This is a genomic window from Micromonospora echinofusca (genome assembly GCF_900091445.1).
Lineage (GTDB): Bacteria > Actinomycetota > Actinomycetes > Mycobacteriales > Micromonosporaceae > Micromonospora > Micromonospora echinofusca.
Genome location: NZ_LT607733.1, coordinates 6,740,001 through 6,796,415 on the forward strand (window position 1 = coordinate 6,740,001; position 56,415 = coordinate 6,796,415).

The 56,415-nt window shown below is 72.4% G+C and carries 50 protein-coding genes, 2 tRNA genes, 2 rRNA genes and 1 other RNA gene (2 of these 55 running past the window's edge); 29 read left to right on the forward strand and 26 right to left on the reverse strand.

What is annotated here, in order from left to right; translation table 11 throughout:
* Nucleotides 1–532, forward strand: a 23S ribosomal RNA gene (locus GA0070610_RS29075) (it extends 2,579 nt beyond the left edge of the window).
* 83 nt (nt 533–615) lie between these two features.
* Nucleotides 616–732 (forward strand): 5S ribosomal RNA (gene rrf, locus GA0070610_RS29080).
* Between the two features lie 477 nt (nt 733–1,209).
* On the opposite strand, the gene GA0070610_RS29085 is transcribed toward rrf, so the two are convergent.
* Entirely contained in the window at nt 1,210–3,024 is a 1,815-nt protein-coding gene (locus GA0070610_RS29085) for a VanW family protein (protein WP_089003810.1), read from the reverse strand.
* Nucleotides 3,025–3,203: 179 nt separating this feature from the next.
* On the opposite strand from GA0070610_RS29085, the gene nudC reads away from it, so the two are divergent.
* Nucleotides 3,204–4,124, forward strand: a complete 921-nt coding sequence (nudC, locus tag GA0070610_RS29090) for an NAD(+) diphosphatase (RefSeq protein WP_089002985.1) — start codon at nt 3,204–3,206, stop codon at nt 4,122–4,124.
* Between the two features lie 17 nt (nt 4,125–4,141).
* Here the strand turns inward: nudC and GA0070610_RS29095 are convergent, their stop codons facing one another.
* Nucleotides 4,142–5,389 carry a polysaccharide biosynthesis protein gene (locus tag GA0070610_RS29095; protein ID WP_197697781.1) on the reverse strand — a complete coding sequence of 416 codons (1,248 nt, stop codon included), beginning with the start codon at nt 5,387–5,389 and terminating at the stop codon, nt 4,142–4,144.
* 155 nt (nt 5,390–5,544) lie between these two features.
* On the opposite strand from GA0070610_RS29095, the gene GA0070610_RS29100 reads away from it, so the two are divergent.
* Nucleotides 5,545–6,300, forward strand: coding sequence for an FkbM family methyltransferase (locus GA0070610_RS29100; RefSeq protein WP_089002986.1), 756 nt, complete (start codon nt 5,545–5,547; stop codon nt 6,298–6,300).
* A gap of 15 nt (nt 6,301–6,315) precedes the next feature.
* On the opposite strand, the gene GA0070610_RS29105 is transcribed toward GA0070610_RS29100, so the two are convergent.
* The gene (locus GA0070610_RS29105) at nt 6,316–8,211 is read right to left on the reverse strand and encodes a hypothetical protein (protein ID WP_231925848.1); all 1,896 of its coding nucleotides are present in this window, start codon (nt 8,209–8,211) and stop codon (nt 6,316–6,318) included.
* Between the two features lie 135 nt (nt 8,212–8,346).
* Here GA0070610_RS29105 and GA0070610_RS29110 point away from each other — a divergent pair, with 135 nt between their 5' ends.
* Both GA0070610_RS29110 and GA0070610_RS30770 read left to right on the forward strand, forming a co-directional pair.
* A complete protein-coding gene (locus GA0070610_RS29110) occupies nt 8,347–10,062 on the forward strand; it encodes a hypothetical protein (RefSeq protein ID WP_089002987.1) in 1,716 nt (571 codons plus the stop codon).
* On the forward strand, nt 10,059–10,223 hold the full coding sequence (locus GA0070610_RS30770; protein ID WP_157747273.1) for a hypothetical protein: 165 nt from the start codon (nt 10,059–10,061) through the stop codon (nt 10,221–10,223). The genes GA0070610_RS29110 and GA0070610_RS30770 overlap by 4 nt, the downstream gene beginning before the upstream one ends.
* A 69-nt stretch (nt 10,224–10,292) precedes the next feature.
* Here GA0070610_RS30770 and GA0070610_RS29115 read toward each other — a convergent pair whose 3' ends face one another.
* A complete protein-coding gene (locus GA0070610_RS29115; protein WP_089002988.1) occupies nt 10,293–11,450 on the reverse strand; it encodes a glycosyltransferase family 4 protein in 1,158 nt (385 codons plus the stop codon).
* A gap of 251 nt (nt 11,451–11,701) precedes the next feature.
* Between GA0070610_RS29115 and GA0070610_RS29120 the strand changes: the two genes are divergently transcribed.
* The 5 genes from GA0070610_RS29120 to GA0070610_RS29140 all read left to right on the forward strand — a co-directional run bounded on the left by GA0070610_RS29120 (nt 11,702) and on the right by GA0070610_RS29140 (nt 21,391).
* Nucleotides 11,702–13,369 carry a substrate-binding and VWA domain-containing protein gene (locus tag GA0070610_RS29120; RefSeq protein ID WP_089002989.1) on the forward strand — a complete coding sequence of 556 codons (1,668 nt, stop codon included), beginning with the start codon at nt 11,702–11,704 and terminating at the stop codon, nt 13,367–13,369.
* On the forward strand, nt 13,366–17,697 hold the full coding sequence (locus GA0070610_RS29125) for an alpha-(1->3)-arabinofuranosyltransferase (RefSeq protein WP_231925849.1): 4,332 nt from the start codon (nt 13,366–13,368) through the stop codon (nt 17,695–17,697). Before GA0070610_RS29120 ends, GA0070610_RS29125 begins: the two co-directional genes overlap by 4 nt.
* Nucleotides 17,697–18,518 (forward strand): class I SAM-dependent methyltransferase, encoded by an 822-nt coding sequence (locus tag GA0070610_RS29130; protein WP_089002990.1) that lies wholly within the window; start codon nt 17,697–17,699, stop codon nt 18,516–18,518. Before GA0070610_RS29125 ends, GA0070610_RS29130 begins: the two co-directional genes overlap by 1 nt.
* A gap of 67 nt (nt 18,519–18,585) precedes the next feature.
* Nucleotides 18,586–19,605 (forward strand): DUF3068 domain-containing protein, encoded by a 1,020-nt coding sequence (locus GA0070610_RS29135; RefSeq protein ID WP_089002991.1) that lies wholly within the window; start codon nt 18,586–18,588, stop codon nt 19,603–19,605.
* Between the two features lie 466 nt (nt 19,606–20,071).
* Complete coding sequence (locus GA0070610_RS29140; protein WP_089002992.1) at nt 20,072–21,391, forward strand: hypothetical protein; 1,320 nt, start codon at nt 20,072–20,074, stop codon at nt 21,389–21,391.
* 58 nt (nt 21,392–21,449) lie between these two features.
* On the opposite strand, the gene GA0070610_RS29145 is transcribed toward GA0070610_RS29140, so the two are convergent.
* Complete coding sequence (locus tag GA0070610_RS29145) at nt 21,450–23,120, reverse strand: DUF885 domain-containing protein (protein WP_089002993.1); 1,671 nt, start codon at nt 23,118–23,120, stop codon at nt 21,450–21,452.
* 291 nt (nt 23,121–23,411) lie between these two features.
* Here GA0070610_RS29145 and GA0070610_RS29150 point away from each other — a divergent pair, with 291 nt between their 5' ends.
* A complete protein-coding gene (locus GA0070610_RS29150) occupies nt 23,412–24,416 on the forward strand; it encodes a DMT family transporter (protein WP_172896615.1) in 1,005 nt (334 codons plus the stop codon).
* On the opposite strand, the gene GA0070610_RS29155 is transcribed toward GA0070610_RS29150, so the two are convergent.
* From GA0070610_RS29155 to GA0070610_RS29165, 3 genes are all read right to left on the reverse strand, one after another.
* Complete coding sequence (locus GA0070610_RS29155) at nt 24,401–25,477, reverse strand: PHP domain-containing protein (RefSeq protein ID WP_089002994.1); 1,077 nt, start codon at nt 25,475–25,477, stop codon at nt 24,401–24,403. The two genes, GA0070610_RS29150 and GA0070610_RS29155, sit on opposite strands and share 16 nt — an antisense overlap.
* A gap of 64 nt (nt 25,478–25,541) precedes the next feature.
* Nucleotides 25,542–28,445, reverse strand: coding sequence for a glycosyl hydrolase (locus GA0070610_RS29160; RefSeq protein ID WP_231925850.1), 2,904 nt, complete (start codon nt 28,443–28,445; stop codon nt 25,542–25,544).
* Between the two features lie 203 nt (nt 28,446–28,648).
* Nucleotides 28,649–29,404, reverse strand: coding sequence for a M23 family metallopeptidase (locus GA0070610_RS29165; RefSeq protein WP_089002996.1), 756 nt, complete (start codon nt 29,402–29,404; stop codon nt 28,649–28,651).
* Between the two features lie 60 nt (nt 29,405–29,464).
* Between GA0070610_RS29165 and GA0070610_RS29170 the strand changes: the two genes are divergently transcribed.
* The 4 genes from GA0070610_RS29170 (at nt 29,465) to GA0070610_RS29180 (ending at nt 31,450) form a co-directional block, all read left to right on the forward strand.
* Nucleotides 29,465–29,857, forward strand: a complete 393-nt coding sequence (locus GA0070610_RS29170) for a hypothetical protein (protein WP_392567278.1) — start codon at nt 29,465–29,467, stop codon at nt 29,855–29,857.
* A gap of 141 nt (nt 29,858–29,998) precedes the next feature.
* On the forward strand, nt 29,999–30,166 hold the full coding sequence (locus GA0070610_RS31020; protein WP_172896616.1) for a hypothetical protein: 168 nt from the start codon (nt 29,999–30,001) through the stop codon (nt 30,164–30,166).
* Between the two features lie 122 nt (nt 30,167–30,288).
* The gene (locus tag GA0070610_RS29175; protein ID WP_089002997.1) at nt 30,289–30,816 is read left to right on the forward strand and encodes a tRNA adenosine deaminase-associated protein; all 528 of its coding nucleotides are present in this window, start codon (nt 30,289–30,291) and stop codon (nt 30,814–30,816) included.
* 184 nt (nt 30,817–31,000) lie between these two features.
* Entirely contained in the window at nt 31,001–31,450 is a 450-nt protein-coding gene (locus tag GA0070610_RS29180; RefSeq protein ID WP_172896730.1) for a nucleoside deaminase, read from the forward strand.
* Between the two features lie 3 nt (nt 31,451–31,453).
* Here GA0070610_RS29180 and GA0070610_RS29185 read toward each other — a convergent pair whose 3' ends face one another.
* The 3 genes from GA0070610_RS29185 to deoD form a co-directional block, all read right to left on the reverse strand.
* Complete coding sequence (locus GA0070610_RS29185) at nt 31,454–31,921, reverse strand: acyl-CoA thioesterase (protein ID WP_089002999.1); 468 nt, start codon at nt 31,919–31,921, stop codon at nt 31,454–31,456.
* Nucleotides 31,918–32,586 (reverse strand): TetR/AcrR family transcriptional regulator, encoded by a 669-nt coding sequence (locus GA0070610_RS29190; protein WP_089003000.1) that lies wholly within the window; start codon nt 32,584–32,586, stop codon nt 31,918–31,920. Before GA0070610_RS29190 ends, GA0070610_RS29185 begins: the two co-directional genes overlap by 4 nt.
* Before the next feature lie 111 nt (nt 32,587–32,697).
* Nucleotides 32,698–33,405: a purine-nucleoside phosphorylase gene (gene deoD, locus GA0070610_RS29195; protein WP_089003001.1), complete on the reverse strand. Its 708-nt coding sequence runs from the start codon at nt 33,403–33,405 to the stop codon at nt 32,698–32,700.
* A gap of 75 nt (nt 33,406–33,480) precedes the next feature.
* Here deoD and GA0070610_RS29200 point away from each other — a divergent pair.
* A tRNA-Ser gene (locus GA0070610_RS29200) sits at nt 33,481–33,567 on the forward strand.
* Between the two features lie 179 nt (nt 33,568–33,746).
* Here the strand turns inward: GA0070610_RS29200 and GA0070610_RS29205 are convergent.
* The 5 genes from GA0070610_RS29205 to GA0070610_RS29225 all read right to left on the reverse strand — a co-directional run bounded on the left by GA0070610_RS29205 (nt 33,747) and on the right by GA0070610_RS29225 (nt 38,891).
* Nucleotides 33,747–34,001 (reverse strand): hypothetical protein, encoded by a 255-nt coding sequence (locus GA0070610_RS29205; RefSeq protein ID WP_089003002.1) that lies wholly within the window; start codon nt 33,999–34,001, stop codon nt 33,747–33,749.
* A 616-nt stretch (nt 34,002–34,617) separates the two neighbouring features.
* Nucleotides 34,618–35,850, reverse strand: a complete 1,233-nt coding sequence (locus GA0070610_RS29210; protein WP_197697782.1) for a tyrosine-type recombinase/integrase — start codon at nt 35,848–35,850, stop codon at nt 34,618–34,620.
* Nucleotides 35,851–35,866: 16 nt separating this feature from the next.
* Nucleotides 35,867–36,076 (reverse strand): helix-turn-helix domain-containing protein, encoded by a 210-nt coding sequence (locus GA0070610_RS29215; RefSeq protein WP_077937930.1) that lies wholly within the window; start codon nt 36,074–36,076, stop codon nt 35,867–35,869.
* Between the two features lie 284 nt (nt 36,077–36,360).
* Complete coding sequence (locus tag GA0070610_RS29220) at nt 36,361–37,941, reverse strand: hypothetical protein (protein WP_231925851.1); 1,581 nt, start codon at nt 37,939–37,941, stop codon at nt 36,361–36,363.
* Between the two features lie 170 nt (nt 37,942–38,111).
* Nucleotides 38,112–38,891: a transposase family protein gene (locus tag GA0070610_RS29225; protein ID WP_088998274.1), complete on the reverse strand. Its 780-nt coding sequence runs from the start codon at nt 38,889–38,891 to the stop codon at nt 38,112–38,114.
* 118 nt (nt 38,892–39,009) lie between these two features.
* Between GA0070610_RS29225 and GA0070610_RS29230 the strand changes: the two genes are divergently transcribed.
* Both GA0070610_RS29230 and GA0070610_RS32020 read left to right on the forward strand, forming a co-directional pair.
* Complete coding sequence (locus GA0070610_RS29230) at nt 39,010–40,080, forward strand: ParA family protein (RefSeq protein WP_197697783.1); 1,071 nt, start codon at nt 39,010–39,012, stop codon at nt 40,078–40,080.
* Between the two features lie 8 nt (nt 40,081–40,088).
* Nucleotides 40,089–40,682, forward strand: coding sequence for a HEPN domain-containing protein (locus GA0070610_RS32020; protein WP_089003004.1), 594 nt, complete (start codon nt 40,089–40,091; stop codon nt 40,680–40,682).
* A gap of 355 nt (nt 40,683–41,037) precedes the next feature.
* Here GA0070610_RS32020 and GA0070610_RS29240 read toward each other — a convergent pair whose 3' ends face one another.
* From GA0070610_RS29240 to GA0070610_RS31835, 6 genes are all read right to left on the reverse strand, one after another.
* Nucleotides 41,038–41,589, reverse strand: coding sequence for a DUF5872 domain-containing protein (locus GA0070610_RS29240; protein WP_089003005.1), 552 nt, complete (start codon nt 41,587–41,589; stop codon nt 41,038–41,040).
* A 51-nt stretch (nt 41,590–41,640) separates the two neighbouring features.
* Nucleotides 41,641–42,135: a polysaccharide deacetylase family protein gene (locus GA0070610_RS29245; RefSeq protein WP_089003006.1), complete on the reverse strand. Its 495-nt coding sequence runs from the start codon at nt 42,133–42,135 to the stop codon at nt 41,641–41,643.
* A 32-nt stretch (nt 42,136–42,167) separates the two neighbouring features.
* Entirely contained in the window at nt 42,168–42,782 is a 615-nt protein-coding gene (locus tag GA0070610_RS29250) for a hypothetical protein (protein ID WP_089003007.1), read from the reverse strand.
* A 246-nt stretch (nt 42,783–43,028) separates the two neighbouring features.
* Nucleotides 43,029–43,220, reverse strand: a complete 192-nt coding sequence (locus tag GA0070610_RS29255; RefSeq protein ID WP_089003008.1) for a DUF397 domain-containing protein — start codon at nt 43,218–43,220, stop codon at nt 43,029–43,031.
* On the reverse strand, nt 43,211–43,804 hold the full coding sequence (locus tag GA0070610_RS29260) for a DUF5753 domain-containing protein (protein ID WP_331716529.1): 594 nt from the start codon (nt 43,802–43,804) through the stop codon (nt 43,211–43,213). The genes GA0070610_RS29255 and GA0070610_RS29260 overlap by 10 nt, the downstream gene beginning before the upstream one ends.
* A 3-nt stretch (nt 43,805–43,807) precedes the next feature.
* Entirely contained in the window at nt 43,808–43,978 is a 171-nt protein-coding gene (locus GA0070610_RS31835) for a helix-turn-helix domain-containing protein (protein ID WP_331716489.1), read from the reverse strand.
* 254 nt (nt 43,979–44,232) lie between these two features.
* Between GA0070610_RS31835 and GA0070610_RS29265 the strand changes: the two genes are divergently transcribed.
* Both GA0070610_RS29265 and GA0070610_RS29270 read left to right on the forward strand, forming a co-directional pair.
* Nucleotides 44,233–44,703 (forward strand): hypothetical protein, encoded by a 471-nt coding sequence (locus tag GA0070610_RS29265; RefSeq protein WP_089003009.1) that lies wholly within the window; start codon nt 44,233–44,235, stop codon nt 44,701–44,703.
* Complete coding sequence (locus GA0070610_RS29270; RefSeq protein WP_089003010.1) at nt 44,700–44,948, forward strand: flavin reductase; 249 nt, start codon at nt 44,700–44,702, stop codon at nt 44,946–44,948. Before GA0070610_RS29265 ends, GA0070610_RS29270 begins: the two co-directional genes overlap by 4 nt.
* 11 nt (nt 44,949–44,959) lie before the next feature.
* Here the strand turns inward: GA0070610_RS29270 and GA0070610_RS29275 are convergent, their stop codons facing one another.
* From GA0070610_RS29275 to GA0070610_RS29285, 3 genes are all read right to left on the reverse strand, one after another.
* On the reverse strand, nt 44,960–45,760 hold the full coding sequence (locus GA0070610_RS29275; protein WP_231925852.1) for a sulfite exporter TauE/SafE family protein: 801 nt from the start codon (nt 45,758–45,760) through the stop codon (nt 44,960–44,962).
* A gap of 156 nt (nt 45,761–45,916) precedes the next feature.
* Nucleotides 45,917–46,348: a hypothetical protein gene (locus GA0070610_RS29280; RefSeq protein ID WP_089003011.1), complete on the reverse strand. Its 432-nt coding sequence runs from the start codon at nt 46,346–46,348 to the stop codon at nt 45,917–45,919.
* A gap of 115 nt (nt 46,349–46,463) precedes the next feature.
* Nucleotides 46,464–46,548 (reverse strand) — tRNA-Ser (locus GA0070610_RS29285).
* A gap of 82 nt (nt 46,549–46,630) precedes the next feature.
* On the opposite strand from GA0070610_RS29285, the gene ffs reads away from it, so the two are divergent.
* Nucleotides 46,631–46,720: signal recognition particle sRNA small type (gene ffs / locus GA0070610_RS29290), an RNA gene on the forward strand.
* A gap of 107 nt (nt 46,721–46,827) precedes the next feature.
* A complete protein-coding gene (locus GA0070610_RS32095; protein WP_089003012.1) occupies nt 46,828–49,686 on the forward strand; it encodes a DNA polymerase III subunit gamma and tau in 2,859 nt (952 codons plus the stop codon).
* Between the two features lie 141 nt (nt 49,687–49,827).
* Here GA0070610_RS32095 and GA0070610_RS29300 read toward each other — a convergent pair whose 3' ends face one another.
* Nucleotides 49,828–50,901 carry a DUF2332 domain-containing protein gene (locus GA0070610_RS29300; protein ID WP_089003013.1) on the reverse strand — a complete coding sequence of 358 codons (1,074 nt, stop codon included), beginning with the start codon at nt 50,899–50,901 and terminating at the stop codon, nt 49,828–49,830.
* Between the two features lie 286 nt (nt 50,902–51,187).
* On the opposite strand from GA0070610_RS29300, the gene GA0070610_RS29305 reads away from it, so the two are divergent.
* The 6 genes from GA0070610_RS29305 to GA0070610_RS29330 all read left to right on the forward strand — a co-directional run.
* Nucleotides 51,188–51,496, forward strand: a complete 309-nt coding sequence (locus GA0070610_RS29305) for a YbaB/EbfC family nucleoid-associated protein (protein ID WP_231926256.1) — start codon at nt 51,188–51,190, stop codon at nt 51,494–51,496.
* A 7-nt stretch (nt 51,497–51,503) separates the two neighbouring features.
* Nucleotides 51,504–52,097, forward strand: coding sequence for a recombination mediator RecR (gene recR, locus GA0070610_RS29310; RefSeq protein WP_089003014.1), 594 nt, complete (start codon nt 51,504–51,506; stop codon nt 52,095–52,097).
* Between the two features lie 319 nt (nt 52,098–52,416).
* Nucleotides 52,417–54,081: an ABC transporter substrate-binding protein gene (locus GA0070610_RS29315; RefSeq protein WP_089003015.1), complete on the forward strand. Its 1,665-nt coding sequence runs from the start codon at nt 52,417–52,419 to the stop codon at nt 54,079–54,081.
* 78 nt (nt 54,082–54,159) lie between these two features.
* The gene (locus GA0070610_RS29320) at nt 54,160–55,164 is read left to right on the forward strand and encodes an ABC transporter permease (protein WP_089003016.1); all 1,005 of its coding nucleotides are present in this window, start codon (nt 54,160–54,162) and stop codon (nt 55,162–55,164) included.
* Nucleotides 55,161–56,117 (forward strand): ABC transporter permease, encoded by a 957-nt coding sequence (locus GA0070610_RS29325; RefSeq protein WP_089003017.1) that lies wholly within the window; start codon nt 55,161–55,163, stop codon nt 56,115–56,117. Before GA0070610_RS29320 ends, GA0070610_RS29325 begins: the two co-directional genes overlap by 4 nt.
* 63 nt (nt 56,118–56,180) lie before the next feature.
* Nucleotides 56,181–56,415, forward strand: the 5' portion of a protein-coding gene (locus GA0070610_RS29330; RefSeq protein ID WP_089003018.1) for an ABC transporter ATP-binding protein. Its footprint extends 944 nt past the window's final position; 235 of the gene's 1,179 nt are visible here — the first part of the coding sequence; its start codon is at nt 56,181–56,183; its stop codon lies off the right edge, out of view.

The window sequence follows — 56,415 nt, forward strand, 5'->3', positions numbered from 1 at the left end:
GACGAAAGTCGGGACTAGTGATCCGGCACTTGCGAGTGGAAGCGGTGTCGCTCAACGGATAAAAGGTACCCCGGGGATAACAGGCTGATCTTCCCCAAGAGTCCATATCGACGGGATGGTTTGGCACCTCGATGTCGGCTCGTCGCATCCTGGGGCTGTAGCAGGTCCCAAGGGTTGGGCTGTTCGCCCATTAAAGCGGTACGCGAGCTGGGTTTAGAACGTCGTGAGACAGTTCGGTCCCTATCCGCCGTGCGCGTAGGATACTTGAGAAGGGCTGTCCCTAGTACGAGAGGACCGGGACGGACGAACCTCTGGTGTGCCAGTTGTCCCGCCAGGGGCACGGCTGGTTAGCTACGTTCGGAAGGGATAACCGCTGAAAGCATCTAAGCGGGAAGCTCGCTTCAAGATGAGGTATCCCACCCCACTTTGTGGGGGTAAGGCCCCCAGCTAGACGACTGGGTTGATAGGCCGGAAATGTAAGCCCGGTAACGGGTTCAGTTGACCGGTACTAATAGGCCGAGGACTTGACTACTAAGCTGCTACGCGTCCACTGTGCAACTCTCGATAAACGAACAACAGACCACGGTGTGGTGTTGTTTGATATGTCGATAGAGTTACGGCGGTCATGGCGGAGGGGAAACGCCCGGTTACATTCCGAACCCGGAAGCTAAGCCCTCCAGCGCCGATGGTACTGCACTCGGGAGGGTGTGGGAGAGTAGGACACCGCCGGACAATCTTTCAGTTCAGGGTCACCCTTTCGGGGTGGCCCTGAACTGCGTTACGCACCCTTTCTACTCCGAACGCCGATACCTACGCGGCATAAAAATACCCTTGTGGTATCGGGCGAGCGGACTACACCGCCGCCGTCGAGATCCGGCGCAGCCAGTCGCGGCTCATGGGAACAGACCCCTGGTTCCTCGGGCGGCGGGCTGTCCCACGGCCTGATCTGAGCGGGCCGCCCTCCGGGTATTGAGCGTCCCTGGGCAGAGGCGGCACCGCACCACGCGGCGCTCCGTCCGCCGGTCGAGATACCCGTATTGGGTCACGATCGGCGGTAGCGGTTCACCAACGGCCACCCATAGCCGCCGTGCCGGTCAGGCACGGGCCGGGTCGCGTGACCTCGGTGGCCGACGCGATGCGCGTACGACAGGAGCAAGCCCCGCCGGCGACTGGCCGGCGGGGCTTCTCCGAGCGTGAGTCAGGCGGGCGTCAGGACGGTTCGGGACCGCAGATGAAGCGCGGCTCGGCGGAGTAGCGCCAGCTGAACTTCTCCCGCTTCACGACCTTGCCGTCCTTCTTGAACACCCGGAAGGCGTCCTGGGTGAAGCCCTGGCTGCCGCTCGCCGGGATGCAGGTGGGGCCGGGCTCCAGGTAGACCGTCCTGGGCTGGGTGATGTTGCGGCGCGGGGTGTACTCGGTCTTCACGCTGTCCCAGATCTTGGTGCTCCAGATCGACACGGTGATCGAATTCGACGTGTAGGAGGTGTCGATCAGTACGCCGTGCTCGGTGTTGTTGCGGAACTTGAAGTCCAGGTCCGGCCAGAAGATGGTCGACTCGATGACCGCCGGGTACCGGCTGAACCAGTACGAGTGCGGCTTGTGCTCGACGTCCTCCAGCCCGGCGTAGTACGTCGCGTTGAACAGCGTGGTGGTGAACTGCGAGGTGCCGCCGCCCACCCCGGGGACCAGCTTGCCGTCGAGGATGACCGGGGCGTCCCGGTAGCCCTGCGCGTAGCCGCGCTCGCCGGTGTGCCCGTTGAGGGAGAACGTCTCGCCGGGCAGCACCACCGTGCCGTCGACGTCCTTCGCGATCGTGACGATGTTCTGGCTGCGCGGCGAGGAGAGCCCACCGGTGAACCGCGTGGTGAAGGTGGAGACCCGCTCCTTGATGCCCAGCCCGGCCAGCTTCGCCGCGGTCAGCTCCGGCTCCGCCGGCTTCAGCTCGCCGGTGACCTTCCGGTCGTCCGCCCTCGGCAGGACGGCGAGCAGGTCGCGGCCGAGCGCCTCGCTGTCGAGCTGCTGACCGGGCTTGCCCTCGACGACCTTCGGCTTGCCGCCCGAGATGGTCATCCGCGCGTCCTTCGGCGGCACCTCGATGGCGGCCAGCTCGCCGCCGAGCGCGGCGCGCAGCCGCTTCACGTCGACCTGCGGGGTCAGCTTGCCGGCCTTGTCGGCCGTGAACCGCAGGCTCCTCGCGATCGCCTTCGGCGGGATCTGCACCGAGCCCTTGCCGGTGGTCAGCGTGACGGGGGCGGCCACGGCCGGCTTCGCCAGCTCGGCCACGAGCCGGTCCACCTCCTCGGCGCTGGTCGCCGGGGGCGTCTCGACCAGCGGCACGGTCACCGGCTGCCCGGCGAGCCAGCCCTCCCGCACCACCTGCGCGGAGCGTTCCGGATCGAGCGCGAGGCTCGGCTTCGGGTGCACCGCCTTCGGCGTGGTGCCCTTCCAGGTGATCGCCGGCATGGTCATCTTTCGGCCCTGGTCGCCGACGACCTTCTCGAGGGCGGCGTCGAGGCGGGCCGTGTCCACGGTCACCACGGGCTGCACCGCCCGGGACCCCACGAGCCGGTCGACCGCGTGCGCCTCGGCCTCCGCCGCCGCCGCCACCGTGGCGTCGACGTCGATCGCCAGGCCGACGGCGGCCGGGTCGATCGTGGCGGTCCGCTCGCCGACGCGTACCGACAGCGGGGCGTTCAGGGCGGCGGCGCGGCGTTCGAGCTCCGCCCGCAACTCCCGGGCGGCGTCCGCGCGGCTCCGGCCGCCCAGCTCCGCGCCGAGCACCGTCGTCCCGCGCGGCACGTCACCGGCGTACGCGTAGGCGCCCGCCCCGGCCAGGGAACCCAGCACCGCCGTGGCGACCCCGGCGGCCAGCAGCAGGCGGAACCGGCGGGACCGTGAGCCGCCCGGCCCGGCTGCCGGCGCGACCGGCTCCGGCTCGTCACCGGGCCAGGTCACGGCTGTCACCTGCACGGTGGGCCGGTCGTCGGCGGGTGGGGGCTTCTCGCCGTACAGCGTCACGGTCACCTCGATCGGACGTACCACAACGGGGGAGCACACCTCCGCCCGGAAGACACCTACGGTAACCGGCGCCCCGGCGGGGCGGCAGCCTCCGCCCGTGCCGTCGCGTACGGCGTGTCGTCCGGCGTGTCGGGGAACACCGGCCGGCCGCCGGGCGGGCCGGCGGGCATGGCACGGTAGGGGGCATGAAAGCGGACGAGGCGGTCCTCGCGTACGGGGGCGGTTGGTTGGACCGGGCGGGCGAACTGCGTACCGACCAGCAACGGCTCGCCGCACTGCTGGCGGACCCGGCGAGCACCCTGCTGCCGCTCTGGCGGGACCGCTGCCTGGTCGTGGGGGACGCGCCGGTGCGGCTGAACGGGGAACGGGCGGCCGGGGCGCTCGCCGTCGCCGACGAGACGGTCTTCCTCGGCATGGACGAGGGCTCGGCCGTCTTCGCCGTGGATCTCTCCGGGCTGCCCGAGGCCGCCGCCGTCGAGGTGGCGGGGGCGGCGGCCGCCGTGGACGTCCGGGCGCTCGTCGGCCGGCTCGACCCGGCCGGGGCGGCCGTCCAGGCGTACGCGCGGGGCCTGCTGCACTGGCACCGGCAGCAGCGCTTCTGCGGCACGTGCGGGGCGTCGACCGTGGCCCGGGGCGGTGGACACGTGCGCTCGTGCGCGCGGGCCGACTGCGGCCGGCTCCTCTTCCCCCGGATCGAGCCGGCGGTCATCGTGCTGATCGAGGCGCCCGGCGCCCCCGACCGCTGCCTGCTGGCCCGGCACGCGGGCGCGCCCGAGGGGTCGTACTCGACGCTCGCCGGCTTCGTCGAGGTGGGCGAGAGCCTGGAGGACGCCGTCCGGCGGGAGATGGCCGAGGAGGCCGGCGTGACGCTGACCGACGTGGCGTACGTGGGGTCCCAGGCGTGGCCGTTCCCGGCCGGCCTGATGGTCGGCTTCCGCGCCACCGCCGCCTCCGAGCGGGTGCGGGTCGACGGCGAGGAGCTGCTGGAGGCGCGCTGGTTCACCCGGGACGAGCTGCGCGAGCGGGCGGCCGTCGGACGGCCCCTGGGCCGCGTCGACTCGATCGACCACCACCTGCTGCACTCCTGGCTCGCCGCCGGCACCTGACCGCCACGGCCGGCACCTCAGGAGCCGCCGGGTCGGGTAGGGCCGGCCGAGGGGCGGCGGAAGGTCAGCCAGGCCATCACCGTGGCCGTGGCGACGGCGGTGGCGAGCGCGCAGACCAGGACGCCCTCGACCGTGCGCGGCGCGACGAGCAGGGCCGTCCCGGCGAGGACGGCGGTGGCCGCCCAGAGCGGCGCGGCGGGCCACCGGGCACCCGTCGCCACCTGGTCGTTGACCAGCATGAAGACCACCGCGTAGAGGGCGCCGACGGCGGCGAAGAGCGGTGCCGCGCCGGCCAGGTGCAGGTAGTCCGCCCCACCGGCGAGGCGGAACGCCAGCTCGCCGGCGAACGCGGAGGCGCCGACCAGGACCGCGCCGCAGGCCAGGATCAGCCCCAGCGCGGCGACCCGGGCCCGTTGGTCGCCCCGGGCGAGGCGGGGCAGCACCAGCACGGTGACCACCTGCGGCGCCCAGAGCGCTCCCTTGGTGAGCACCGACCCGACCGCGTACCCGCCGGAGGCGTCGTCGGGCAGTAGCTGGCGGGCGAGGATCAGGTCGGCGTACGAGATGGTGAGCATCGCCAACGACGCGCCGCACGCCGTCATGACGTGCCGGGCGGTCAGCCGGCGGTCCACCGCGGCGGCCGGGGCGCCCGTGCGCGGGGCCGGCGCGGCGGGCCGCACCGGGCGGGCGAGACGGGCCAGCAGGGGCAGGACGGCCAGCCCGGTGAGCGTGGCGAGCAGCAGGCAGGCGACCGGCCCCCGGCCGAGGGCCAGCCCGAGCACGAGCCCGCCGTAGCGGCCGGCGGCGAGCACGGTCATCGCGGCGGCCAGGCGCAGGAACCGCTGGTCGCCCTGGAGTTCACCGAGCCACCGGCCGGCCAGCACGGTGGCGAACGTGGTCGCCGCGAGCAGCAGGGTCAGCGCCACCGGCAGGCGCAGTGCCGCGCTGAGCGCCGGGGCGGCCAGCGCGGTGACTCCGGCGGTGAGCGCGGCGGTGCGCAGCGCGAGGCGGGCGGCGTTGGTGGCGCCCCACCGGGCGCGGTGCGCGGCCACCGCGATCTGGAGCCCGAAGCCGGGCACGGCCGCGATGGCGGCGAGGGCGAGCGCGGTGGCCAGCGCGCCCAGCTCGGCGGCGGCCAGCCGGCGGGCCCCGAGGACCGGGACCAGGTAGGCCAGCGCGTTGGTCAGCATGGTGGCGACGGTGACGGCGGCGCCCGCAGCGCCGAGCCGGACGGCTCCGGCTTCTCTGCCCGTCGTCCGGGTCATGTCACCCCATGTCGCGCTGCTGTCCGGCGCGGGCGGTGCGCGTCGCGGCCGGCGGAGCGGCCGGAACGGGCCCGACCCCGGGTGACGGTACCGGTCAGTAGGGTCTTGCGTCAGCCCCTGCCCATCGGGCCGGGAAGCGTCTAGTGTGCTGGCCCATGGCGTCGACGCACGTGGCCTCCGCAGCCACCTCCGGTTTGGCCTCGGTCCTGCCCGAACGGTTCGTCGCGGCCGCGATCCGGCGGGTCTACCCCCGGGTGGAGCCGGAGCTGGCCCGGTTGGCCGGTTTCGTCCCGCGCGGTGGCACGGCCGTGGACGTCGGCGCCTGGTACGGCCCGTGGACGGCCCGACTGCTCAGGCGCGCCGACCGGGTGGTCGCGGTGGAGCCCACCCCGCCGCTGGCCCGACAGTTGCGGGCGGCGTTCCCGGCCGTCGAGGTGGTCGAGGCGGCCGTGTCGGACCACGAGGGCACCGCGTCGCTCTACCTGCCCGAGGGCGGGGCGATCGTCGGCACCTCCTCGCTGGAGGACCCGCGGCAGGGCGACCCGGTGCAGGTCCGGCGGATCACGCTCGACTCGCTCGGCCTGACCGACGTGCGCTTCGTGAAGCTGGACATCGAGGGACACGAGCTGCCGGCGCTGCGGGGCGCCGCGGAGACGGTCCGCCGGGACCGGCCGGTGCTGCTCATCGAGGTGGAGGAGCGCATCCAGCCGGTCGGTCCGCTGCTGGAACTGCTCGCCGGCTGGGGCTACCGGGGGTACGTGCTGCCGGGGCGGGACTGGGTGCCACTGGCCGACTTCGACCTCGGCGGGCACCAGCGCGCGGCGATCGCCCGGGTCGGGCAGAGCTTCGCCCGCCGGGTGCTCTGGCCCCGCCCCCGCTACGTCAACTCGGTGCTGTTCCGTCCCGAGTGACCGTGCCCGGCGGGCTCACTGCTGCGGCACCGCGGTGCCGACGACGACCTCGTTGGTGCAGATCGTCACGCCGTGGCGCGGGACGGTCAGCTCGACGGTGTCGCCGCCGCCGGTGAACTCGAAGAAGTACTGGTGCAGGCCCTGCTTGACGGGGAACTCCCGGGCGGTGCCGCCGAGCCGGAAGACGGCGGTGGAGTCGGCGGAGCTGAGGTAGCCGACCCGGACCACCCAGAACCAGTCGTCGCGCGGTGCGCTGAGCGGCAGCCGTATCGTCTGCCCCCCGAGGATCTTGTAACCGCAGCCCTCGTCGGGGCCGGGCGGGACGGCGGGACCGTCGACCCGGACCGGGGTGACGCGCCCCTGGTCGTCGAAGATCGCGGGCTCCTCCGCCCCGGTGACGAAGACCGGGCCGTCCTCCATCGCCTGGAAGAACTTCGACTGCCGGTTGTACGGCGCGGACAGGTTGGGCACCACGCCTTCGGGGACGGGCCGGTCGAGGAAGACCGTGCCGGGTGGGGCGGCGGCCAGTTCGGCACGCGCGGTCTCCAGGTAGGCCAGGCCCCGCTTCACGGCCCACTCGTCGCCGTACCGCGCGGTGCTCCAGGCCGTGCCCAGACCCCCGGCGAGCAGCACGACGACGATCAGGGTGCTGGCCGTCTCGCGGTACCGGGTCAGCCACTCCGGCCGCCGGTCGCCCGCCTCTCGCTCCCCGTCCGCGGGGTGCCCCGTCGTACCGTCCGCCGGCCCCGTGACCGGGGCAGCCAGGCCGAGCAGCGCGACGCCGACGCAGAGCGCGGCCACCACGACCACGTCGGTGACGTACCGGGGCACGGAACCGGCCACGTCGCTGTAGACCGAGCCGAGCCGGGTCGCGCCCAGCAGGGCCACCACGAGGGCCAGGTACGCCCCGAGCAGCACCCAGGCCCGCCCGGCGGTGCGACGCAGGCGTACGGTCAGCACGACCAGGGCCAGGAAGACGGCCCAGGACAGCCATCGGCCCAGCTCCGGTGGCGCGGTCACCGGGGCGCCGTCGCCCGCCGCCATCCATGCCCACGGCCCGCCGAGCAGGCCCGGGACGACGGTGGAGCCGAGCAGCTGCCACAGGAACGAGAACACCTCGTTCAGCGAGTCCGGCCGGCGCAGGGAGGATTCCGAGCGGGTCAGGTAGAGCCCGGCGAAGCCCAGCGAGACGGCGGTGAGCACCGCCCACGACGGCCAGTAGCGGCGCACCGTGTCCCACACCGCCCGTACCGGCGGGCCGTCGACGAGCAGGCACGCGGTGAACAGGAAGACCAGCGGCACCACCAGCAGGGACTTCTCGAAGAAGAGGAGCCCGAACACCACCGCCAGGGCCAGGCTGACCAGGTGCCGGCGGCGGCCGGTGCGGACGTAGCGCAGCTGGGCGCCGATGGCCAGCACCATGGCGAGCTGCATGGGCACCATGTTCACGCCCACCGCCCACCAGGTGCCGGCCTCCAGGGTGAGCGGACTGAACAGGAAGATCGCGAGCGGCACCAGCAGCGCCAGGCCGGGCCGGACGAGCGTGCGGAGCAGCCGGAAGAAGGCCACCGCCAGCACCGCCTGGCCGGCGGTCATCAGCAGTACGTACGGCCAGTAGGCGAGGCCGACCACCCGGGTCACCACCCAGGTGAGCAGCAGGGCGGCCGGCATGAAGTGGTTGTTGTAGAGAGTGAGCAGGAAGCCCGGCGTGAGGTCGGCCTCCGCCGCCCGGGAGACCAGCACCCAGTCGTCGACCGCGAGGTGGCCCCGGGAGGCGAGCTGCGCCCGCCACACCAGGCTGACCACGATCATGGCGACGCCGATCGCCCGTACCGGGTCGGCGCGTACCCAGCCGCCGATCGGTCCGCTCTCGTCAGGCTGGGCGGCCCCCTCGGACCCGGTCGATGCCATGGCGGGAAGACTGCCACACCGCCGGCCGCTGTTCCCATCAGGCCAACGGATGGTTCGGTCCCCGCGCGCAGGCCCGCGTACAGTGGCCGCCACCAGCGCGGCGGTCGTCGCGCCCGGGCAGTGGTGAGGTCAGGGATGCGCGAACGGCTGGTGCCGCACGGCGTGGCCGCCGCCGTGACGGCGGTGGTGCTCGCCCCGCTGGCCCTGCCCGGCTACGTGCTCCGCTACGACATGGTCTTCGTGCCCCGGCAGGCGCTGAGCTGGGAGGCGATCGCCCCGGCCACCGCGCTGCCCCGGGCCGTCCCGCAGGACGCGGTGGTCGCGCTGGCCAGCCAGGTGGTGCCCGGCTGGCTGCTGCAACGGCTGGTGCTGTGCGCGATCGTGTACCTGGCCGCGCTGGGCGCCGCCCGGCTGGTGCCGACCGATCGGGTCGCGGTACGGGTCGTGGCCGCCGTCGGGTACGCCTGGACGCCGTACCTCGCCGAGCGACTGCTCATCGGGCAGTGGGGGCTGCTGGTCGCGTACGCCGCGCTGCCCTGGCTGGTGCGGGCGGCGCTCGACGTGCGGGCGGGCCGCGGCGGGCTGCGCCGGCTGCTGCTCGCGGCGGCGGCGTCGGCGATCACGCCCACCGGCGGGGTGCTCGCCCTGGCCGCGGTCGCGGTGCTGCTGCCCGGGCGCTACCCGGCGGCCGCCCGGTCGACGGCGCTGGGCGTGGGGTCGACGATGCTGCTCAACGCGCCGTGGCTGGTCGCCGGGTTCGTCACCGCCGACGCCGGTCGGTCCGATCCGGCCGGGGTGGTGGCGTTCGCCGCGCGCGCGGAGAACTGGGCCGGCCCGCTGGCGGCCCTGGCGGGCACCGGCGGCATCTGGAACGGGCAGAGCACCCCCGCCTCCCGGGCGGTCGTGCTGGTGCCGCTGGCCACGGTGCTGCTGCTGGCCGTCGCCGGGTACGGCCTCACGCTGCTGCGCCGGCGCTGGCCGCCGTCGGCCGTCGGCCGGTTCGGCCTGCTCGCCGGCGGTTCGTGGCTGGCGGCGGCGCTCGGGGTGCTGCCCGGCGGCGCGGATCTGCTCGGCTGGCTGGTCGCCAACGTGCCCGGCGCCGGCCTGTTCCGCGACGGTCAGAAGCTGCTGGTGCCGTACGCGCTGGCGCTGGCGGTCTCCGGCGCGCTCGGCGCGGAACGGATCGCGGACCGGCTGGCGGCCCGCTTCGACGCGACGACCGCCGCGGTGACGCTGGTCGGCGCGGCGCTGCTGCCGGTGGCGCTCCTGCCCGACCTGGCCTTCGGCGGCGTCGGCCGGCTACACCCCGTGGCCTGGCCGGCGGACTGGGCGACGGTGGCGCGGCTGACCGCGCAGCGGCCGGGCGAGGTGATCTCGCTGCCGTTCCAGGAGTACCAGAGCCATCCGTGGAACCACGGGCAGGTGGTGATCGATCCGGCGCCCCGGTACCTCGCCGTGCCGGTGCTCATCGACGACACGCTGCGGGTCGGCGACCTGGCGGTGGCCGGCGAGGACCGCCGCGCCGCCCGGGTACGCGAGGTGTTCGCCGCCGGTGCGCGCCTGTCGAGCACCGGCTCCCGGTGGGTGCTGGTGCAGCGGGCGGCCGGCCCGCCCCCGGCCCCGGCGGCGCTGGCCGGGCTGCGGACCGTCCACGCGGGACCGGAGCTGACCCTCTACGAGAACCCGGACTGGACGCCGCCGCCAGCGCCGGCCCGGCCCGGCCCGGTGGGGTGGGCCCACCTCCTGACCGGAACGGTGGTGGTGGGGATCGTTTTTTCGGGCGCTGCGCGGGTAGGCTACCGCGTGGTAGCGTCCCGGCACGCGAGTCCCGCGGAAGGAGAAGGTGGATGAGGAACCTGCCCGCGTTCGTCGCCGTCGGGGTACTCGGGGTCGTGCTCGGCCTGCTCGGGAGCGTCGGACTGGCGAATGCGCTCAGCCCGTCCGCCAAGGAGGCCGCCAACACCAAGGTGAGTGAGCAGGGAACCGAGGCTCCGCTGTACGGCACGCGCTGAACCAACGCACGAAGGGCGCCCGCGTCAGCGGGCGCCCTTCGTCGTCTCCGACCTCGGCCGGCAGCGCGCTCAGGGGCGGGCGGTCACCTGCGCCACCAGGTGGGCGAACCGCGCCCCGGTGGCCGTCCAGGTGAAGCGGGACGCGTGCAGCAGTGCGGCCTCACCCATCGCCTTGCGCCGCACGTCGTCGGCGAGCAGTTCGCGCACGACGGCGGTGAACTCCGGCTCGTCGTCGACGAGGAGCCCGGTCTCGGTGTCGACCATCGCCTCGGCGACGCCGCCCGCGTAGCGGAACGCGACGGTGGGGGTGCTCCGGGCGGCGGCCTCCACGATGGTCAGGCCCCAGCCCTCCTTGAGCGAGGGCGTCAGCGCGAGCCAGGCCGACGAGAGCACCGCGTGCTTCTCGTCCTCGCTGATGAAACCGGTGAACCGGACATGACTCGCGATGCCGAGCGACTCGGACAGCTTCCGCAGCGGCTGCGTCCACCAGCCCTGGCCGGCCACCACCAGCTCCAGGTCGGGCAGTTCGGTGACCAGTTCGGCCACCGTACGCAGGGCGATCTCCACCCGCTTGTGGGGCACCAGCCGGCCGAGCACCAGCAGCGACGGGTGCGGCGTGCGGGGCAGCGGCGGACCGGTCACCGGAGGCGTCCCGTTCGGCACGACGTCGATCCGGTCCGCGTCCACCCCGAGGGCGGCCAGCTCCGCGCGGCTCGCCTCCGACACCGTCACGTACCGGCAGCGGCGGTAGAGCCGGACCGCCAGCCGCGACTCGATCCACCAGCCCAGCCGGGCCATCACCGGACCGAAGACCACCGGCCACTGCTCCCGGTGCACGTGGTGCACCAGGGCGAGCACCGGGCGACCGGCGTAGAGCGGGGCGAAGAACGGCACCCCGTTGCAGACGTCGACGACCAGGTCCGGCCGGCCGAGACCACGCCGGCTCAGGGGGCCGAAGCCGAACCGGCCCGCCAGGCAGGTCAGCGCCGCCCGGGCGTAGACCGTCATCCGGGAGCCGCGCCGCAGCACGCGTACGCCCTCGGGCGTGGTGGTGGCCGGGCCGGCGTTGTCGTGCGCGGCGCAGAGCAGGGTGACCCGGTGCCCGGCGGCGACGAGTTCGGCGGCGATGCGCTCGACGTAGACCTCGGAGCCGCCACCCTCGGGGTTGGCGGTGTCGCGCCAGTTGAGGAACAGCACGTGGCGCGCGGGGGTGTCGGAGTTGTCCACGCTACTCCTACCGGCGAGTAATGAAGCTCGATTCGCGCCACACTAGGGCGACCTGGGTCACATCCGCAATGGGGCCGGCGCGACGGCGACGGTTCGGTCACGGCCGGTCGCCAGGGGTTTGCCGGCGACGGAAAACCTTGGCAGGGTGTGCAGCGCGACTGCGTACGGTGGCGGGCGTCGCTCCGCGCCACGTGGCGCGACCTGCGGGCGGCGTGCCCTTCGTTCCGGCGACGACGAGGAGGTGACCGGGCGTGCGCGACGGTCCGGCAGCGGTACGGGGCCTCTTCCGGCAGTCGCCGGTGGTGCTGCTCAGCGCCGCGCTCGCGCTGCTGCTGGCCGGCTGGGCCACGGTGGCGTACGTGCGGTCCGACCGCAGCGTCCCGGAGTGCGTGGAGCGGGTCCAGCTCCGCGTCGCCGCGGCCCCGGTGATCGCGCCGGCCCTGGACCGGATCGTCCGGGCCAGCGTCGGCACGCAGCCCTGCGTCACGATCTCCGTGCAGGCCCAGGAGTCCGGCGTCGTCGCCGCGCAGGTGGCCGAGGGCGTGGACGTCGCCGACGCGTGGGTGCCGGAGTCGACGTTCTGGCTGCTCCGGGCCCGCGCGGCCGGCGCCTTCGAGGTGCCGGCGCAAGGCACGTCGGTGGCGAGCACGCCGGTCGTGCTCGCGGTGGCCGATCCGGCGGCGCGCCGGCTGGGGTGGCCGGCGAAGCAGCTGACCTGGCGCTCCACCGTCGGCCCGAAGGCCCGCGCCGTCAAGGTGGGGCTGCCCGACCCGGCCGTCGACCCGGTCGGGGTCGGGGTGGTGCTCGGGGTGCGCGGCCTGGCGGCCGGGGAGGACGATCCGGCCGGAACGGTCGCGGCGGTGCTGCGCCGGCTCGCCGACCGGACGTTCACTCCCCCCGCGGGCGGGACCCTGCCGGTCGGGTCGGCCCTGCCGGGCAAGGCCGACGCCGTGGCCACCAGCGAGCAGGCCGTGCTCGTGCACAACGCGCTGGCCGGCGACGACAAGCTGGTCGCGGTGTACCCGGAGGTGGCGGTCCCCGCGCTGGACCTGCCGTACGTGGTGCTGCCCGCCGCCCGCGGTCCGGTCCGGGACGCCGCCGCGCGCTTCCTGACCAACCTGCACACCGTCGAGGCGCGGGACCTGCTCAGCGGGTACGGCTTGCGCACCGCGGCCGGTTTCCCGCCGGCGATCCCCCGTGACGGCCGGCTGTCGCCGGAGGTACGCCAACCGGTGCCGCTGCCCGCCGACGAGGTCGTCACCGAGGCGCTGACCGGGTGGAGCGGCGTGCAGCGCAGTGCCCGCATCCTCACCGTGCTGGACATCTCCGGCTCGATGGCCGCCCAGGTGCCCGGCTCGGACGAGACGCGGCTCGAGGCCACGCTCAAGGCGGCCCGGGAGGGTTCCGGCCTGCTGCTCGACAACAGCGAACTCGGCGTGTGGGTCTTCTCCACGAAGGTCGACGGCGACCGGGACCACCAGGAGATCCTGCCGGTCGCGCCGCTGGACCCGACGCAGCGGGAGCGGCTGGTCGAACGGCTGGGCGCCGTCCGCGTGAAGCCCCGGGGCGGCACCGGGCTGTACGACACGACGCTGGCCGCGTACCGGGACGCACGGCGGCACTGGACACCCGGGCGGATCAACCTCGTGCTGATCATGACCGACGGGCGCGACGAGGACGGGGAGAGCATCGGCCGGGCCCGGTTCCTCACCGAGCTTGCCGAGTTGCAGGATCCGCGGCAGCCGCTGCCAATCGTCTTCATCGGGCTGGGCAAGGACATCGACGCCGATGACCTCAAGTCGATCGTCAAGGTCACCGGCGGGCAGGTCTTCAGCACCGACGAGCCCAGCGGCATCCGCCAGATCTTCTTCTCCGCGCTCGCGGACCTGAGCTGCCTTCCCCCGGAGTGCCGACGGTGAACCCGCACCCTTCCCGGCCCCGGCACCCCGGCGGCCCGGTGCGCCGGGTCGTCCGATCCGTCCGCGGGGCGCCGGGCACGGCCCTGTCGCTGCTGCTGCTCACCGTGATCGCGTTCGTGCAGCGACCCGGTCAGGTCACCTTCGACACCAAGCTCGACCTCGCCGCGAACCCGGTGCACTTCATGGCCCGGGCGCTGCACATGTGGAACCCGGAGGCCACCTCGGGGGAGCTGCAGAACCAGGCGTACGGCTACCTGTTCCCGATGGGGCCGTTCTTCGCCGGGGGGCAGTTGCTGGGCGTACCGCCGTGGATCACCCAGCGGCTGTGGACGGCGCTGCTCCTCGCCGCCGCGTTCTACGGCCTGCTGCGGCTGGCCCGGGCGCTGGGCATCGGCACCGAACCGACCCGGTACGCGGCCGCCCTCGGCTACGCGCTGGCGCCCCGGATTCTCACCGAGATCGGCGCGCTCTCCTCCGAGACGCTCTCCGCCGCGATGCTGCCCTGGGTGCTGCTGCCGCTGGTCCTGGTACGGCGGATCGGGTCCCCGCGACGGGCCGCCGCGCTCTCCGCGCTGGCCGTGCTCGGCATGGGCGGGATCAACGCGGCGGTGGTGCTGCTCGCCCTGCTGCTGCCCGGGGTCTGGCTGCTCACCCGCCGCTGGGACCGCGAGCACCTGCGGCTGGTGGGCTGGTGGTGCCTCTGCGTCGTCGGGGTCTGCCTCTGGTGGATCGTGCCGCTGCTGCTGCTCGGCGAGTACAGCCTGCCGTTCCTCGACTACATCGAGTCGTCCACCACGACGACCGCCGTCGCCTCGCTGTTCCAGGCGGTGCGCGGCACCAACCAGTGGGTCGCGTACATCGTGCAGGGCGACCCGTGGTGGCCGGCGGGCTGGCTGCTGATCGACAACCCGGTGCTGATGACGCTCACCGCCGTGGTGGCGCTGGTCGGCCTGGCCGGGCTGGCCGGCAACCTGCTGCCCGAGCGCCGGTTCCTGGTGCTGGGCTTCCTCACCGGGCTGACCCTGCTCACCATGGGCTACGTCGGCAGCCTGGACAGCCCGCTCTCGGCGCCTGTGCGGGACCTACTGGACGGTCCGCTGGCGCCGTTCCGCAACGTGCACAAGCTGGATCCGGTGCTGCGGCTGCCGCTGATGCTCGGCTTCGCGCACGGCGTCGACGCGTGGGCCACACGGCTGCAGCGGGCCGCCGGCCGACGTCGGCCGACCCTCCGGCTGCGCCCGCTGCTGTTCGTACCGGTGCTGCTGCTCGTGCTGGGGGCCGCCGCGCCGGCCTGGCTGGGCCAGTTGCGGCCCGGGCCGGGCTGGTCGGACCTGCCGCCGCACTGGCGGGCGGCGGCGACGTGGCTGGCCGAGCGCGACGCCCTGGCCCGCACCCTGATGGTGCCGGGCTCGGGCTTCGGCCAGTACGAGTGGGGGCGTTCCGTCGACGAGCCGCTCCAGGCCCTGGCCGGGGCGCCCTGGGCGGTGCGCCACCAGATCCCGCTCGGCTCGGCGGGCAACACCCGGATGATGGACACCGTCGAGTCCGTCCTGGCCCACGGCCGGGGTTCGGCCGGCCTCGCCGACTTCCTGGCCCGCTCCGGGTTCCGGCATCTGCTGCTGCGCAACGACATCGACCGCACGCAGGTGGACGCGCCGCCGGTGGCGGCGCTGCGCCAGGCGCTCGCCGGATCACCGGGGATCACGCGGGTGGCGACCTTCGGCAGCACCACCTCCTTCGGCCGTACGCCGGGCAGCCCGGTCGACGAGGCCGCCGGCCCGCTGCCGGCCGTCGAGGTGTACGAGGTGCGACGCCCGGTGCCGGCCGCCTCGGCGGTGCTCGCCGCCGACGTGCCGACGGTCAGCGGCGGGCCGGAGTCGCTGCTGCCGCTGCTGGAGCAGGGGCTGGTGGAGCGGGACAGGCCTGTGGTGCTGGCCGGGGACCGGGCCGGCTTCCGCGACGGCGGCGACGAGTCGTGGATCGTGACCGACGGGCTGCGCCGCCGCGAGCGTGACATCGGCCGGGTCCGCGACAACCTCAGCCAGACGTTGACTGCGGCCGAGGCGAGCCGGCAGGGCCGCGTCGCCCTGGACCTGCTGCCGTTCCCGGGTGACCAGCACCAGACGGTCGCCACCTACCAGGGCGTACGCGAGGTCAACGCCTCCAGCGCGATCAGTTTCGTGGACAGCTTCGCCCCCGCCGACCCGTCGCACCTGCCCTTCGCGGCGGTCGACGGCGACGAGCGCACCGCCTGGCACTCGGCGCCACTGGCCGGGCCCGTCGGCCAGTGGCTGGAGGTGGACCTGGACACGCCGCGCGAGGTCGACCGCGTCACGCTCAGCTTCGTCGACGACCTCGGCGTGGGGTGGCCGGTGACCCGGTTCCGGCTCACCACGGACCGGGGCTCGGTGGACCACGAGGTCGCCCGCGCGCTGGGGGCGCACGCGTACTACACGCTTCCCGGCTCCACGAGCCGCGTACGCGTCACGGTGCTGGCGGTCGCCGGTGGGCGGCTCGACGGCGGGGTGGGCATCCGCGACCTCGTCATTCCCGGCGCCGCCCCGCGACGGGCGCTGCGCACCCCGGCCGACATCCCGACCGGCTTCGTCGGCCCGGTCGCCTGGTCGTTCAGCCGGGGCCCGGCCGACCGTCCCGCCTGCTTCCCGGTCGCCGCCGCCGGCTCGGACGCCGTACCGTCCACCGGTTCCGGCCTCCGGCCCGCCGGGACGGTGATCCGGTGCGACCGGTTCCTGGCCAGGGCCGGCGAGGAGCCGCTCGGGGTGGACCGGGTGTTCCAGAGCGCGGCCCCCGGGACGTTCCGGCTGGGCCTGACCGCCGTGCCCCGGCCCGGCGGGCAGTGGACGCTGTCCGGGGTGCCGGTGCGGGCCACCGCCTCCTCCCACCTGGCCGGAGACGCGGCCGTGGCCGCGTACGCGGCGATCGACGGCGACCCGGGCACGGCCTGGCTGGCCGACAGCGACGACCTGCGCCCGACCCTGCGGCTGAGGTGGTCGGAGCCGCGCCGGATCGCCGAGGTGCGGCTGCGTCCGGCGGAGCTGCCGGTCGGCTCGCTGCCGGAATCGGTCGAGCTGCGCACCCCGGGTGCCAACCGGGTGCTGCGGGTCGGCGCGGACGGCGTGGTGCGCTTCCCGGCGGTACGGACGGACCGGATCGAGATCGTGGTGCGGGATTCCGCCGAGCGGGTGGCCGACCGGCGGGGCAACGGCTGGACGGCGACCGTGGGGATCGCCGAGGTGCGGATCCCCGGACTGGAAGACCTGCTCCGCCCGATCGCCGGGACGACGCGCGTCGTCGAGCGGTGCGGGTCGGGGCCCGCCGTCGAGCTGGACGGGCTCCGCTACGACACGTCCGTCGCCGGGACCCTCGCCGACGTGCTCGACGGCCGGCCGCTGCCGGTCACCGTCTGCGGCGCCACCGGCGCGGTGGTGGACCTCCGGGCGGGCGGGCACCGCCTGGCGACCTCCCCGTCGAACGGGTTCATCGTGCAGGACGCCGCGCTGCGTCCGGAGGCGGCGCAGGCCGCGCCCCGGCACCGCGAGGTGACCGTGCTCGACTGGAACCCGACGGACCGGCGGGTGCGGGTGGCGGCCGGCGACACGGCGCTGCTGGTGGTGCCGGAGAACGCGAACGCAGGCTGGACGGCCACCGTGGACGGTCGGCCGCTGACCGCCACCCGGGTCGACGGCTGGCAGCAGGCGTGGGTGCTGCCCGCCGCTGGGGCCGGGGAGGTCCACCTGACGTTCGCCCCGGACCGGACGTACCGGGGTGGGCTGGCGGCGGGCGCGGTGACGGCGATCGGGGTGCTGCTGCTGGCGCTGCTGCCGGTACGGCGACGTGCGGCGGCCGACGCCCTGGCACTCCCGTCGGTGACGGTTCCGGCGGAGGGGCCCGTCTGGGCGACCGCCGTCCTGCTGGTGGTGCTGCTCGCCGCGCTGGGCGGCGTGCTGCCGGTGGCCATCGTGCTTGCCGCGATGCTGCTGCGGCAGTTCACCCGCCGGGCCCTGCCGGTGGTGGTGTTCGGCGCGCTGAGCTTCGCCACGGTGACGACGGTGGCCGGCCGGTTGCAGGGCCACGGGCAGGAGTGGGCGTACGGCCCGTGGGTGCAGGGGGCGATGCTCGTCGCCGTCGGGGCGGTGGTCGCCGCGGTGCTTCCCGCGCCCGGCGTCGCGCCGGAGGGCGCGGCTCGGCCGGCGGAGGTCCCCCGCGCGAGAACGGATACGGCCGACGCGGATGATGTGACGCCGGGCGCCAGGGACGGACGACCGGCCGCAGCCACGGATCGGGACGAGGACGGGACGGTGGCGTGATGAGCGCAGCGCACGACGGGACGGGGCGGGCGGCGCGTCGCCGGTTCGCCACGCTGGGCAGGTCGGTGGCCCTGTTCCGGGCCTTCCTGGTCGAGCAGAGCGACCCGGACCACTTCTACGGCCTGCTCGCCCAGGACTCCGTACGCCAGGTGTCCGGCTACGTTCCGCTCGCCGGCCGGACGGTGCTCGACGTCGGCGGCGGCCCCGGCTACTTCGCGGCGGCCTTCCGGGCCGCCGGCGCCCGCTACGTGGGGCTCGACCCCGACGTGGGCGACTTCTCGGCGGCCGGAGACTCGGTCGCCGGCATGCTGCGGGGCAGCGGTACGGCCCTGCCGGTGCGCTCCGGCGGCGTGGACGTGACGTTCTCGTCGAACGTGTTGGAGCACGTCGCGGAGCCGACCCGGATGCTCGACGAGATGGTCCGGGTGACCCGGCCGGGCGGGGTGCTCTTCGTGTCGTTCACCCCCTGGTTGTCGCCGTGGGGCGGGCACGAGACCGCGCCCTGGCACTACCTCGGCGGCGACCGGGCCCGGCGGCGCTACGAGCGCCGCAACGGCCGCCCTCCGAAGAACCGGTTCCGGGAGACGCTTCATCCCACCTCGATCGCCCAGACGCTGCGTTGGGCCCGGGGCAACCCCGAGGTGGAGCTGCTCGACGCGCTGCCGCGCTACCACCCGTGGTGGGGCCGGTGGGTCATCCGGATTCCCGGCGTCCGGGAGGTCGCGTCGTGGAATCTCCTGCTCGTCCTGCGTCGGACCGGTGCGGAACCGGGCGGCGCGGCGGAAAAAACAGAGCTGGCCGGGGGTCGCGTTGCTATGTGACTTGGTAGTAACCTCGCGGCCAACCCTCATCGACAGCGGCGAAAATTAGGTCCTCCGGGGAGGAAACATGAAGCACCGCGCCATAGGTGCCGTGCTGTTCGGCAGCGGCATACTGCTCCTGGCGCTTGCCGCCGGGCTTGTGTTCGTGGTCAAGCCGGCGATGTCCAAGCTGCCATACGATCTGGAGGCGTCGACTTCGGTCGCCGAGGCGAGGGGTGCCACCTTCCTCCAGATCACCAACGGCAACATCGCGATCAACCGCGCCGACCTGAAGTCCACCGTCCGCGTCTCGCCCGACGCGAAGACGACCGGCGAACTCTCCGGTGACCTCGACGGCAAGGCCGTCGTCTGGCAGGTCGGGCAGACCGTGGAGCGGACGGATTCCAAGGAGCTGGTCAGCGCGTACGGCCTGGCGCTGGCCCTGGACCGGGTCGCCGGTTCCGCGCTCGACTGGAACAACCAGTACCTGGACGACACCGGTACGCGGGAGAAGGTGCAGTTCTCCGGCCAGATGTACAAGTTCCCGTTCGGCGCGGAGAAGAAGACCTACCAGATCTACGACCGTGACCTGCGGGGCGTGCGGCCGGCGGAGTTCAAGGGCACCGAGGACATCAAGGGCATCGAGTCCTACCGCTACGAGCAGGTGATCACCGACGAGCAGCTGAACCTGGCGGAGGAGCGGGTCAAGCTGCTGCTCGGCACGCTCGCGCCGGGTGCGACCAGCGGCAAGGTCGTCTACAGCAACAACCGTACCGTCTGGATCGACCCGGTGACCGGCTCGTTCCTCAAGGTGCGCGAGGTGCAGCGCAAGACCCTGGTGCCGGACGTCGGCGCGCCGGCCACGCTGCTGGACGCCGACTTCTCGTACAACGAGGAGACCGTCGCCGCCTCGGTCAAGCGGGCGGAGGACAGCCGGCAGAAGCTCACCCTTCTCGGCGTGTGGGTGCCGATCGGCCTGGTGCTGCTGGGCCTGATCCTGGCGGCGGCCGGTGTCCTGGTGGCCCGGCGGGGTGCGGCCAAGCCGGACGCGGAGCCGCGCCACCGTGCGGACGTGACCGCCGAGCAGCCCGCCGTCCCGGGTCGCTGAGCGACTGAGGTTTTCCGGTGTCGACGAAGCGGCGTGATCCGGTGGCACCGGGTCTGACGCCGGCAGCGGGTGAGGTTGACCAGCGCTGACCATGCGCTGAGCGTCGTGCGAAGGGGTGGACCGGGCGGTCCACCCCTTCGCCGTCTGCTGTGCGCGACGGCCCCGTTACTGAATCGTGATACATCGATGGATCACCACCCATGGTGATCGATCCGTGCGCAATTTGTCTTGCATGGTCGCTTCGTCTGGGCGTCCACGGGTCGATGTGGTCCACTCTGGGTCACCGAGGCGTCTCCTCGTGCGGATCGGGAACCGCTTGCGGGCGCGGTCGGGGTCTTGTGGGCCGTGGCGCGCAGGAGCAGCATCATCGACACATCGTTACCCGCTGGTAATAGGGGTGAGGGCAGGTGCGGGGCCGCCACCTCGCCGACCGGCTGTCTGCGCGACATCGCCGAGGAGGAGACCCGTGCGGGATCGGTTCGACAACCAGGGCCGGCCCCGGTGGCAGCGCTTCGCGGCGATGCTCCCAGCCGGTTCCGCCCGGATGCCGGACGCCGGTCTCGTCCCGTCCCCCCGGTCCGACGCTCCACCCGCCGAGCCGGCACCGGTCGACGCCGTCCCTGCCGGACCGGCGCCGGTCGAGTCGGTCCCGGTCGACGCCGGACCGATGCCGGTCGGTGCCGTGCCCGCCGAGTCGCTGTCGGCGCGCGCCGGGTGGGCCCGGCCGATGGCGGTGGAGGCCGGACTGGTCGACGGGCCCTCCCGGTCGGGCGGCGGGCGGAGCGGCCACATCTCGTACGCCGTGCTTCCGGTGTTGCTCGGCCTGGCGGCCGCCGTGGCCCTCGCCGCCCCCGGCCCGACGCCGGTGGGCGCGGCCGCGCCGTCGGCTCCCGCCTGCCCGACCACGACTCCCGGTCCGGGCGGGACGCCGCCGGCCCCGGCCGGCACGCCGAGCGCGTCGGCCACCGCCCCGGTCGGCACGCCGAGCGCGTCGGCCACCGCCCCGGTCGGCACGCCGAGCGCGTCGGCCACCGCCCCGGTCGGTCCCAGCCCGTCGCCCTCGCGAGGCGGCATCGTCGGCCACATCCTGGACGGCGTCGGGCAGCTCTCCGACGGCGGCCGGGACGAGGACGAGAAGGCAGCCGCAGGGGCGACGCCGTCGGCCACGCCGAGCCTCGGCCCCACACCGACCGCCAGCGGCACGCCGACCACCGGCCCGAGCGTCCGCCCCACCCCGACCGGACGGCCCGGCGAGCATCCGACCGACCCCGACCATGGGTGCGTCCCGGCCGGTCCGAAGCCGAGCCCGATCGGGGAGACGCCGCCGGGCACGCCGCTGCCGCGAATCGCCCCCGACCCGGGGCAGCCGGTGGTGGCGGCGGTTCCGTCGAAGCTCACCGGCTCGAAGGTGACGATGTACGGGCTGCGGTTCGAGGGCATCGTCGACCTGCCCACCGCCGACGGCCGCCTGCGGGCCCTGAAGTTCACCATGGACCGGGCGGTCACCGACGACTTCCTGCTCCGCGCGCCCGGGCCGGCCGGCCGGACGATGCGCTTCGCCACGGACGAGCTGACGGTGCAGGGCGACGTCGCCTTCTACGCCACCCGCTTCGTCGGGCGGCTGCTCGGCGTCGAGATCACCCTGACGCCGGACCTGCCGCTCCCCGACGGCCTGCCGGTCACGTCACCGGTGCCGATCACCTTCACCGACCCGGCCATGGACCTGGCGTACGTCAGCAGCGACACGCTGACCGCCCAGCCGGCGTTGAAGCTGACCCTTCCCTGACCGCACTCCCCACCACCCGGTGCGGGGCCGGCGTCCCTCCGGCCCCGCACCGCCCCCCTCAGAGGCGGGCGAGCGCCTTGCGCAACGGGTCGAGCCCCAGCGAGCCGAGGTCGAGCGCCTGGCGGTGGAACTCCCTGAGGTCGAAGTCGGCGCCCTTGCGGGCCTTCGCCTCGTCGCGGGCCTGGAGCCAGATCCGCTCGCCCACCTTGTAGGAGGGAGCCTGCCCCGGCCAGCCGAGGTAGCGGTTCAGCTCGAAGCGCAGGTTCTCGTCCGGCACCCGGCAGTGCGCCCGCATGAACTCCCAGCCCAGCTCCGGCGTCCAGCGCTCGCCCGGGTGGAAGTCGAACGGGTTGTCCTTCGGGATCTCCAGCTCCAGGTGCATGCCGATGTCGACGATGACGCGGGCGGCCCGGAATGCCTGGCCGTCGAGCATGCCGAGCTTGTCGCCCGGGTCCTCCAGGTAGCCCAGCTCGTCCATCAGCCGCTCCGCGTAGAGCGCCCAGCCCTCGCCGTGCCCGGAGACCCAGCAGAGCAGCCGCTGCCACCGGTTGAGCAGCTCGGCCCGTACGGCGGTCTGGGCGACCTGGAGGTGGTGACCCGGGACGCCCTCGTGGAAGACGGTGGTCACCTCGCGCCAGGTGGAGAAGTCGGTGATGCCCTGCGGCACCGCCCACCACATCCGGCCGGGACGGGAGAAGTCCTCGCTCGGGCCGGTGTAGTAGATCGCGCCGTCGCTCGTCGGGGCCAGGCAGCACTCGATGCGGCGGACCTGCTCGGGGATGTCGAAGTGGGTGCCGTTCAGCTCGTCGATGGCCTTGTCGGCGAGGGCCTGCATCCAGTCCCGGAACGCCTCCTTGCCCTGGATCGTCCGGGCCGGGTCGGCGTCCAGCGCCGCGACCGCCTCGTCGATGGTGGCGCCGGGGCCGACGATCCGGCCGGACACCGTCCGCATGTCGGCCTCGAGCCGGGCCAGCTCCTCGAAGCCCCAGGCGTACGTCTCGTCGAGGTCGACCCTGGCGCCGAGGAAGTACTGCGAGGCCAGCTCGTAGCGCTCGCGGCCCGCGGCCTGCTTCTCCCGGCCGAGCGGGGCCAGCTCGGTGCGGAGGAACTGGCCGAACTCGGCCGTCGCCGCGGTCGCCGCCGCAGCGCCCCGCCGCAGCTCGGCGCCGAGGGTGCCGTCCGCGCCCAGCCGCTCGACCAGACCGTGGAAGAAGTTGTCGCCGTCCGGGTCGACCCAGACGTCGCACTGCTTGGCGACCTCGACGAGCTGCACGCGGGCGCTGACGTGGCCGGCGGCGGCCGCCTCACGCAGCGTCGTCTTGTAGCCCTCCAGGGTGCTGGCGAAGCGGTTGAGCCGGGCCGCCACGTTGGCCTTCGCGTCGTCGCCCTCGGTCGGCATCAGGTCGAAGACCATGCGGACCTCGTGCAGACCGCTGGAGATCACGTTGACCTCGCTGCTCGCCTCTCCGGCGTCGTAGCGGGCGAGGTCGAGGCCGAGGCGTTCCTGCATGGCCTCCTTGGCGGTCCGCTCCGCCTCCGACTCCGGCTCGGTCACGTCCAGGTCGGTCAGCGTCTGCCGGATCAGCTCCGCCCGGGCCGTGTAGCCGTCGGGCGACAGGTCGTCGAGCTGGTCGTCGTAGCCGGCGATGCCGACGTAGGTGGCGCCGATCGGGCTCAGCGGCGCCCAGTCGGCCACGTAGCGGTTCGCGAGGTCATCGATTCGTCCCACGCTGCGACCCTACGTGAGGGCACCGCCGGGTTGTCGAACGCGTTCTGCGTGTTCAGGGCAGCAGTCGGCGGGGTCGAAGTCGATCGGAACGTGTCCGTGCCGACCTCGACGGGCGTCATGCCCAACCTCCCGTCGAGGTCGACGAGCGGGTCGAAACGCATCGGCGTCGCCACGGCGTGCACCTCCTCGGGGTGGTCGACGCGCCAGCAGCGTAGGCGGTTCCTGTGGTGGTCGACACGGCGTGGAGAAAGTCGCAGGACTTCGTCGTACGGCTGCGGCAGAGTGTCAGGGGTGACAGTGGATTCCACTCCTGACCGCGCGGCGCTGCGGAGCTGGCTGCCCGGGTTCCTCGCACTGGCCGCCATCTGGGGCTCCAGCTTCCTGTTCATCAAGATCAGCATCGGCGAGCTGCACCCGCTGCACCTCACTCTCTACCGGGTCGGCGCCGGCGCGGTGACCCTGCTGGTGGTGCTCGCCGTGCTCCGCGACCGGCTGCCCGCCGAGCCCCGCGTCTGGGCGCACCTGACCGTGGTCGCCGCGTTCGGCGTCGCCGTGCCGTTCACCCTCTTCGGCTACGGCGAGCAGCGCGTCGAGTCCATGCTCGCGGGCATCTGGAACGCCACCACCCCGCTCATCGTGCTGCCGCTGGCCGTGCTGGTGTTCCGCACCGAGCGGCTGACCGCACGCCGGGCGGTCGGGATGACGCTGGGCTTCGCGGGGGTGCTGGTGGTGCTCGGGGTCTGGCAGGGGGTGGGCGGGGCGCACTTCACCGGGCAGCTCATGTGCCTGGGCGCGGCCGCCTGCTACGGGGTCGCCATCCCGTACCAGAAGAAGTTCGTCGCGGGCAGCGCGCACTCCGGGCTCTCCCTCTCGGCGGCGCAGCTGCTGGTCGCGACCGCCCAGCTCGCGGTCGTCGCGCCGCTGGTGGCGGGGGCGCCCCCGGCGCCGACCGGCCTCTCGGCCGAGGTGCTCGCCAGCGTGCTCGCGCTCGGCGCGCTCGGCACCGGCCTGGCCTTCGTCATCAACCTGCGCAACATCCGGCTCGCCGGGGCGAGCACCGCCTCCACCGTGACCTACCTGGTGCCGGTGTTCGCAGTGCTGATCGGCGCCCTGGCCCTCGACGAGCGGCTGACCTGGCACCAGCCGGTGGGCGCGCTCGTCGTGCTGTTCGGCGTCGCCGTCTCCCAGGGCCTGATCGGCCGCCGGCCCGCACCCGCCGACGTCGCCGGGCCGGCGGGCCGCCGCGAGAGCACCGTCCAGAAGGTACGGCGGCAGGCGGGTCAGCCGGTGGCGTGAGCGCGGGCCCAGTCCATCAGCCGGTCGGCGTCCCACGTGTTGACGACCCGGTCGGCGGGCACCCCGCACAGGGCGGCGCGCTCGCAGCCGAACCGCTGCCAGTCGAGCTGCCCGGGGGCGTGCGCGTCGGTGTCGATGGCGAAGTCGCAGCCCGCCTCCAGCGCCCGGCGGATCAGCCGCTTCGGCGGGTCCTGCCGCTCCGGCCGAGAGTTGATCTCGACGGCCACGCCGTGCTCGGTGCAGGCGGCGAAGACGGCGTCGGCGTCGAAGTCGCTCTCCGCCCGGGTACGCGGCCGGTGCGCCCGGTCGCCCGGCCCCTTCACCCCGGCGGGCCGGGACGACACCATCCGCCCGGTGCAGTGGCCGAGGATGTCCAGGTGCGGGTTGGCGATGGCGGTCAGCATCCGCCGGGTCATCTTCGCCCGCTCGTCGTTCAGGCCGCTGTGCACCGAGCCGACCACCACGTCGAGGCGGGCCAGCAGCTCCTCGTCCTGGTCGAGCGACCCGTCCGCGAGGATGTCCACCTCGATGCCGGTCAGGATGCGGAAGCCCTCCGGCAGCGCCTCGTTGACCTTCGCCACGTGGTCGAGCTGCCGGCGCAGCCGGTCGGCGGTCAGGCCCCGGGCCACCTTCAGCCGGGGGGAGTGGTCGGTCAGCACCACGTACTCGTGGCCGAGTTCGACCGCCGCGAGCGCCATTTCCTCGATGGGTGAGCCGCCGTCGGACCAGTCCGAGTGGGTGTGGCAGTCGCCGCGCAGCGCGGTGCGCAGCGCGGTGGCCGCCGCGTCCAGGTCGGTGCCTTCCGTGGCGAGCAGCCGGCGCAGGTAGACCGGCTCTTCGCCGGCGAGCGACTCGGCCACGCAGCGGGCGGTGACGTCGCCGACGCCGGACAGCTCCGTGAGCTTGCCGGTGCGGGCCCGCTCGGCCACCTCGCTGCCCGGCAGCGCGGCGAGGGCCGTGGCCGCCGACCGGAACGCCCGGACCCGGTAGGTCGCCTCGTTGGCGCGTTCGAGGAGGAAGGCGATGCGGCGCAGGTCGGCGATGGGGTCCCGGGCGCTCATGCATGGAAAATACGCCTCCGCGCCGCCGGTCGTCGGACGACCGGCGGCGCGGAGGGTCTCGGGATCAGGAGTGCGGGAGCTTCACCAGCGACCTGTCGCCGATGCCGACCGTGGTCGGATTGTTGCCGATCGCCGACCAGACCTCCACCCGTACGGTGCCGTTCGACAGGTTGCCGAGGGCGCCGGTGGCGGAGTGCAGGCCGCTCTGCTGGGTGTAGCGCTCGTAGCCGGGTACCGGGTCGGTGGCGAAGTACCGGTAGGTCTCCACCCGCTCCCAGCTGCCGTTGCCGGTCAGGTCGTAGGAGACGCGTACCTGCACTCCGTTGCCGACCGCGGTGCCGGCGTCGAGGAACAGGTCGAACGCGGTCTGTCCGCCGGCGTACGCCAGGTCCAGGCCCGTCGCGGTGAACACCTGCGGGTTGCTCGGCGTTCCGTCGTGGTTCGCGCCGCCCGCGCCGGCCACCGTGGCGGTCGCCGGGCCGCCGGCCGCGGCCAGTCCGCCGTTCGGCAGCAGGTACCGGGTGGGGAAGTCCGCCGGCGGCGGGGTGGTGGGCGGCGGGGTCGTCGGCGGAGCCGTGGTGGGCGGGGCCGTCGTCGGCGGGGCCGTGGTGGGCGGGGTGGTCGTGGGCGGCGGCGTGCCGGTGACCCCGCCGGTCGCGGTGCCACCGCTCCAGGTGTACGCCCCGCTGGTCGCCGTCTTTCCGGCGGGTACGGCGAGCCGGGTGCCGTCGGAGAACGTGACCGTCAGCGGTGCGGCGGTGATGTTGCTCGCCACGTAGGTGCGCGCGCCGTTGCGCTGGAACACCGCTGCCAGCGGGTGGTTGGCCGTGACCGGGGTGTGCACCGTCCCGAGGGCGGCGAGGTTGCGGATCCAGTGGAAGGTGTGCGCCCGGCTCTCGCCCTCCTCCGGCGTGTACCCGGGGTTCGCGCGGAGCTTCGCCAGCGCCGCGTCCGGGTCGCCGAGCGCCAGGAACTGCCAGAGGATGTCCTGCCACACCGTCGGTTCGCCGCCGTTGTTGCGCACCAGCTCCTGGTAGTTCGTCCGGTTGGACGCCGGGTACTGGCCGAGGTAGAGGTGCCCGCCGGTGACCGGGAGCATGTTGATGCCCTGGATCATTTCCGGGTCGGCGCTGAACCAGGTGGCGTACGCGCCGCCATCACCCCAGACCATGCCGACCGTGGAGTGCCCGAAGGCCGCCGGGTAGTTCTCGTTCGTCACGTCGAACCAGTACTCGTGGATCGCCGCGGCCTGCGTGGTGTGGATGAAGATGCCGGCGTCGCGTACGGCGGTGTTGCCGGTGGCCTGTCCCCACTGGATGAGGGCGTTGGCGAAGTTCATCCCCTCGGACGAGGACTCCTGGTTGTTGCCGGCGTGGAACGAGCCGTGCCCGGCCGCCCAGTCGTGCCCGGCGTAGATGTCGAAGTCGCGCAGGTACGGGAAGCGGTTGTCGCTGCGGTCGTAGTTGTTCGCGTCCCGGATCAGCAGGTCGATCATGCCGCCGTACTGGTCCTGCCGGGCCCAGGCCGGGTCGAACTTGGCCAGTGTGGCGGCGGCGGCGATGTAGTAGCCGTAGTGGAAGTGGTGGTCGTTGAGCTCCTGGTCGGAGCCGTACGACGCCGGGTAGCCGATCAGGGTTCCCCAGTTGCGGTCGTAGTGGAAGAGCTTCGCGGTCTCCCCGGGCGTCGCGGTGAGCCAGTCGGTGAGCGTGCTCCGGATGGCGTTCAGCGCGGCGGTACGGGTCTCGGCGTCGCCGACCTGGTCGGCGATCTCGGCGATGCGGGCGGCCCGGCCCAGGCCCTTGCCCGTCCAGTAGGTGTCGCCGCCGCGCTGGTCCATCGGGTTGCCCCGGACCGCCGCCAGGTGGCTGCGCAGCGTGCTCAGGTCCGCGCCGTTGCCGGTCGCGACGGCCGGCACCTCGGGCAGCACCCCGTTGAACTTCATCGAGGTGCGGAACGCGTCCACGCCGGTGAGCACCTTCATCCGGCCGCGCGCCGACGGGTAGGTGAGCGCCAGCGGGGTGGCGTCCGTCAGCGACCGCCACTGGTGCGGGTAGAGGCTGACGACCGTCCGGTTCGCCGTGCCCTCCCGGGCGGTCGTGGTGAACGCGTACGTGGTGTTGACGGTGCTGGTCGCCTGGTCGTACGCGTACGAGACGCGGGTGCCGGTGACGTGGGCGTGGGCGTACCGGCCGTAGGTGGTGGCCAGTTCGGCGCGGGACGCGGCGTCGGTGCTCGGCGTGGTGGGCAGCAGGGCGACCGAGAAGTAGCCCTTACCGGCCAGGTTGGAGGTGATCCGGCCGCCGTTGACGGACCAGGTGGCGCCGGTGGGCGCGTACGCGACGTAGTCGTGCCCCCGGACGGTGAAGCCGATGGTGGCGCCGCTGTTCGACCAGACCGTGGCACCGCCCCCGGTGGCGTTGATCAACGCGTCGCCGCCGCTGGCGCGGAAGTACGCGAACGGCAGGCCGTGGCCGATGGTGGCGCGCATGGTCCGGGCGCCGTCGTTCCAGTACGGGGTGACCGTCCAGTCGGTCCAGCCGTCGACCTTGACGACGGGGGCGCCGAGCGCGGCGAGGCCGACGCGGATGTCCTCGGAGTACGTGTACTTGAACTCGCCGACCCCGGTGGCGGTGCCGGTGATCGTGGGGGTGGAGGTGGCCGAGAGGCCGAGGCCGTCGCCGAAGGCCTGGTAGGAGACGGGGTGCGCGTGCAGCGGCTCGCTGTAGGAGCAGTTGGTCCGCTTCCACAGCAGCGACGACCACCAGTCGTTGGTGGGGATCGGCCCGGGCGGCGCGTCGGCGGTGGCGAACTGCCGGGGGTTGGTGGTCATGTCTCCGCAACCGCTGGGCAGGGGGCCCACGCGGTCGGTGGTGTAGCTGCCGGCGCCGACGGTGGCGGCCTGGGCGGGGGTGGTGGTCACGACGGCGAGGCCGCCGAGGACGAGGGCGAGGGCGGAGGTGGCCGCCACGGCCCAGGTACGGCGTGTCGCAGGAGGTGTCACTGTGCCTCCGGTCGGGTGGCGCCGGTCGGGGACGGGCGCATTCTGCGGCGAATTGTGCGGAAAGTTACTTGAGAGAGCGCTCTCTTGAAGCGGGACGCTAGCCCAGCGCCGAGACTCCCGTCAATGTTTCCGCCCGATGAAGCGCTGATGACGACAAACGGAGTGCTCCGTCAGCCGGCGGGCGGCGCCTTGGGACAGCCGTTGCGGCGGTGCCAGGCGGCCACCTCGGCGGCCGGTTCCTTGTTGCCCTTGCGCCGCCACGAGTTCAGGTAGGGCGCCGGCCAGACCACGCCCCGGCGGATCCACCAGCCGTCCCGCCCGGTGCACGGCGGGGAGATGCCGAAGTGCAGGTGGCAGACGTTGTTCGCATTCCCGGTGCGGCCCACCTCGCCGAGCCGCTGCCCGGCGCGCACCCGCACCCCGGCATCGATCCCGTCGGCGATGCGGCGCAGGTGCGAGCCGTAGTAGCGCACCCCGTCGTCGCCGAGCAGCGACACCGACAGCCCGCCGTTGTGCGGCCCCCGGGGCCCGCGCCTGTCGAACCGGTCGACCCGGCTGACCTCCAGCAGCACGCCGTCGGTCACCGCCACGACCGGCTCGCCGCAGTCGGCGAAGATGTCCGTCCCCGGGTAGGCCGAGTGGGTCGGGTGGTAGGCGACGTTCGCCGCGCGTACCGGAAAGACGTGCGGCAGCCCGGCGCGGGTCGGCGCGGCCGACGGGCCGCTCGGGGCGACGGCCGTCGGGGTGCCGGCCGGAGCCGGGGTCGCGGCCGCCGGCTGCCCGGCCGTCGCCGGCAGGCTCGGGCGCGGAGCGCCGGGCGTCGTCCCGGGCCGGGTCGTCGCGCAGCCGGCGGCCAGGACCGGCACGAGCACCAGCAGGACCGGGTACGCCGGGCGCGCGCGGCGTCCGATCGTCGGCGAGGGCATCCGGTCATCCTGGCAGAGTCGGTACGGTGGGACGAGGTCCACGGCGGAGGGGAGGGGTCGGTGACGACCGGAGGGTACGCCTTCCCGCCCGAGCCGGGTGCCGGGTTCCGGCCGGCACCACGGGTGCCCTCGGGGCTCTTCCCGTCCGGGCCGCCGACGCAGCCCACCTACCGCGAACCGCACCCGGTCACCGGCGCCGGCGTCGCCTCCGGCGCCGCCGTGACGACCGTGTGGCTGCTCCTGTTCGGCCTGCTCGGTCGCGGCGTCGCCGGCTACGCCTGGTGGACGCTGCTGGCCGGCGGGCTGGCCTGGCTCGTCGCGCTGCTGCTGGTCCGCGCGGGTGACCGTGGGGTGGCCACCGGGGTCGCGATCGTCACCGCCGGTGGGTGGAGCATCGCCGCCGCCATCGTGGTGGCGCGGTGGGCGTCGAGCGGGGACTGGCCGCTCTGGTGAGCCGGGGCCGGCCCGTCCGCGACCGGCTCCGGCCCCTCCCCGGGCCCGCTCCGGCAGGCCTGCGGCTGCGCTGCGTCGCGGGGCGGCTGCGCAGCGAATCCCGTCTTGACGTGGCCGCCGGAACTCGGCACCCTCGGCGGTATGGCCTGGACCACTCCGCGGCTCGATCCCGAGCGCAGCCGCCGTCGCCAGCAGCTCCTCGCCGAGTTGGCGGGCGCCCGGGCGGTACGCCAGCGCGTACGGCCGCAACGGGTGCGCACCGATCGCCTGCGGGAGCTGATCGCCACCCGCCGCCGGGTCGCCGGCTGACGACCGGCAGACTTTCCCCAGGAACGACCGGCCCTTCGGGGCGTTGACCGGTCGCCTGCCGACCCGACCGGCTAACGTGCACGCGTAACGGGTCGGCCTGTCGAGGCTCTTTTGGGGGAACCGTGTCGTACTTCGCTGCGGCCGTCGTGCGTGACGACAGCGGTTGGACGGCCGCCGAGGTGAACCTGCGGGGCACCACCGACATCGAGGACGTCGCCGACCGGCTGCGCGACGTCGACCAGGACGCCGACCTGTCGCTGCTCTTCGTCGAGGCCGACGACGCGTACCTGGTGATCATGCGCCTGGACGAGGGCGAGGACCTGCGGGTCTTCGGCTCCGACTCCGCCTACGCGGAGGAGTCCCGGCTGGGCGCCCTGCTGGTCGGGGACCTGAAGACCTCGGTGACGGGGCTCGACGACACCGAGGAGCCGCGCCCGTCCGGCGGCGGCGACGAGGACACCGAGCAGCCCGCCGTCGACCCCGAGGCCGACCCGGTCGGCGAGGCCGATCTCCTGGCCGACCTGGGCATCTCCGCGCAGAAGCTGCTCAACCTCTGCGCGCAGGAGGGCACGATGCCCGCCGACGTCACCGCCGAGGTGTGCCAGGTGCTCGGCTGCGCCGACGAGGTCGAGGAACTGCGTGAGGTCTGAGCCGGCCGGTCCGGGCCGGGCCGGGGCGGGCGGCGCCGAGCCGGCCGACGCCACCGACCCGGCGCTGGGCACCGTACGCCCCGGGCAGCCGACCCCGGGCGCGGCGGGCCGGGTCGGACCCGGCGCCCACGAGGGGCTGGCCGATCCGGACGGCGCCGGCCGGCGGCAGCGCCACGAGCTGTGGATGCGCCGGGCCCTGGAGGTCGCCGTGACCGGCCCTGACGGCTCCGCCGGCGCGGACGGCGACGCCGTCGACGACATCCCGGTCGGCGCCGTGCTCTACGGGCCGGACGGCACCGAGCTGTCGATCGGGCGCAACGAGCGGGAACTGACCGGCGACCCGACCGCGCACGCCGAGGTGCTGGCGTTGCGCCGGGCCGCCGAGCGGCTGGGCCGGTGGCGGCTCGACGGCTGCACCCTCGTCGTCACCCTGGAGCCCTGCACGATGTGCGCGGGCGCGCTGGTGCTGGCCCGGGTGTCCACCGTGGTCTTCGGCGCCTGGGAGCCCAAGACCGGGGCGGCCGGATCGCTGTGGGACGTGCTGCGCGACCGCCGGCTCAACCACCGGCCGGAGGTGTACGGCGGCGTCCTGGAGGCGGAGAGCGCCGCCGTCCTGCGCGCCTTCTTCCGCTGACCTTCAGGCGCTGGTGGGGGCGGGCCGGAGCAGGGTCGCGGCCACCGCGCGGGCGGTGTCGGTCCACGGGGTGGGGCGCAGGGTCGCCGGATCGAGCCGGACGATCGCCCGCTCGCCCTCCGCGTGCACCGTGCCGCCGTCCAGCGCCTGGAACCGGTAGGCGTACCGGGCGCTGCTGGTGCCGAAGTGGTCGAGCCAGAAGTGCACCGCCACGGGGCCGGTCCCGGTGACCGGCGTCCGGTAGCTGATGGTGAACTCGCGTACGGCGTGGAACACGTCCGGCGCGCTGTGCCGCCCGCCCTGGAACGAGACGCCGTGCTCCGCCCAGTAGCCGGTCAGGGCCCGTTCGAGCAGCACCGCGTACCGGGCGTTGTGCAGCAGGCCGAACGCGTCGAGGTCGTCGAAGTGCACCGCGACGTGCGCGACGTGACCGAACTCGACGGCGGGCTGGTCGACGATGGCGTGGCTCATGAGATGCCTTCCGGTAGCAGGGTCGGATCGGGGCACAGCGCCCGCAGGCGGTTCAGCAGGCCCTGGCGGGCGTGCCGGTAGGCGGTGTCGGGGTCCAGCAGACGGGAGCGCATCGCGGCGGTGATCCCGAGCGCGTCGATCTCGTACGCCAGTTGCGCGACGTCCACGTCGGCGGGAAGCTCGCCGGCGGCGACCGCCTCGCGGACGAGCTGTTCGAGGAACGCGGTCCAGCGGCCGAAGGCCTCGGCGAGCCGGTCCCGGACGGGCCCGGGACGCGCGTTGTACTCGAAGTCGGCGCTGGCGAAGAAGCAGCCGCCGGGGAGCACCCGGGCGGCGAAGAAGTCGATCCGGGCCTGGTGCAGCGCCCAGAGCCGCCGTACGCCCCGGGTGGCGCGCAGAGCCGGCTCGATGACCCGTTCCCGCTGCTGCTCGACGGCCCGGTCGATCGTGGCGAGCTGGAGCGCCTCCTTGGAGCCCCAGTGCGCGAAGAGGCCGGACTTGCTGACGCCGAGCGCGTCGGCGAGCTGGGCGAGGGAGAGCCCGTGCAGGCCGACCTCGGTGGCGAGGACCACGGCGGCGTCCAGCGCGGCGGTGCGCGTCCGGTCGCCCCGCGCGACGCGTCCGTCGGGTGCGGACGACGGTCGGCCCGGCCGGTGAGCTGTCATGGGCAGAGGCTAATGAATAAGCACGACCGTTCGTATAGTTTCCGGAAGTGACCGTGGTCACGAAACCGCCCCGCCGTCCGGGAGGACGACGGGGCGGCGGCCGGACGGAACTCAGGCGACGATCGTGTCCAGGGCGATCTCGACCATCTGGCTGAAGGTCTGCTCACGCTCCTCGGAGGTGGTCTTCTCGCCGGTCTTGATGTGGTCGCTGACCGTCAGCAGGGTCAGCGCGCGGGCCTTGAACCGGGCGGCGATCGTGTAGAGCGCCGCCGACTCCATCTCCACCGCCAGCACGCCGTAGTCGGCGAGGCTGTCGTAGAGGTCCGGGCGGTCGGTGTAGAAGGCGTCCGCCGCCAGGATCGGCCCGACCCGCATCGCGATGCCGCGCCGCTCGGCCACCTCCACCGACGTACGCAGCAGCCCGAAGTCGGCCACCGGGGCGTAGTCGATCAGCCCGTCGAAGCGCATCCGGTTCATGTTCGAGTCGGTGGACGAGCCGATGGCGGCGATCACGTCGCGCAGCCGCAGGTCCTCGGTCAGGGCCCCGCAGGAGCCGACCCGGATCAGGCTCTTCACGCCGTACTCGTTGACCAGCTCGTGGGCGTAGATCGAGGCGGAGGGCATGCCCATGCCGGAGCCCTGGACGGACACCTCTACGCCGTTCCAGCGGCCGGTGAAGCCCAGCATGCCCCGGACCGTCGAGTAGCACTGCGCGCCCTCGAGGTAGGTCTCCGCGATCCACTTGGCCCGCAGCGGGTCGCCCGGCATCAGGACCCGCTCGGCGATCTCTCCCGGCTTCGCGCCGATGTGCGTACTCATGGCAAGGATCCTGCCAGGCCGCCCCGCGGCATACCGGTTCGGCGTCCGAACCCGGGGTCATGTACCCTTCTCGGCGGTGGCGTGTCCGAGTGGCCTAAGGAGCACGCCTCGAAAGCGTGTGAGGGTTTACGCCCTCCGCGGGTTCAAATCCCGCCGCCACCGCTCGTGACAAGCGAGGACGCCCGGTCGATCCGCGAGGATCGGCCGGGCGTCCTCGCTTGTGGTCTCAGTTTCGGTCTCAGTTGGCTTGGTCGAGCCGCGCAAGCTGGCTGAATAGGCCACCATGCCCGCCCAGTCGCCTGGGCGGGCGTGGTGGCCGAGCCGGAGCTAGGCCGGGGGAATCACTTGCCGGACTTGTTCTTGGTCGGGTCGACCAGCTTCGACGGGCCGCCGTTCGGAGTGGGCGGCATCCGGTGGCCCTTCGGCACGGTCACCTCAGGGCCACCCTTGACCGGCTTGTACTGACCGCTCTTGGGAGCGGGGGTGCCCGGGTTGACCACCACCGGCTTCGCAGCCGGGCGGGCGGCGGGCTTGGCGGCAGGGCGGGCAGCAGGCTTGCTCGCCCCCGACGACGGCTTCGCGGCCTTGTTCGCCACTTGCTCTCCTTTCGGTTGAGCACGGCGGGCAACCTGCGGAGAATTTCACTCCTCTGAGGTCTCGCGTGAGACATCAGCCGGTGATAACGTCGCCGGTCTACTGCCAGGTAGAAACGACGACGACCCGGTAGGGCTGCCCGGAGAACCGGCACCCTGCCGGGTCTTCGTGCTGTCTTGCTCGGGTCACCGTACTCGGCGGTGGGGCAGGCAGCAAGAAGGTCATCGCCTCAAAGTGGCAGATATTGTGGTGCCGGAAGAATGTCGTACCCACATGTAGTGGGTCTCGGGTTGGGTCGTGGCCTGTGGATAACGGCGCGACGGCGGGCACTTCGCACGCCTGTTCCATTCGGAGAAACCCCTGCTTGGGGGTGGTAAAGCCATCGATGAGCCGGGATGAATCTTGTTTTGGGGCCTGTGGAGGGTGGTGTGGGTATGTTGTGCGCCAGCCCTTTCGACCTGTGGATACTTCGGTCGATCACATCGATGGGCGCAACTTTCGGTACGGCTTTTTCGGCGCGTCTAGGCCAAGTCAGACAAAAGCCGTGATAGTGGCTCGGAGTCGACCGGCAGTTTGCCGGCCGACTCCGAACGCGAGATGATCTCTTGCCGAGATGAGCTAGCCGGCCCCATCGTTCTTGGGCCCGGAGGAGGTCGACCAGAGCAGTCCGCCGACTCGGGTCGCGATGTCCCGGCGGACCTGGGCGGTGAGGTGTTGGTACCGGGTCGCCATCGCCGAGTTCGACCAACCCATGATGCCCATCACGGCCCGTTCGGCGACGCCGAGGATCAGCAGCACCGTGGCGGCGGTGTGCCGGGCATCGTGCAACCGGCCGTCGCGTAGCCCGGCGAGCCGGAGCAGTCGCTTCCATTCGTCGTAGTCGGTGCGCGGGTTGACCGGGCCGCCGGTCGGCGTGGCAAACAGCCAATCGCCACCCTCCCAGAGCTGGGCGGCGTTCGCGCGCTCCTGGTCCTGTTCGTCGCGGTGCTTACGGAGCAGCGCCACCAGCTCGTCGGGGAGCCCGATGCTGCGCCGACCGGCCCGCGACTTGGTCTCGGCGGTGTCGGCACGCACCTGGCGGCGGTCGGGGCAGTGTCCGCCGTGCTTCCGGCCGCACGGTGAGCCGCACCCGTGCTCCCACCTCGGCCGCTGCCGGCCGCGCCGGACGGTCAGCGTCCCGGCGTCGAGGTTGACGTCTGACCAGCGCAGGCCGAGGGCTTCCCCCTGGCGCAGGCCGAGGGCGAGCGCGACCGCCCACCGCGCGCTGTTGCGCCGGCCCCGGGTAGCCGCCATCAGCCGTTGCACCTCGGCGACCGTGTACGGCTCGATCTCGCCTTCCGGTAGGCGTGGTGCCTTGGCAAGGCTGGCCGGGTTCTTGGCCAGGTGTCCCCGGCGGACCGCCTCGTTCAGCGCGGTACGGATCGTGCGGTGCGCCTGGTGGGCGGTCGCCGGGGCACTGCCGTTCTCCTGCATCTTCCGGTAGAAGCGCTCCAGGTGCTCGGGCTCCAAGCGCTCGATGCGGTGGGCGCCGAGACCGGGGATGAGGTGTCGGTAGACCGCCACCCGGTAGCCGGCAAGGGTGTTCTCCCGGACGCTCGGGGCAGCGATGTTCTCGACCCAGTGCGTGAGCCAGGTCTTCACCGTCCAGCGCTGGCCGGTCTTGCGAACCGTGCCGCTGTCTCGCTCCCGTTCCAAGAGCCGGACCTTCTTGATGACGGCGGCTTCCGTCTTGCCCCGGACATGCCGGCGGTCAGGTGATCCGTCGTCCTTGACGCCGACGGTTACCCGACCGTGCCAGGAACCGTCAGCGCCGAGGTAGACGCTCGATGCTCCGTTGGGTCTGCGTCCCACAGTCATGCTCCCTTCGTCAGGCGGCGCGGTCGAGGGGCGTCGAGTCGCCGAGCAGGCTTCGCACGTACTCGTCGAGGGAGAAGGTGGGCACGCGGTGCAGGCGGCCGATCCGGACGGTGCGAATCTGGCCGGCCTTGATGAGGGCGTACATGGTGGTGCGGCCGATGCCGAGTCGCTGGGCGGCTTCCTCGATGGTCAGGACGACGCGCTTTTCGGTGCTGGACACGGTGTTCTCCCGTGGTTGCTGGCCGAGTGTGGGCAGTGCGCTCGCTGGCCGGGTAGGCGGTGGCGAGCGCGGGATTCGATGGGCCGGCCGTCGTCTACGGGTGGCCGGCCGGTCGTAGTTCTCCGTGGGAGGGCTGAACCATCTCCGCATCTCCGCATCTCCGCAAACATGGCTGTGAGCTGGGCGAATGCTTGCGGAGATGCGGAGTTCCGCCGGGGGTTCATCTCCGCAAAGGGGGTGTGATCTCCGCAGAGCGTTGCGGAGATGCGGAGATCGATGCTCTTCTAGGTTCTGATCTCCGCAGGGTGTTTCCGCTGGTGGGGCGGGGTTGGTGCGGCGTTGCGGAGATGCGGAGATGGTTCAGCGGGTTTCACCCCTGGTGGTGTTCGACCCAGAACACGGACCGGTCGCCCCGGTCGTTCTTGCCGGCCCGGACGACGTGTTCGCCGCGCCACCGCCCGGCTTGCCCGGTGAGCAACCGCCCGAGTTGCAGCGGGTTGGGTAGGCGGCCGTTGTGGGTGGTGATGAACTGCCCGTCCCACGGGTCGTGGGTGTCGCTGCCGATCTGCATGGGTTCGGCGTCGCGGCGTAGGTCGGCGGCGGTCATCGGCCGGTTGCCGTGGCGGTCGTGCCAGCAGGTGAGGAACGCGCGCCAGCGCGTTTCGTCTTCGTCGATCTCGCGGATGTCGGCGGCGTTGGTGAGGAACCCGTCGATGCCGTGGTGGGCGAGGAACCCGCCGAGGGTGCGCCCAGGGGGTGAACTGCCGCATCGACAGCCCGGACACCCTCGGCGCTCCCTGCCGCGTCCAGTCCAGGACGAGCACGAGCAGGTGCCACAGGACGGTGAGTTGGTTCGCCGGGTCGGTGATCCACTGGTCGAGGTGCGGGATGCCGAACCCGGCTTGGTCGCGCAGTTCGGGGCGGGGCATGTCCGGGTCGAGGTGCACCCGCACGGTGCGGGAGGCCATGTCTCCGCCGACTTGGAGGTTGTTGCCGGTGGCCATCCACAGCCGGTCGTTGACGGTGGCCACGTTGCGCGACGCCCCGAGCTGCCGGTCGGACCACACGCCGGAGGTGACGAGTTGGGCGAGTACCGGGGAGTCGATGACGGTGCCCTCAGCGAGGTTGTCCCAGATGACCACCCCCACCTGCTCGGCCAACACGGCGGTGATGGACTTGCGCAGCTCTTCGTCGGAGTAGGCCCAGGTCATGACGCGCTGCCCGTAGAGCATCCCCGGCCCCGCCGTGAGGATGGTCTTGCCCGATGACGGCATGGTCGCGTCGATCAACGCGAACGGGGTCAAGCTGCGGGTGAAGTGCCGCAGGATCGGCGTGGCGAGCAAGGCCACGTAGTTGGCGCGGTCGGCGGCACTGGCCCAGGGGAAGTCTCGCAGGAATTGGCCGAGCAGGAACGTACGTGCGTCGCGTACCTGCTCGGGGGTGGGTTGGTCGGGCACGGGCGGGAGGGTGACCTTTGCGGCGAGGTAGAGGCCGGTTTGCGGGTCGTAGCCGGGTTGCTGCAAGAGGGTGCCGTCGCGGCGCAGCACGGGTGCGCCGATGATCCCGCGCAAGGGTGGTACGCCGGGCCAGGTCTTGCCGGCCAGCACGGACGACAGGATGTCGCGGGGCGGGGTCACCTCGTCTTCGTACATCTCGGGGTTTCCTCCGTCGGTCTTGCGGGTTTTGACCTTGTAGACATAGGCGTGTTCGGCGAGGAGCCCGGCTAGGCCGGCGGGGGTGAGGGCGCTCGCGCTGATCGGCAGCGGCGAGTCTTCGTCGGCGGCGGTGGGCAGGCCACCGGAAACCGCTTCCATGTGCACCAGGGAGCCGGCGGAAACGTAGGTGTCGGGCAACAGCCCGTCCACGAGGGCGGCTTCCGCTGGCCTTCTGGTTGCTCGACGCTTCATCGGACCTGGACAGGTGATCAGGGGTGCCGATATCCCCGCCAGCATTTTGCCTGTCGCTCGCGAGCAATAATCACCCTAAGGGACGTCTCGTAACTGGGTGGAGGCGTTGCCCGGCACCGGCCCGGCGTTCAGCCGGCCAGGATGATGTTGTGGAGGTTAGCGATGCCGGACGCGGCGTCGGTCAATGTGTGGGCGGCGCGGCGGTAGTCGCGCAGGATCTTGAAGCACTTCATCCTGGCCAGGGCGTGTTCGACCCCTGCTCGGACGGTGCGGTGTTCGACGTTGAGGGCTTCCTTCCAGTCCGGCAGGTCGCTGCCGTCGGTGGGCTTGCGGTACGGGATGATCACCTCGGGGTTGCCGCGGTAGCCGCCGTCGGCCATCACCGGCCGCCCGTCGAGCTTCTCGGCGATGCCTGAGGTGCGGTAGACGATGGTGTCGTTGCGGTTGCCGGGCTGCGGGTCGCCGACGGCGATGACCAGGCGGGTGCTGGCGTCGATGGCGACCTGCAGGTTGGTGGAGTAGCGGTAGTTCTTGCTCCGGGCGGCCAGGCGGTGATCGCGGGTGGGGACCAGCGTCCCGTCGACGATCGCGATCTGCTCGACCGGCCGCTTACGCACCGGCGCCAGGGCCAGCAGCGGCGCGAGGGTGTCGATGACCCGGTGCGCGGCGGAGTGCGACACCCCGAACAGCGGGCCGATCTGCCGCATCGTCAGGTTCGTACGCCAGTACGCGGCGACCAGCAACACCCGATCCGGCAGGTCGAGGGCCCACTGCCGGCCCGGCCGGCCGTCGGCGATGCCGTCACCGCCGCGCTCGGCGACCAGCCGGACCAGCGAACGGAACTGGGCGGGCTGCAGCCCGGTGAACGGGAAGATCCACTCCGGGCGGGCTGCCGAGATCACCTGCACCCAGGCATCTTGACCGACCATCCTCAACGGACAGACACCGGGGTTACGAGACATCCCTTAGCAAGAACGGTGGCTGCACGGATTATTGCCCCGCCCCTAACCCGTCGAGGGTGATAGGATGATTACCCCTCTGGCCCACAGGACGGCAACGTTGAATTCTTATGCATTCTGGAACAACAAAGGCGGCGTCGGCAAGAGCTACCTGTGCTTCATTGCCTCATGCGAGTACGCGCGCCGCTATCCAGAAACCGACGTGTACGTGATTGACCTATGTCCACAGGGCAACGTGAGTGAGACGCTGCTAGGGGGCTACGAGTCGAGCCCAGCGGTTCTAGGCAAGCTGACCGGCGGTAATCCTCGCAGAACCATTGCCGGCTACCTGGAGTCGCGGTTGAGTTCGCCCTTCAGGCAGCTAGACGATGTCAGCCCGTTCATCACCCGTCCGGTGAAGTACAACAAAAACGTGCCCGATAACCTATATCTTATCTGCGGCGACAATCTGCTAGAAATTCTGTCTGAGGCAATTCGACAAACCTCGCAGCTGTCAATTCCCACTGACGCCTGGAAGCAGGTTATTGAGTGGGTCAAGGATCTTACCTTCGCACTGAGCCTGCGCAGCGGCGACCGCGACTCGGTCTTTATGGTTGACTGCAACCCGAGCTTCGCGATTTACACCCAACTCGGCCTTGCTGCTACGCGAAACATCGTTGTGCCCTTTACTGCTGACGACAGCTCGCGGCGAGCAATTGAGAACGTAGTGGCGTTGGCCTACGGCATTGGTGACCAACATGTAGCCGCCTACTCTCGCATCAACTTCTCCAAGCGAGCGAAGGAAGAGCAGGTCGAAGTTCCCCTGCTGCACACCTTCGTTAGCAACCGAGTCACTCTATATGATGGGAAACCCTCGCGTGCATTCCAAGCGGTAGCAAGCACCATCGAAAGAACGCTAGAGGGTATCCATCAGCGGCATCGATCAATTTTCGCGAACTCCGGCGTAAAGCCCAGCAAATCATTTATCACCGTGCCGGACTATCACAGCGCGTGCATTGTGTCGGCTATGACGGGGACCCCGCTAGACAAGCTTGTCGCGGGTCCACGAAAGCTGGCGGGCGTGGATTTCGTTCAGGTCAATAAGGAGCCGTTGGACCGCTACAGGGAAGCATTGGAGAAGTTTGTCGACGCACTGTAGGTCATTTCATGCCTTCACCCGCGCGGGTCAAGTTCACGGACGCCATCTCACGAGCGGAACTGCTTTGCCTTAAGGGGCGGGCGGCTCTGTTTTCCCGCAAGCAAAGGCAGGTTCAATATCACGCCTCATTGGCGGCATCCGTTGCCGCATGGGAGGCATACATCGAGTCAGTGGTCCGAGCATTCTTTGCTGAGATTGCAGATCCTCTGCAGCCCAAATTCACCGCACTTCATCAGATTGCGATTAGCCGCGCGGAGGCTGATCTTAAGAAATTCAATACTCCTAACGCGAAGAACTCCCGAGAGTTGCTCTTCCAGTGGACGGGTTTCGATCCAATCAATGACTGGAACTGGCCGGCTCGCCGGCTAAGTGGTCCCGCGACTAGGGAGCGATTGGATGAGATTTTGCAAGTGCGGCACAGCTTCGCCCACGGGTATCCCACGCGACAATATTCGTGGAACTGTGACTCGAAGGGCGCGCCAAATCTGACAGCGCCCGCAACTGGGATGGTAATAGCGCTCTTTACTCACCTTGTCAAGGTTACAGATCAAGGGATCAGCAGGCATATCAAGAGCACCTATAACGGAAATATCTCCTGGTAGAGATCAACCACCTGGCAGAGGCCAGGGCTGCTGAACTTCCAGGGTGTGTGGTCTCAGTCGTGGTCTCATTCGTCGGCGTACGGTCCCTTCCGCGAAGGGCCGTAGGGGAGGAAAAGCCCTGGTCGTGTACGGGGCTGACGGTAGCTGTACGGCGGGTCGCAGAACTCGAAAGCGTGTGAGGGTTTACGCCCTCCGCGGGTTCAAATCCCGCCGCCACCGCTCGTGAACAGCGCAAACGCCCGGCAGATCCGCAAGGATCAGCCGGGCGTTCCGCTTGTGGTGCCCCGCGAAAGGGGCGAACAGGCATCTGTTCCTCACCACAAGTGCATGATCGTCCTATGCGGGGGTGGGGCGGTCAGCGGCGGGTCAGTTCCTTTTCCAGGCGGGTGATGAGGGTCTTGCGGGACTTGCCGTCGCGTTCGCGGCGCAGGGCCGACTTCAGTTGGCCCTTGTCGAGGTCGCGGACGAGCTTGGCCGCCTCGGCGACCGGCAGCTCCGACAACTGCTCGGCAGACGTGGCGTTGCGGCGCGCGCGTTTGGCCGGTCCGATGTTCGCCACGAACTGCTTGCCGGACTTCGACTCCTTTCGCTTCTTGGCGTCGGTCGCCCGCCTCTCCTTCTCGGAGAGTTCCTTCCAGGCCTGTTCGGGCAGGTAGCGGCTGGTCTCGTCGCCGTGCCGCGCCCGGGTGTCGCCCTCCCTGGTCTGCCAGTGCTCGCCGCCCCAGCGCTGGAGGGACTTCTGCCGTTCGTCCTTCGGGCCGACGAAGCCCCCGCCGCGCTTCTTGTACTCCTGGGTGACCAGCTGCGACTTGCGTGCCGACCACTGTCCCGGCCGGCCGCCCTTGTCGGAGGCCTTGACCTCTTCCTTGATCTGCTCCCGGAGTTCGGGCTTCGTGTACCGCGCCATGCCGGCGGTTACCCCACCTCACGGCCCCCATGCGTCAGGCCTGCGCGGGGCTCAGCAGGGGCTGTGGCCCTCGTCGAAGAGGCGCTGGGCCCAGTCGGCGTACCCGGCGATGATCTTCTTTACCGCCCGCCCGTCGTGCAGGAAGAGGTACGCCCGGTCGCCCTGCCGGGCGAGCAGCCCGTCGAGCCGGTACGTCCCCTGTGGAGCGTCCAGCTCCCGGGCGGACGGGTAGCGGGTGCGGACCTCCTCGACCGGCATGCCGGCGGTGACTCCCCGCGGGGTGCGGGTCGCCTCGCCGAGCCAGAGCAGCACCAGCCGGTCGTCGACGAAGATGGGGCTGGTCGTGTCGTACCCGGCCAGCGCCGGGCCGCAGGCGTCGACGTCGGAGCGCAGGATGCCCCGCCGGGTCAGCTCGTCCTCGGTGTCGCCGAACTCGATGTCGCGCAGGCCGTTGAGGTCGACCACCTCGACGGCCCCGACGGGCCGCCCGTCCAACTCGCGCAACGGCGGGTGCACGCCACTGCCCGAAACCCAGGCAGCCGTCATCAGTGCGGCGATAAAGCCAAATTGTCGCAATTTCATGGGATCCCCCAGTCCCCAACGGGACCGGGGCGCTCAGGTTGCTGCCCGCCCGCAGATTGCCGGTTTTCCCACTCCTCGGCCAGCTCGTCCCAGTAGTCGGCGCTCAGCCGCCGGCGTCCGTGCGCCAGCCAGCCGGCGGTGCTCCGCTCGACGTGCAGGCCCAGCTCGGCGAACGGGTCGATCCACGCGCCGGGCTCCACCCCGAGCCGGGTGAGCGCCGCGTTCAGCGGCCACTGGGCGCGCGGACCGTCGAAGAGGTGGTCGAACGCCGGGCCCCAGCTCACCCGGCCGCCGAGCCACACCACCGCCGACTGGTAGCCGGCGCCGCCGAAGAACTCCGCCTCCGCGTACGCCATCGGTCCCGACCGCGACCACCGCGCGAGAACCTCGGTGAGGGGAGCGGAGAGCGTGAGGTGGAAGGGCTCCTCGGGCGAGCGTGCCGCCACGGAGAAGTCGGGCAGCGCGCCGGTCAGCTCCTCGACCAGTTGCGGGGTGACCGGCAGCAGCGCGAAGTCCTGCCGCAGCTCGCCGAGGACCGCGTGGTCGAGGTCGGCGGTGTGCTCGCGGAGCAGCTCGGCGTCCGCGACGACCGCGCTGAGCTGGTAAGCCATCGGAGCCCTCCGCCGTCCACAGCCTGTGGATGGAACATGTGTACGACGAATTCCGCCTCCGCCGCTTTCCGCACCGTACCCAATCGTCCCCTTCCGGCACCGCCCCGTGATCTCGCGCTTCGGGTCCTCCGTCGGGGCGCGACGCGGCCTTCGGCAGGGGAAGTCGGGCAGGCGGAGAGGTGGCGGGCCGCGACCGGGTCGTGCAGCGAGTCCGTGCCAGGCGCGTCTGCCGCGGACGGGCTCGGGTCAGGGGCGCTCGGCCATGGTGGCGACGAACGCGCGCCACGCCGCCGGTGCGAAGACGAGCGCCGGGCCGGCCGGGTCCTTCGAGTCGCGTACCGCGACGACGCCGGGCAGGTTGTCGGCGACCTCGACGCAGTCGCCGCCGTTGCCGCTGCTGCGGCTGCTCTTGCGCCACCGCGCGCCGTTCAGCTCCATGTCTCCGCCACTTCCGTGATGAGATCGACCGACTGCCAGTGGGCCAGCGCCTCGCCGCGCACGTTCTCCCACGCAGCCATCATGGCGGCGATGTCCGCGGGATCGCTAACCAGTTGGCCCTGGAGTTGGTTGTCGAGGTAGCCGGCGATCCGGTGGTCGTGGCTGCTGGCGATCACGAATGGCCCGTTCAGGCCCGCGTAGGCGCCGACCGACGACGGCACGACGTGCACCCGCACGTGCGGCTCGGCGCAGGCGTCGACGACGGCCCGGAGCTGCTCACGCATGGTGGCCCGGCCGCCGACCGGGCGGCGCAGCACCGCCTCGTCGATCACGGCCGTGAACTGCGGCGGTTCGTCCTGCCGCAGGATGCCCTGGCGGGCGAGCCGGGCGGCCAGGTGCCGCTCGACGTCGCCCCGGGGGAACAGGCCGCCGCCGGTCAGCACGGCCCGCGCGTACGCCTCGGTCTGGAGCAGGCCCGGCAACACCACCGATTGGTACGACCGCAGCGACACCGCCTCGCGCTCGATCTCCTGCCACGGACGAAACCAGATGGGGTCACGACGTCTCGAAGTGTCCGGCCAGATGTCCTACACGTCCCGGCGGAGGGCCTCCGCCGCCGTCAACCGGTGCCTGGCATGCGGGATGCGGTCCTCGGTCAGCCATCGCCCGACCGTCTTCGGATCGACGCCGACGGTCTCGGCGAGGGATTCGATCGTGTGCCCGGTGTCGCTGAGCGCCACCCGGAGCGCATCGTTCACGGGCTCCTCCCATCGGATGTCTCGAATATCTGGCGACCATAGCGCTACGGGGTGTATCTGTCTGCACATGCACGGCAAGTTGGGGTGACGAAGACGGCGCGGCCGGTGGAGGCGAGCGAGCCCGGCGGTCGGCGTCAGTCGCGGGGCCGCCCCGGCGGGGAGGGCGGGGCGGCCCCGCTCCAGCCCTACGGCCCGCCCCTTTCCTGGAACGCCTGGGGCGAGTCCCGCTCGACTCCACCAAGGAGGTCCTGCCCGTGCCAGCCCGCCGCGCCCCCGCCGCTGAGCCTCGGGGCAATCCCCGCTGCCCGGTCGACCGCCACGATCCGCCCCCGCCCGCCGCTCCCGCCCGGGGCCGGCCGACGCCCTGGCCCGCCGGTACGACCATCCGCGTCCCCGACGACGCCTACCGCTTCGGAGAGGGCCCGCTGACGCTGCGGATCACCGAGGTGCTGAGCGTCGGCCCGTTCGAGGACCGGCTCTGGGCCGAGGTACGCGGCCACCAGGTGGACCCCGACGGCACCGTCCGCCCCCGGGAGCGCTTCGCCTCGATCCGCGTCGACCGGGCCCGGGTGCTCGCCACCGACGCCCCCGGTGCTGGTGCTTCCCCCGCCGATGCGCCCGGAGGTTCGCGGGCCGGGGCACCCGGGGCTTCCCGGGCTGATGCGTCCGGGGCTTCGCGGGCCGGGGCGGGCCGGGTCGGCTCGGCCGGGTCGGCGGCGCGGTGAGGCGCCGCCGTGAGCACGTTCCGACCCGGCCCACGTGGCGGTGCCGGGCGTGCGGCATCGCCTGGCCCTGCTCGGCGGCGAAGCTGCGGCTGCTCGGCGAGTACCGCCACGACCGCGCCGCGCTCACCGTCCACCTGGCGACCCTCCAGGCCGAGGCCGCCACGCAACTCGCCACGCTCGACGCCGACGTGAGCCCGGCCCGGCTCGCCGACCGCTTCCTCTCCTGGGCCCGCCCGCGCGGCTGAGCGCACTTCGGTCAGAGCAGTAGGTTGACCAGGGCGGCGAGCCCGACCAGCACGATGATGGCGCGCAGTGCCACCGGCGGGAGCCGGCGTCCCCACCGGCCGCCAACCAGGCCGCCCGCCACGGAGCCGACCGCGATCAGCAGCGCCGGCTGCCACGCCACGTTTCCCACGACCACGAACAGGACCGCCGCGACCGCGTTGACCAGGCCGGCGAGCACGTTCTTCACCCCGTTGACCCAGCGCAGGTCGGTGGAGAGCAGCACCCCGAGCAGCCCCAGCAGCAGCACTCCCTGGGCGGCACCGAAGTAGCCGCCGTACACCCCGGTGGCGAAGACGCCGAGCAGCAGCAGCGGCCCCGCGCGCCGTACCGCCCGACCGCCCGCCGACGGCGCGCCCGCGTCGTCCGCGACCGGCCGCCGGCGGTCCAACGCCCGCGCCAGTCGCGGCTGCACCACCACGAGCACCAACGCCAGGACGATCAGCGCCGGCACGATGGCCCGGAAGGCGCCGGGCGGCAGGAGCAGCAGCAGTACGCCGCCGGTGACCCCGCCGAGCACGGCGGCGACGCCGAGGCGGGTCAGCAGGCTGCCGTGCCCGGCCAGCTCCCGGCGATAGGCGTACGCCGCGGTGAACGAGCCCGGCACCAGCCCGACGGTGTTGGACACGTTCGCCACCACCGGCGGATAGCCGAGGGAGAGCAGGACCGGGAAGGTCACCAGCGTGCCCGAGCCCACTACCGCGTTGATGGCGCCCGCCGCGACCCCGGCGGCCAGCACCGCCAGCCCTTCGGCGACGTTCAGTGTTGCGTCCACTTGTGTCCGCGCTCTCCCCGGGCCGGTCGTCGCCCGCAGGTCGCCGCCGCCCGGTTGTCGCTGTCGAATGCGGCTGTCAGCGTAGGACGGGAGTCGTGCCCGTTGATCGACGTGCGGCAGGGATCACGCCGTGGTCAGTGGCTTCGTCGTCGCCGTTCACCTTCGCAGCCGGCGCGGTCGCCAGGGCCCGGCGTGGCGGCGGCGCAGCCAGCGGGGCAGGCGGTGCCGGGGCACGAACATGCCGATGTCGTCCGCCGCGTTGTCGGCGTAGCCGCGCAGTTGGTAGCCGCCGAGCGGAGTGCGGTCGCGCAGCGCGCCCCGGAGCAGGGCCAGCGACTCGACATCGACGTTGCGGTGCAGGCGCCCGAAGTGACCCAGCGACTGCAACGCGTTCGCCCTGGTCTGCGCATCCCGCGACCGGAGCCCGCGCTTGATCCGGGGAAGGACGACGGCGGGCGGGTGGAACTCGTCCAGCACCAGCCAGAGAAGCGCCGGCCCGGCCCCGGGCTCAGTACGCTCCAGTGCCGCGTCGACCTTCGCTGGGCAGTCGCATTCGTCGAACTCCGGGTCGGTCGCCCGCTCGCTCACCCGGGATCTTCTACCTTTCGTCGGCGTTGCCGCTCTCGCGGCCGACGCCCGGCAGAAACGGCGCGAGGGCCGCCCCCCGATGGGGTCGGCCCTCGCGTTCGTGCTGCTCAGCGAGCGGAGGATACGAGATTCGAACTCGTGAGGGTGTTAACCCAACACGCTTTCCAAGCGTGCGCCCTAGGCCTCTAGGCGAATCCTCCGCAGACGAGGATACAGGTCCCCGGCGGGTGGGCCACCCCACCACCCCCTGAAGATCGATGCGGCGTCGGGTAGGGTTGGCGGTACCTCCCGTGCGGCGGTATCTCGTGAACCTCCCCAGGGCCGGAAGGCAGCAAGGATAAGCGGGCTCTGCCGGGTGCACGGGAGGCCTTTTTGTCTCCGGGTCCCGGTAACGTCCCTGCGGGTCAGGTCACGGGGTGGTGGGTGGTCACCCGCGCCCGACCGGCGCAGAATGGCTCGGTCGAGAGGAGGCGGGACGAGTGGCACTGGCGCTCTACCGCAAGTACCGGCCGCGCACCTTCGCCGAGGTCATCGGGCAGGAGCACGTCACCGAGCCGCTGTCGCAGGCGCTGCGCAGCGGGCGGCTCAACCATGCCTACCTCTTCTCCGGCCCACGCGGCTGCGGCAAGACCTCCAGCGCCCGGATCCTCGCCCGCTCGCTCAACTGCGAGCAGGGGCCCACCCCGGAGCCGTGCGGGCAGTGCGAGTCGTGCCGCGAGTTGGCCACCGACGGCGGCTCGATCGACGTACTGGAGATCGACGCGGCCAGCCACGGCGGCGTCGACGACGCCCGCGAGCTGCGCGAGAAGGCGATCTTCGCGCCGGCCAAGAGCCGCTTCAAGATCTACGTCATCGACGAGGCGCACATGGTCTCGTCGGCCGGCTTCAACGCCCTGCTCAAGCTGGTCGAGGAGCCGCCGGAGTACGTCAAGTTCATCTTCGCGACCACCGAGCCGGAGAAGGTCCTCGGCACGATCAAGTCGCGGACCCACCACTACCCGTTCCGGCTGATCCCGCCGAAGGTGCTCCGGCCCTACCTGGAGCAGCTCTGCGAGGCCGAGGGCGTCGCCGTCGAGCCGGCGGTCTTCCCGCTGGTGGTGCGCGCCGGCGGCGGCAGCGCCCGGGACAGCCTCTCCGTGCTCGACCAGCTCATCGCCGGGGCCGGGCCGGAGGGGGTCACCTACTCCCGGGCCGCCGCCCTGCTCGGCGTGACCGACGCCGCCCTCATCGACGAGATGTGTGACGCGCTGGCCGCCGGCGACGGCGCGACGGCGTACGCGACCGTCGACCGCGTCGCCGAGGCCGGGCACGACGCGCGCCGGTTCGCCTCCGACCTGCTGGAGCGGCTGCGTGACCTGATCGTGCTCCAGCAGGTGCCCGACGCCGTCGCCAAGGGCCTGATCGACGGCCCGGCCGACCAGATCGAGCGGATGGCCGCCCAGGCCCAGCGGCTCGGCCCGGCGACGCTGTCCCGCTGCGCCGACATCGTGCACAACGGCCTGGTGGAGATGCGCGGCACCACCGCGCCCCGGCTGCTGCTGGAGCTGATCTGCGCCCGGATGCTGCTGCCCGGCGCCGACGACAGCACCGGCGGCCTGCTCCAGCGCCTCGAACGCATGGAGCGCCGGCTCACCCTCGTCGGCACCGACGCGCCGCCGGCCGCCGCCGGCCCCGCGCCGGTCGCCGCTCCTCCTCCCGTACGCCCCGACACTCCCGCCCCGACCGCGGCTGCCGCCGCGCCCGACCCGTCGCCCGCCGGCCCGCCGGCGGCTGCCGGCGCCCCGTCCGGCGCCGCTGCCGCCCGCGCGGCGGCTCTGGCCGCCACCGGTTCCCGTGCGGCGCAGGCAGCCCCGGGCGCCACGGAGCCGGTGGGCGCGCCCGCCGATGCTCCCTCCCGCCGCCCGGTGCCGGCCTCGGCGGTGATGCCCGACCCGGCCACCCCCACCCCGCCCCGCCCCGGCGCGGCTCCGGCAGGCCCCCTGGACGCCGTCGCGGTGCGCCGGGTCTGGCCGGACATCGTCGCGAAGGTCAACCGGATCAAGAAGCCGGCCGCCGCGCTGATGCGCGACGCGGTGGTCCGCGACGTGGACGGCGACACCCTGGTGCTGACCGTCAAGTCGCCGGTGCTCGCGCAGATGATGGGCAACCACACCTCGGTGCTGGCCGAGGTGCTGTACGAGGAGTTCGGCGGCCGCTGGCAGATCCGCTGCGAGGTGGCTGGCGAGCGGGGTGGCGCGTCACTCGGTGGCTCGTCCCGTTCCACCGCTCCGGCCCGCCCGGCGTCCCCGCCGTCGGCGGCCCCCACCCACCAGGACCGGGGCGGTGCCGGCCCGGCCGGCAGCGGCATGCCCGGCAACCCGGGCGGCACGGGCGACCCAGCCGGCGCGAGAGGCCATGCCGGCACGGGCGATCCAGCCGGTCCGGGCGGTCCGAGCGGTCCAGGCGGTCCGAGCAGCTCAGCCGGTCCGGGCGGTCCGAGCGGCTCAGCCGGTCCGGGCGGTCCGAGCGGCTCAGCCGGTCCGGGCGGTCCGAGCGGCTCAGCCGGTCCGGGCGGTCCGAGCGGCTCAGCCGGTCCAGGCGGTCCGAGCGGACGGACGGGCACGGATGGCCCGAGCGGTCCAGGTGCTTCGAACGGTTCGGTTGGCACGGGTGGCCTCGGTGGTGCGGCCGGTGGGTCTGGTGGCACCAGCGGTTCGCGTGGAGATGCGGGCGGCCAGGGGCAGGTGACCCGGCCCGCCTCCGACGCTGGTGCGGCGGGGCCCGGCGGTGCTCCCGCCGCTGACGAGGCCGAGGACTGGCCCGAACCGGCCCGCCCGGGTGGCGCGGCCGGAGGCGCGGACGACTGGCCGGAACCGGCTCGGCCGGGCGGCACGCCCACCGCCAGCTCGACGACCGGCGCGGCGACGGGCAGCGCATCGGCCTCCGCACCGACGGCTGGTGCGGTGTCGGCCGTACCGAAGCCGGCCGCCCCCTCGGCGGCTCCGCAGCAGGCCGCGCCCGCCAGTCCCCCGGTGAGCAGCGCGATCGCGGCGGCGCGGGCGGCTGCGGCGGGACGTGGTCCGCGTACCGGGCAGGCGGCCCGGAAGACCGCGGACGCCGACTGGGCCGGCGAGCCGCCGTACGACCCGGACTTCGACGGCCCGCTGCGCGGCGGCGGGGGACGCCCCGGCGGCGCCGCGCCGGCGGCTCCGAACTTCGAGGGCTTCGACCCGGGCGACGAGCCGCTGGACGAGGTCATCGACGAGAAGACCGCGCGCGAGTCCAGCGAGGAACAGGCGGTACGGCTGCTCCGCGAGGCGTTCGGCGCCGAAAAGATCGACGAGGTCGACGCCCGCTAGCCGACCCGCCGCAGCACGGCCCCGCCACCCCAAGGCGAATCGCGGCAGATCTTGGTACGGAACGGCCCCTCCGGGGGCGCTCAGGTACCAAGATCTCCAGCGATGGCGTACCGGGCGCGGTAGGCGCGGCCCGGTGGGTCGTCAGGTGGGCCAGGCCGGGAGGCCGTGCGGGTGTGCCTCCGCCAGGAGCCGTTCCGCCCCTCTGCCGAGCCGGGCGCGCAGCTCGAAGGCGTTGCGGGCCTCCCGGGGGTGGGGCTCGAAGGACAGGTGGGCTACCGGCGCGTCGGCGCTGCCGGCGGCGGCCAGCCGGTCCAGTTCGGTGGTGACCCGCGCCCACTCCTCGGCTGGCACGTACTGCCGCATCACCGAGTGCCACACGACGGTCAGCGTGCCGGGGCGCGGGGTGATCCCGGCGAGGAAGTCGGCCGCCCCCGCCGCGACGACCCGGGCCGGCAGCCGCCGGGCCAGCTCCAGCGCGCCGGTCAGCCGGGCCGCGCGGGCGGTGTGCTGCGGCCAGACGTACGCCCGCAGCGCGAGCGCGTCGTCGGGGTCGCCCGGGTCGAGCGGGGTGAGGTCGCAGCCGATGCGCTCCACGACGGTCAGCTTCGGGTACGTGCCGGCCGCCTCCCGCAGCCAGTCGGGCGCTCCGCCCCGCCAGGCGTCCGGCAGCCGCACCGGGGAGTCGGCCGGGCCCCAGGCGAAGCCGGCGGCCTCGACGCGGAACTCGTCGGCGCGCAGGTTCAGCCCGCCGCTGGCGCCCAGCTCGACCAGGCGTACCGGCAGCCCGCCCGCCTCGTGCACGGCGTGCAGCAGCCCGGCGAGCAGCAGGTTGGCCCGGCCCACCTCGTTGGTCTGGGGCGGTCGGCGCAGCCAGCGGCGCAGCGTGTCGTGCTCGGCCTCGACGACCGTGCGGAACGCGGTCCAGCAGGCGGGGGCGTCCGCCGGCCGGTACGCCCCGCCGGCGCTGGGATAGAACCGGGCCAGCTCCGGCGCCCGGCCGGAGAGCACCAGCGCGTGTACGCCGCCGAGCAGGCGAAGCGACACGACGTCGTCGGCGGGCGCGTCCTCGTACCCCGTGATGACGGTGGCGCACGGACCGCCGGCCCGGACGTCTGCGGCGGCGCGCGTCAGCAGGTCGGCGTAGAGGCCGGCGTCCATGGCCGCGCAGGCCCGCGCCTGCCGTTCGATGGCCGCCGCGGCCTGTTCCCGGGACATCCACCACCTCCGTCCGGTCGTGTGCGACGTGGCCGCCGCCGGGTCTTCGAGAAGGGTTCCGTGAGCGTGCGCCCCGCGCCCGCCGCCGGGTCTTCGACAGGGTCCCGTGAGGGTGCGCCGGAGTCCGCCGCCGGGCTTCTCGACATGGTCCCGTGATCGTGCGCCCGGACCCGCCGCGAGGGAAGCACCGGGCGGGGCGAGGCTGCTCACAGCGGATAGGCTGAGCGGCGGCCGAGCAGACGAGTGCGAGAAGGAGCCATCCGTGCGCCCAGGTGGACAGCCGAACATGCAGCAGATGCTGAAGCAGGCGCAGAAGATGCAGCAGCAGATCGCCAAGGCGCAGGCCGAGCTCGCCGAGGCGGAGCTGACCGGCACCGCCGGCGGTGGCCTGGTGACCGCGACCGTCGCCGGCACCGGCGAGCTGAAGTCGATCAAGATCGACCCGAAGGCGGTCGACCCGGAGGACGTGGAGACCCTGGAGGACCTGGTCGTCGCGGCCATGCACAACGCGGCCGAGGCGGCGCGGGAGCTGACCGAGCAGAAGATGGGCCCGGTCACCGGCGGCATGGGCGGCCTCGGCCTGCCCGGTTTCTGAGCGACAGATGTACGAGGGCGCCATCCAGGACCTGATCGACGAGTTGGGGCGGCTGCCGGGCGTGGGCCCGAAGAGTGCCCAGCGGATCGCGTTCCACGTCCTGTCCGCCGACCCGGCCGACGTCAACCGGCTGGCCGGGGCGTTGCGCAAGGTCAAGGAGCTGGTGCGGTTCTGCACCAGTTGCTACAACGTGGCCGAGTCCGACCGGTGCCGGATCTGCCGGGACCCGCGCCGCACCGACGAGGTGCTCTGCGTGGTCGAGGAGCCCAAGGACGTGGTGGCGATCGAGCGCACCGGCGAGTTCCGGGGCCGCTACCACGTGCTCGGCGGGGCGATCAACCCGCTGGAGGGGATCGGGCCGGACAATCTGCGCATCCGCGAGCTGATGGCCCGGCTCAGCGACGGCACGGTGCGGGAGCTGATCCTGGCCACCGACCCGAACACCGAGGGCGAGGCGACGGCGACGTACCTGGCGCTGATGGTCAAGCCGATGGGCATCTCGGTGACCCGGTTGGCGAGCGGCCTGCCGGTCGGCGGCGACCTGGAGTACGCCGACGAGATCACGCTCGGCCGGGCCTTCGAGGGCCGTCGCGCCGTCTGAGTTCCCGTCATGGCCGGTACCGGATCGCGGTGCCGGCCATCGTCGTACGGGCGCCCGCGCGTCCACTGTGGGTTCTGACATGTGGGCGATGCTGGCGACGATCGATGTAACAAATCCGCATCGGTCAAACCGGACATTGCACCCCTATGATGGCGGTCCGGAACGGCCTCTGCGGCGGGCCGCATCGGTTAAGACACGATCCGGTACCAACCGGTTCCGCGAAGGTTTCCCGCCGGTCCGAACGACGGCTAAGGTCACGGCGATCGGTGACCCCTGTCACCACGATTGTCCGTAACCCCAAGGACGAGGTGAAGCACCCATGCGTGCATCCAGGCCGAAGGTCGCGATCGCGGCCGTCGCGGTCGCGGCCCTCGCGGTAGCAGGCTGCGCCGAGAGCGACCGCGATGACAGTTCCGGCGGTAGCAAGAAGGACACCCTCGTCTTCGGCGTAGCCGGAGACCCGAAGGTGCTCGACCCTAGCTTCGCCAGCGACGGTGAGTCGCTGCGCGTGGCGCGTCAGGTCTTCGAGACGCTGGTCCGTCCGGAGGAGGGTGGCACCAAGGTCACCCCCGGCCTGGCCGAGTCCTGGACCCCGGACGCCGCGGGCACCACCTGGACCTTCAAGCTGCGCTCCGGCGTGAAGTTCCACGACGGCACCGAATTCAACGCCGAGGCGGTCTGCAAGAACTTCGACCGCTGGTACAACGCCAAGGGCCTCATGCAGAGCCCGGACGTGACCGCCTACTGGCAGGACGTCATGGGCGGCTTCGCCAAGAACGAGAGCGCGGAGCTGCCGCCGAGCCTCTTCAAGTCCTGCACCGCCAAGGACGCCACCACGGTCGACCTGGCCTTCACCCGGGTCTCCAGCAAGATCCCGGCCGCGCTGATGCTGCCGTCGTTCTCGATGCACAGCCCGACCGCGCTGGAGAAGTACGACGCCAGCAACGTGGGCGGCACCGCCGAGGACATCAAGTACCCGGCGTACGCCACGGAGCACCCGACCGGCACCGGTCCGTTCAAGTTCAAGACCTGGGACGTCGCCAACAAGACGCTGACCCTGGAGCGCAACGAGGACTACGCCGGCAACAAGGCGAAGCTGAAGACCCTCATCTACAAGACCATCTCCGACGAGAACGCGCGCAAGCAGGCGCTGCGCTCCGGCGACATCCAGGGCTACGACCTGGTCGGCCCGGCCGACGTCGAGCCGCTGAAGGGCGAGGGCTTCAACGTCCTGACCCGTCCGGCGTTCAACATCCTCTACCTGGCCATCAACCAGAAGGGGAACCCGAAGCTCGCCGACGTGAAGGTCCGCCAGGCCATCGCGCACGCGCTGAACCGGCAGGCCCTGGTCGACTCGAAGCTGCCCCCGGGCGCCAAGGTCGCCGAGAACTTCCTGCCGGACACCGTCGAGGGCTGGAACGGCGACGTCACCAAGTACAACTACGACCCGGCGAAGGCGAAGGCGCTGCTGGCCGAGGCCGGCGCGACGAACCTGACCCTGCGGTTCCACTACCCGACCGAGGTCACCCGGCCGTACATGCCGAACCCGAAGGACATCTTCGAGCTGCTCTCGGCGGACCTCAAGGCGGTCGGCATCACCGTCCAGGCCATCCCGCTCAAGTGGAGCCCGGACTACCTGAACGCCACCACCTCCGGCGCCAAGCACGACATCCACTTCCTCGGCTGGACCGGTGACTACGGCGACGCGTACAACTTCATCGGCACCTTCTTCGACCGGCCGAAGGACGAGTGGGGCTTCAACAACCCGGCCCTGTTCGCCCAGTTCAAGGACGCCGACACCACCGCCGACGCGGCGGCCCGGACCGAGAAGTACAAGGCCCTGAACAAGGCCATCATGGACTTCCTGCCCGGTGTCCCGGTGTCGCACTCGCCGCCGGCGATCGTGTTCGGCAAGGACGTGACCGGGGTCAAGGCGAGCCCGCTCACCGACGAGCGGTTCTCCACCGCCGAGTTCAAGTCCTGATCTGACGCTCCGAGTCGTGGGCGGGCGCTGTTTCGGCAGCGCCCGCCCACGACCCTCCGTACCCCTTTCGAGGCCGCCGTGTTCCGGTTCATCGTCAGACGCCTGCTTCAGCTGATACCCACGCTGTTCGGGCTCTCCCTCCTGCTGTTCATCTGGCTCCGCCGACTGCCCGGCGGTCCCGAGACCGCCATCCTCGGTGAGCGTGGGACGCCCGAGATGCGCGCCCAGATCCGGCGCAACATGGGCCTCGACGAGCCGATCCTGGTGCAGTACGGCCGGTTCGTGCGGCGGCTGATCCGCCTGGATCTGGGCACCTCGACCTCCACCAAGCGGACCGTCGTCACCGAGTTCGTCGAGCGGTTCCCCGGCACGGTCGAGCTCTCCGTCACGGCGATGCTGATCGCGGTCGGCGTCGGCATCCCGCTGGGCTACCTGGCGGCCCGCCGCCGTGGCCGGATGCTGGACCACCTCTCCGTGGGCGGCTCCCTGATCGGCATCTGCATCCCGGTCTTCTTCCTCGCGTACGTGCTCAAGGCGATCTTCGCCGAGAACCTCGGCTGGTTCCCGGCGAGCGGCCGGCAGGACCCGACGCTCGGGGCGACGCGGGTCACCAACTTCTTCGTCCTCGACGGTCTGATGACCCGGGAGTGGGACGCCGCCGCCGACGCGCTCTGGCACCTGGTGCTGCCGGGCGTCGCGCTGGCCAGCATCCCCCTGGCGATCATCGTCCGGATCACCCGGGCCAGCGTGCTGGAGGTCCTCAACGAGGACTTCGTACGCACCGCCGAGGCGAAGGGACTCACCGAGAGCACGGTCCGGCGCCGGCACGTGCTGCGCAACTCCATGCTGCCGGTGGTCACCTCGATCGGCCTGCTCACCGGCGGCCTGCTCTCCGGCGCGGTGCTGACCGAGACCGTCTTCGCCTTCAGCGGCATCGGAGCCTTCATCTACGAGGCGATCAGCCAGCGTGACTATCCGGTCCTGATGGGCTTCATCCTGATCATCGCGGTGGTGTACGTGCTGGTGAACCTCCTGGTCGACCTCTCCTACAGCCTGATCGACCCGAGGGTGAGGGTCCGATGACGATCACCAGCGGCAAGAAGAAGGAAAAGATCGACCGGCTCGCCGAGCTGGCGGCCCGGGAGGACGAGCGCGGCGTCAGCCTCTGGAAGGAGGCGTTCCGCCGGCTGCGGCGCAACCCGGCGGCGATCGTCGGCGCGGTGATCCTCAGCCTGTTCCTGCTGGTCGCGATCCTCGGGCCGTTCTTCGTCCCGCACCCCCCGGACGCCCAGCTCTGGAAGAGCGAGATCCGTCTCGGCGACTTCCCCGGCTTCCGTGGGGAGAACTGGTTCGGCGTCGACCACATCGGTCGCGACGAGTTCAGCCGCATGATCGTCGGCGCCCGGCAGACCCTGCTGGTCGGCGTGGTCTCCACCCTGATCGGCCTCGCGGTCGGCTCGCTGATCGGCGGGATCGCCGGTGCCGCCGCCGGCCTCGGCGGCCGGTGGGGCCGGGCGGTCGACAACGTGCTGATGCGTTTCGTCGACATGCTGCTGGCCATGCCGAGCCTGCTGCTGGCGATCAGCATCGCGGCCCTGCTCGGCGCCGGGCTGACCACGGTCATGATCGCGGTCGGCGTGGTGTCGGTGCCGGTCTTCGCCCGGCTGCTGCGCGGCTCGATGATCTCCCAGGCGAACAGCGACTACGTCCTGGCCGCCGTCTCGCTGGGCGTCAAGAAGCCGAAGATCGCGCTGACCCACGTGGTGCCGAACTCGCTCGCCCCGGTCATCGTGCAGGCCACCCTCACCCTGGCCACCGCGATCATCGAGGCCGCGGCGCTCTCCTTCCTCGGCCTCGGCAACAACGACGCCTCCATCCCCGAGTGGGGTGTGATGCTCGCCGACGCGCAGCAGTACCTCGACTCCGCGCCCCGGCTGGCGATCCTGCCCGCCCTCGCCATCATCGTCACCGCGCTGGGCTTCACCCTGCTCGGCGAGGCGATGCGCGAGGCACTCGACCCGAAGCTGCGGAAGTAGGGCCGGTGAGCGCGAGGAGTGCGCTGGCGAGCCCCGCAGTCGCGAACGAAAGGCGGGCCCGACATGGCTCTGCTTGATGTCGAAGATCTCTCCGTCACCTTCGCCCGGCGCGGTCAGCGCACCGTGCACGCCGTCGACGGGGTCTCCTTCTCCGTCGACGCCGGCGAGGTGGTCGGCCTGGTCGGCGAGTCCGGCTGCGGCAAGAGCGTCACCTCGCTGGCGATCATGGGTCTGCTGCCCAAGCAGCCGGGCCTGCGCGTCGGCGGCAAGGCGGTCTTCGACGGCACGGACCTGCTCC

What these genes read in the sequence shown, in the direction of transcription:
- GA0070610_RS29190 (WP_089003000.1), bottom strand. Translation starts at nt 32,586, where the DNA reads ATGACAGCTCACCGGCCGGGCCGACCGTCGTCCGCACCCGACGGACGC.
- GA0070610_RS29110 (WP_089002987.1), top strand. Translation starts at nt 8,347, where the DNA reads ATGCGCGAACGGCTGGTGCCGCACGGCGTGGCCGCCGCCGTGACGGCG.
- GA0070610_RS29245 (WP_089003006.1), bottom strand. Translation starts at nt 42,135, where the DNA reads ATGACGGCTGCCTGGGTTTCGGGCAGTGGCGTGCACCCGCCGTTGCGC.
- GA0070610_RS29300 (WP_089003013.1), bottom strand. Translation starts at nt 50,901, where the DNA reads ATGTCCCGGGAACAGGCCGCGGCGGCCATCGAACGGCAGGCGCGGGCC.
- GA0070610_RS29135 (WP_089002991.1), top strand. Translation starts at nt 18,586, where the DNA reads ATGAAGCACCGCGCCATAGGTGCCGTGCTGTTCGGCAGCGGCATACTG.
- GA0070610_RS29105 (WP_231925848.1), bottom strand. Translation starts at nt 8,211, where the DNA reads ATGGCATCGACCGGGTCCGAGGGGGCCGCCCAGCCTGACGAGAGCGGA.
- GA0070610_RS29095 (WP_197697781.1), bottom strand. Translation starts at nt 5,389, where the DNA reads ATGACCCGGACGACGGGCAGAGAAGCCGGAGCCGTCCGGCTCGGCGCT.
- GA0070610_RS29180 (WP_172896730.1), top strand. Translation starts at nt 31,001, where the DNA reads ATGCGCCGGGCCCTGGAGGTCGCCGTGACCGGCCCTGACGGCTCCGCC.
- GA0070610_RS29325 (WP_089003017.1), top strand. Translation starts at nt 55,161, where the DNA reads ATGACGATCACCAGCGGCAAGAAGAAGGAAAAGATCGACCGGCTCGCC.
- GA0070610_RS29315 (WP_089003015.1), top strand. Translation starts at nt 52,417, where the DNA reads ATGCGTGCATCCAGGCCGAAGGTCGCGATCGCGGCCGTCGCGGTCGCG.
- GA0070610_RS29230 (WP_197697783.1), top strand. Translation starts at nt 39,010, where the DNA reads ATGATTACCCCTCTGGCCCACAGGACGGCAACGTTGAATTCTTATGCA.
- GA0070610_RS29165 (WP_089002996.1), bottom strand. Translation starts at nt 29,404, where the DNA reads ATGCCCTCGCCGACGATCGGACGCCGCGCGCGCCCGGCGTACCCGGTC.
- GA0070610_RS29100 (WP_089002986.1), top strand. Translation starts at nt 5,545, where the DNA reads ATGGCGTCGACGCACGTGGCCTCCGCAGCCACCTCCGGTTTGGCCTCG.
- GA0070610_RS31020 (WP_172896616.1), top strand. Translation starts at nt 29,999, where the DNA reads ATGGCCTGGACCACTCCGCGGCTCGATCCCGAGCGCAGCCGCCGTCGC.
- GA0070610_RS29305 (WP_231926256.1), top strand. Translation starts at nt 51,188, where the DNA reads ATGCAGCAGATGCTGAAGCAGGCGCAGAAGATGCAGCAGCAGATCGCC.
- nudC (WP_089002985.1), top strand. Translation starts at nt 3,204, where the DNA reads ATGAAAGCGGACGAGGCGGTCCTCGCGTACGGGGGCGGTTGGTTGGAC.
- GA0070610_RS29240 (WP_089003005.1), bottom strand. Translation starts at nt 41,589, where the DNA reads ATGGCGCGGTACACGAAGCCCGAACTCCGGGAGCAGATCAAGGAAGAG.
- GA0070610_RS29130 (WP_089002990.1), top strand. Translation starts at nt 17,697, where the DNA reads ATGAGCGCAGCGCACGACGGGACGGGGCGGGCGGCGCGTCGCCGGTTC.
- GA0070610_RS30770 (WP_157747273.1), top strand. Translation starts at nt 10,059, where the DNA reads ATGAGGAACCTGCCCGCGTTCGTCGCCGTCGGGGTACTCGGGGTCGTG.
- GA0070610_RS29155 (WP_089002994.1), bottom strand. Translation starts at nt 25,477, where the DNA reads ATGAGCGCCCGGGACCCCATCGCCGACCTGCGCCGCATCGCCTTCCTC.
- GA0070610_RS29250 (WP_089003007.1), bottom strand. Translation starts at nt 42,782, where the DNA reads ATGGCTTACCAGCTCAGCGCGGTCGTCGCGGACGCCGAGCTGCTCCGC.
- GA0070610_RS29185 (WP_089002999.1), bottom strand. Translation starts at nt 31,921, where the DNA reads ATGAGCCACGCCATCGTCGACCAGCCCGCCGTCGAGTTCGGTCACGTC.
- recR (WP_089003014.1), top strand. Translation starts at nt 51,504, where the DNA reads ATGTACGAGGGCGCCATCCAGGACCTGATCGACGAGTTGGGGCGGCTG.
- GA0070610_RS32020 (WP_089003004.1), top strand. Translation starts at nt 40,089, where the DNA reads ATGCCTTCACCCGCGCGGGTCAAGTTCACGGACGCCATCTCACGAGCG.
- deoD (WP_089003001.1), bottom strand. Translation starts at nt 33,405, where the DNA reads ATGAGTACGCACATCGGCGCGAAGCCGGGAGAGATCGCCGAGCGGGTC.
- GA0070610_RS29255 (WP_089003008.1), bottom strand. Translation starts at nt 43,220, where the DNA reads ATGGAGCTGAACGGCGCGCGGTGGCGCAAGAGCAGCCGCAGCAGCGGC.